Here is a 57671-nt window from a genome sequence, read left to right as displayed (position 1 = left end):
GCGCCCCAGTAATATCGATAGCTGCTTGGTTCAACACGGCTTAACCCGCCGTGTCATCTCTAAAAATCTCAACTACATCGCCGCGGCGCGGGTGGTGGCGCTGACGGAAGCGATCATGACGCTGCCACGTCAGATGGCTGAGCGCTTTGTCATGATGCTGCCGGTGCGTATGGTGGAGCCGCCCAAAGAGCTCCCAACGCTGAAAATGACTCTGATCCAGCATGGGCTGTTTGCCAATGAGCCTGCTCTCATCTGGCTAACTCAATCACTGATCGAGTTCGCCGACACATTCCGGCAGCAAGCCTCTTCAGGGGCACTGCGGCCCGCTTGATGGTTGGAAGTAGCTTCAATAAAGGCGAGTGACTTAGTAGAGTGTCAGCAAAGACGCAGTAAGCGGGATTTAGCTAAACCACAGGCAACCATAATAATGACAGCAATGTATAAACTCCTGATTGCCGACGATCACCCCCTGGTACGTGACGCTATGGCGCGCGTGATTCGTGAAGCTTACGCAGATGCTGAGATTGTCGAGGTGGAAGATTTTGATGCGGCTCTTGCTCATGCCCAGCAAGAGCCTGATCTTGACTTGATATTGCTAGATTTAAATATGCCTGGCATGAATGGGTTTACGGGCCTTTTGCGGCTGCGTAACGAGCAGCCTACGATTCCAGTAGTGATTGTTTCTGCGGAAGAGGATAAGCAGATTATTCTTCAGGCGGTCTCTTGTGGTGCAGCGGGGTTTATCCCCAAATCATTGCCCCGTGATCAGATGCGCCATGCCATTGCCCAGGTGCTGGAAGGCAATATCTTTCTACCTGCCGATGCCATGCGCGCGCCGGACAGTATTCGTAAGCGTCGCCACCAGGAGCAGGGTTTTACTGCGGAACAGCTGCGCCAACTGACCCGCAAACAGCTACAGGTGTTGGAACACATGACCCGCGGTGAATCTAACAAGATGATTGCCTATCATCTCAATATCGCGGAAACCACGGTGAAAGCCCATGTGTCGGCGATCTTGCGCAAGCTGGGTGTGACCAGCCGCGTACAAGCAATTTTATCGGCCAACGATATCGATTTTTCTCAGTTCCTCAAGCGCTGACTCGCCTCAATCGTTGACGCGATAGTGGCCAGTACTATCTAACCAGTGGGTTTGCCAGTGGCCGTGGGTGTTTATCAGAGTGAGTAACTCGTTAAGCGCCTGTGAGTTGGTGCTTTGCTGCCCAAGCCGATGCAGTGGCTGATCAGTGCCTGACAAGAGGCTTTGCCACTGGGTAATCAGCGCGGCGAGGGGCGTTTCAGGCCGTGTTAGAGAGTGTTTAAGAGAGGTTGGCGTCTGTAGGATATCTTCCGCCGCTTGCCACAGGGCATCGGTGATGGAGAGTAGTTTTTTCCCTACAGGTTCAGCGTCTTCACTGGTTTGCACCACATAGCCAAGTGAGCAGGGCGCACCGTCGCTTCTGCGTACCGCCGCGACATACCCCAAGTGATGGTCATACCGCGCCTGCTGAAAAAAGGCCGCGCTGTGGTGCTGCTCAGCAAGGACTAATAGCCAGCGCTGGGTGGGCGTGCCCGGTAAGCTCAGTGTGCGCATGATGGCTGTGCTGGCCGACCCATTGATAGAAGGCGTCTGCACAGAACGTGTTGCTATGCGGCTGGCCAAATCTGCAAGCGCGTGGCAAACGACATCTGCATCTGCTTCATGGGAAACCCATACCGCAGGCGTGGCAGGCAGCGGTGTTAAGCGCTGTACCAACCGCTGAGCCAGAAGCCCTTGGGGGACAATTGCCGTATTAACATTCGCTTCTTTCAGCAAGGTTTGCATGGCAACTGTCGCTCCCTCCCCCACGGTTATCACCCAACTGCCCTGGGCTAGTTGCATGTGCTGGCATATCACGCCGCTGCGTGCGCACCGTTTGGCAGCCAGAGGGGCGGGAAGGAACATTGCGTTGGGTATAAAACAGGCTGCCCAGGTGGTGTCGGCAAGTGAGGCGAAATCATCGCTGACACCATACTGGCCGCACCAACGCTGCACATGTGGGACGGCCGCCAAGTGTGCTGCATCGTCAGCATGCTGGAACGTTGTAGGCGCGCTATAAACTAGCCAGTGGGGAACTGGCCAGCGATCCCTGGTGGGGAAATATGGTTGAGCTGCTGTATTGGCAGCAAGCCGCCGCGCCAATGCTTGCTGGCGCGCATAGACAAACCACGCCGCCGCCAGTTGCACGGTACCGGCAGGGGGCCGCCAAACGGTGCGGTGATCAATAGGGGCCGTCGCGAGCGGGGCTGCTAGACGTTCGCTGAGGAAAGCCTCAAGCACTTCCAGTCGCTCCTGCGGCGCGGTACCGGTTAACGCCAAGCTGAAGGTGTCTGTAGCCCCGGTTGGGGCGGCAGTCGCGTGGTAGTCGATAATCGAGTTAGCTAACTGATCCACCAGGTAGCCTTGGTTTAACGAATCAGCAACGTCGCTAAGGGCGTTAAACTGATGACGTGAAACGGACGATGGTAGCGGCCACAATAGCTCAACGGCGTGGGCCGTCCCGACCACCTTCGCGCGGGGCAGGCTGCCCCAGCGGGGCGTAATGGCAAGCGCCGGAGCGTTGGGTGGTAGCGGGTTAAACAGCGTTGCCATGCGTTGAATAAGGCGGGTCACCGCTTCTGTGGCCCTGGGGCTGATAATTGCAATGCTAACGCGGCCGCCGTGGTAGTGGTTGCGGTGAAACGTGGTCAGCGCCTCATGAAGCAACCAAATGTGATGGCCCAGCGTTTGTGCGTTGCCGTGGCGGCAGCCAGCACCGATATGCTGCGGGTCACTGAGCGTGGCGATGGCTGATAGCCGTTGCATTGCCGAGCTGTGTTGGCGGGCCTGCCATTCGGCGTCAATGGCGGCGACTTCGGTGCGAATGGTCGGCGGCGAAATAGTGGGCGTGGCCAACTGGCTGGCAACAGTGAGAGCCGCCGCTTCTAGGCTGTCTGCCGGGATCGAGAGATGCACATCGGTGACGTAGTCATCGGTGTGGGCGTTCAGGCTGCCCTGGTGCTGGGCAAACCAAGTGAGCAGGCTGGTGTTAGAGGAGGCTGTCAGTGGTGCAGTGGTGAGCACGTGCTCCAGTAAGTGGGCCAGACCTGGTAGGGTGGAAGGCTCATCCAAATAGCCCGCTGCAATAGTGATGCTAACGTGGGCATGGGTTAAATGGGGTGCGTGGGCCAGCATGCCCTGCACGCCGTTAGGCAGGGAGATGCAGGTCTGTGGGAAGCGTAGGTTAGCCATTGAGCAGGCTGCGTAGTAGTGCGCGCAGTTTGCCGGGGCGTACCGGCTTGTTTAACTGCGGCACGCCGGCATTGCGTAACCGCCTTTGCCAGTGATCAGAGCGGTCGGCACTGATAATGGCTGCGGGTAAGTGCGGGTCATGCCAATGGTGGCGAAGTTGTCGTATGGCCTCCAACCCGGTCACGCTATCGTCTAAGTGCAAGTCGACCAGCAACATATCCGGCGCCTCCAAGCAGGCTTTGGCGGCCACCATATCCAGCGCGGTATCGCAACTGACCTGCCATTCACTTAGCAACAGCGCCATGCCTTCAAGAATGGCTGGTTCGTTATCCAGGATCAGTACGCGCACCCCTTCGAACTCGGCGTCAGCGGAAAACGGCGCGCTGGGGGTGGGTATTTGGCTAAAGGAAACAGCGCTGGCACGGGGCACCCTAACCGCAAAACAGGAGCCTTGGCCGGGTGCAGAGCGCACAGAAAGCGGGTGCTCAAGGCGCTGGCTAATCCGTTCCACAATCGCAAGCCCTAGGCCAACGCCCTGGCGATCGCGCGCGCGGGTGGCATTGAGTTGATGAAATTCGCGGAAAATAAGCTGGTAGTCGCTTTCGGGAATACCAATACCGCTATCGACGACGTTTATAGCCAGGCTGGTGTCACCGTGGCGTCGTACGCCTAGGCAAATGCCGCCACGCTGGGTATAGCGGCAAGCATTAGCCAGAAAGTTGCGCACAATACGGCTGAGTAGATGAGGGTCGCTGGTCACCGCTTGATGGCAGGGCACATAGCGCAGCGTTAACCCTTTTCGTTGCGCCACGGGGGCAAACTCGTCAGCGAGATTGCTAAGAATATCGTCGAGATTAAAGTGGCGTAGTTGCGGCTGTACCTGGCCGTGATCCAGTTTTGAAATATCCAAGAGATCGGAAAGAATCGCTTCGGCGCCTTCCAGCGAGTTTTGCACCCTCTCAACCAGGGCTAGATTATCGCTGTCGTTCAAGCGCTCCTGTAGTGAGGCCACCAATAAGCGTGCAGCGTTCATGGGTTGCAGTAGGTCATGGCTAGCGGCGGCTAGGTAGCGGTCTTTGCTGAGGTTGGCAAACTCGGCAGCATCGCGCGCGCTTCTAAGCTCCTCATTGAGTCGTTCAAGTGCCTGGGTGCGATCAGCTACCCGGGCTTCCAAGTGGGCGTTGAGTGTTTCTAAGTGCTGGCGGGCGCGCTCACGCTCGGTAATATCTGCCACAAAGCCTTCGATCAGGTCTTCGTCTCCGGCAAGCTCGGCGGGCTTTTTGATCAGCGTAATGGCGACGGGAACTTGGTGATCAGAAGCTCCTTGCAGCAAGGTGGTTTGGCCTGTTACGTGCCCTTGAATGAGCAGCAGGTCGCGCAGCTGTTGCCCAGTGGTAGCATTAACAAAGAGCGCGTCAAAGCGGGCACAGCGCTCCAGGGTATGCGCTACGCTGCTATCGTCAAGCATGGCGGCAAGTGCCGGGTTGGCGGCGCGCAGTTTGCCAGAGAGCGATGCCTGAAAAATGCCGTGTAGAGCGTTTTCAAACAGCCATTTATAGCGATTGCGCTCAACTTCAAGCTCTTCTAAGCGCACTGAAAGCTCGCGATAGTAGCTTTTGCGCGCCGACTGCTGACCCAGCCCGAGCAGATCGCTGACCGAAAAGCCCGAAGGATCGTTGGCTTTTTTCATAGCGCCTCTTCGTACACCACCGCTACATCCCTTGAGTTGGAACGGCGCGGGTTGGTCAAAATACAAGGGTCGCCCAGCGCGTGGTTGGTGAGGAACGGCACGTCGCTGCGTGAGACGCCCATCTTGCTAAGCGTGCCTCCCAGACCAACCGCATGTTTTAAATCGACTAAGTACCGGAACAGCGATTTTTTGATCTGCTGCTGTGACAGCCCTCGGCAGTCGATACCGACGGCTTCGGCGACCCGCTTAAAACGATCGGGGGCGGCATCATAGTTATAGGCCACCACATGCTCTAACAGCATAGCGTTGCACAAACCGTGGGGGAGATCCAAGAAGCCGCCCAAACTATGCGACATAGCGTGTACTGCGCCCAATATAGCGTTTGAGAACGCCAAGCCCGCTTGCATGCTGCCCAGCATTACCTGAGCGCGCAGCTCGCCATCGGTAGGGTTCGCCACCAGCGCCTCAAGATGGCTGCTGATCAAACGCATGGCTTCCAAGGCGTGGGTGTCGGTGAGCGGGCCGCTGCCGGTTGAAACGAACGCTTCAATGGCATGCACTAACGCGTCGACCCCGGTACAAGCGGTCAGGTAGGGCGACATGGTCATGGTGACTTCAGGATCGATCAGCGACACATCCGGCACGACGGCCTTGCTGATAATCGAGAATTTCATGCGCCGCTGCTGATCAGAAATAATCGCAAACTGGGAAATATCCGCCGAGGTGCCCGCCGTTGAAGGAATAAAAATCAGCGGAGGAATCGGCACGCGAATAGTATCAACGCCTTCAAAATCGAGAATGTGCCCGCCGTGGGCCGTGACGATGCCAATCCCCTTGGCGCAGTCCATCGGGCTGCCACCGCCTATCGCCACAATCGCCTTGCAGCCGGTTGCACGATAGATCTCGGCACCGGCCATAATCTCATCTACCCGGGGGTTGGGGGAGACGGCGGTAAAACGCTCAACGGCAATGTTGGCTTCCAGCAGTTTGGCTTCAATATCGGCCACCCAGCCTGCCAGCAGTACGCCAGGATCAGAGACCAGAAGTACCTTTTCTGCCCCAAAAGTAGAGACGTAATTGCCTGCCGCGTGGCGGGCACCGTCGCCAAAAATAATTTCAGGCGCGACAAACTTACGAAGTTGCGTGAGTGGCGAAGTCATGGGGCGGTCTCGTTTATAATTGTTAACCATTATCTTAAGCACCTTAGGAGATTGTTGCGTTACGACCTTGGTGCCGTCGTTAGGGGGCAAGTCATCTTATTGATAAAAGACCAGCTCGCGAGCCAGCATGGTTTGGCGCGCTTGAGGGTGGCGAATGCCGTGGCATTCGTTACTGAATAGCAGTGTTTGCGCCTCGCCGCCCTGCTGTTCGATATGCCGCGCCATTGCATGAGTTTGCTCTGGCACCACTACAGCGTCTTTGCCACCCTGGATAAACAGTGCCCGCAAAGGGCGCTGGCAACGGGTGATGTGGTAAGCAGGGCTGCGCTGGGCGAGCTGGGTCTCGTCTCCGATTAGCCAGGCCAAGTAGCCGGATTCAAAGCGGTGTGTTTTTGCTGATAGCGATAACGCATCGGTTACCCCGTACAGGCTAGTGGCCGCAGCAAACAGGGGCATGGTGGCCAGGGCATTGAGGGAGGTAAACCCGCCAGCGCTTTGGCCACGGATAAAGCAGCGCGCTGTATCTATTGCAAAGCGCTCGCAGGCGGCATTAACCAGGGCGATCACATCGTCAGTATCGCTAATGCCCCACTGGCCCGCTAAACACTCACGGTAGCGGCGGCCAAAGTTGCCGCTGCCCCGTGGGTTGATATCCAGCACATGAAAGCCCTGCTGTTGCCAATAGGCTACCAGCGGGTCGTAAATAGGGTAGGTGGCGGCGGTAGGTCCACCATGAACGCGGACAATCAGCGGTGCAGCGCGGTTGACTAAGGCTGAGTAGAGAAAGCCGTGCACCGTTTCGCCTTCGTTGCCAACGGGGGCTTCCAGCCATTGCGCGATGGCGGAATTTTTGGCCACTAGGCTACCCGCTACGTTATCCACAACGTTACCCGCTAGGCAGCGGTGTGGACAATTTCCGGTAAAACGTATCAGCTGGGCGGCGCTGGTAGCGCTTTGCACAATAGCGTATTCACCGTGCCTTGCCAGCGTGATGCTTACCACACGACCAGGGGTAGGTAGCACTGCTTCCACCTGCTCGCCGGAGCGTCGGTAAAGCTGAGCCGCCCCCTGGTGCAGTTGGCAGTAAACCTGCCGATTGCCCCTCCAAGCGTGCTGGTGCTCACCCAGTTGCCACGGTGTGGTGATGTGATCAACCGAGGCGCTGCTCAGGCAAAGGGGGGTGGCCAGGTTTACCTGCCAGGGCTGCCACCAGCCAGCGTGGTCGCTCATGCAGATCAGCGCGTTATGAGGGCCAAACTGCGGCTGGCTAATCGCTGCGCCGAAGTCCCAGCGCTCAAAGGCTACAAGCCTACCGTTAGCCATCACCTGTGCGAGGTGCAATTGGCTACGCTGCCACGGCATATGAGGCAGTGACCAGCTCACCCACGCTAAATAGTTGCCGTCGTCGCTTAATATCGGCGCGCCGTAGAAGTCGGCGCCTTCTGCCAATACCTGCCGATGGCTGGCAGTGATGGCGATCAGACGCTGACCATGGGTATCTTCCTCAACCGCTAATACACGCTGGCGCTTAGGGTCTGCGCACAGCCCTCCGTAGGCTGTTTGTGGCCGCTTCTGCCAGCAGTGGCTGGCGCCGTGGTGGTCGCGGTGCATAATCGCCTGGTCGTGCTGGCGCACCCAAACGATGCCCTCCAGCAGTGGCGTATAGCTGCCGCCGCCGTACTGGTTCACGCGGCTGCCCACAGCGTCATCTACCAAACATTGCGGCGCCTCGTTGCTGTCAGCCGCCCATCGCCAAAGCTGCATGTCGCCCGTTTGCGGGCAGCGAGCCAGCCAGTAAACGGCCTGGGAGTCGCTGTGCAGTTCGCCCAATGTGTCAGTGGGTTCGGCGGCATCTGCCAGGGTAAGCCGCATAGGTGTGTGCTCCTTATTGTGGGGTATCCCACAGCAGCCGTGTTTCATAGTGAGGATAAAGCTGCATCACGCTACGGGTAAACTCGTATTCAGTAAGCGCTAGGGTATTAAAGGTATCAGGAATCTCGACGGCCAAGGCATGGTTGGCACCCAGCCCTTCGCTAGCCACGTTACTGAGGTGCTGGTCTAGCCATGCGAGGTAGTGAGCGGTTTGCTCTAAAACCGTGTTGGGCGGCGCGCTGGGGCCATGGCCGGGCACGGCGATTCTGGCGTTGAGAGCACGAAGATCGTTAAGTTCTTCCTGCCACTGTTGCAAGCCAGGGCTATGAGCCGTGGCGGCAGCACGCTGGTAGAAGCCCATATCGCCCAAAAACAGTACCCCGGTGGAATGATCCATAATGACCAGGTCACCACCACTGTGGCCGCGCATGGCGTATAGCGTGAGTGGGTAGCTTCCCAGCGTTACCTCGCCTGCCTCAAGCGTGTCGGGTAGGGCAGTATGCGTGCGCGCCAAGCTGCGTCCGGTCAGCCGCTCTACGTTATCGATCAGTGCTGCTCGGTCGCGGGCCTTCAGCGCACGAGTGCTGGCTAAGGTGAGGTGCTCTGCCTCGTCGAAGGCGGCATTACCGAAAAAGTGATCGGGGTGGTGGTGGGTATTCAAAACCCAGCGTACGGGGTGGGAGGTGTGCTGAGCAATCAGTTTTTTTAGTGCTTCGCCAAAGCGTGGGCTGCTGCCGCTGTCGATGAGGATGGTGCCGTTAGGCGTGGCAATAAATGCTTGGTTGCCGATATGGCCGCAGTTGCTGGTGGAAAGCTCTTCTCTTAAGCCTTCCACCATCCAGGTGTTCTCTGCAATTGGCTGGGCAGTTAGCGCACGTTCGCAGAACATGACCGGCTCGTTGGCCGCTAACGGTGTGGTTAGTAGCGACGCTATGCTCGCCAGTAAGCGCATTTTCATGGCTTCAGACCAATAGAGAAGCGGTTGCCGTTGTTGTCCCGGGCGCCAATGACATAGCCTTCCGCAGAGGGACGCATATGAAGCCCTAGGGTGGGGTTGGCGCTCACCGACGCTTCGATATCCAGCGCGGCCACTTTCTGGCCCTGCTGATCCAGCAGCTCAAACGACTGTACGTAAAAGGCGGGTTGGCTGGGGATTAAGCCGCTGTCCATGGGGTGAGAAAGGCGCACCCGCAGGCGCTGTTCGCTCTCATTGGCAAACAGCCGACCCTGCAGCTCGCCGAAGGTGTTTTCCCAGTCGTTGTCAGCGCCGGCAATACCCGGCGTGGTACAGCCGCCGCCTTCTGCTTCAATGTAGGTGCCGCCCACATGCCAGGTAGCCCCCTGTTTCACTGCTACGCGTACCGCGGAAGCTTGTTCCAAGCGAATATTTAACGAAAGCTTGGCGAGACCATGGCTCATCGGTGAGTAGTGAAATAGGCGGGGAATAGGATTGAGATCCACCCAGGCGATGATGTCGGTTATCGGCTCGCCGCTGGCTTCTAATCCGCTGGCGTCTAACTCAATGGGCACTTGGCCTGAGTCTTCGGCGAAACTTGGCGCGCTAACAATGACCCGCTCATCAAACACCACGGGGGCGTCGCCCAAAAAGCGCTCGCGGTATACAGGCCACATAAAGGAATTAAGCGGATCCTGTTCAGCGCTGTTCACTGCGGCCAACGCGGTGGAGGGCAACATAACTATTAACCAGATAAACGCCGCGAGGAGTGCAGTGAGAGCCTCGGTGAGCTGTTGTAACGTGCTGATGGGTGTTGGGGTTGCCATAGTGCCTCCCAGCTTAGGGATTACTGTCTGGTCGTTTCGATGCTGACCGTTTCTAACCAGGTGCGGATGGCCCACAGCCCTTCTTGGCTGACGTAGTCGGACATACGCGGCATGAGTACACGGCCGTTGCGCTCGGATCCGTTCGTAACCAGCTCTTTGAACCACTCATCGCCCCATGGGCCGTTCTCCAGCTCGCGCAGGTCGGGGGCGATGCCGCCGGATTTCGCTTCCAGGCCGTGGCAAGCGGCGCAATTGCTGTTATAAGCGCGGGCGCCAATGTCCACGGCTAGATCATGCTGGGGGTGATCACGATAAGGGTTCTCTTCCCGCCATTCGTCACCTAAGCGCTCGAGATCTTTAATATCAACGGCTTGCGGGGTAACGCTGCCGTGAGACCATGCCAGTGGTGCAGCCAGCAAAGCCATAAGGGCGATAGCCCCCGCTTGGCCTATGGGTGTTTTGGTAGAGGCCGTTTTTGAGATGGCCGTTGTGACTGTTTTTGAGTGGGTTTTTGAGATGGTGTTTGAGATGGTTTTTGTAAGCGTTGTCATGGAATAGCTCCTCAGGGGATCAATGTATCGTCACCTGAGTGAGCATAGGCAGGCGCACATGCCGAACCTATAGCACCTTAGGTATCGCTAGCCTCCTCCTTTGGAAGTAGTGCTAATTTAGGATGAGAACGCGACTGGAGGGGTAGATGGGTTTTTGATCCGGGCTTCTAAGCTGAGTTTAGTCTTGCTGGCACCACGCAAGCAGTAGCTTGGCCGCTTTGCAGCCATTGCATTGTGATCATTACTCGGATGGAAAACCCATGACATACGCTATCAATAACAACACGTCAGCCCGCACAATTTCGTGGCCCTTTCGCCTGCGTACCCTCACTGCCGCTGTTGCTTATGCTTCTGCTCTAGGTATTGGAAGCGTTGCACTGACAGCCCACGCCAGTGAGGTGACCTGGGACGATATTCTCAATGACCATAACACCACTGAAACGGTGCTGATGTACGGCATGGGCGTGAAAGCCCAGCGCTACAGCCCGCTTGATCAAATTAACGCAGACAATGTAGAGATGCTGACCCCTGCATGGTCTCACTCCTTTGGCGATGAAATGCAGCGTGGCCAGGAGTCACAGGCGCTGATCCATGAAGGCGTTATCTATGTTACCGGCTCCTATTCACGTATTTTTGCCATTGATGCACGTACTGGAAAGAGGCTGTGGTCTTATAACCATCGACTGCCCAGCGATATTCGCCCCTGCTGTGACGTGGTGAACCGAGGCGCGGCCATATACGGCGACAAGGTGTTCTTCGGTACGCTGGATGCGGGGATTGTGGCGCTCAATAAAGATACCGGGGAAGTAGTGTGGCGCGAACGCTTTGGTGACCACCGCGCGGGTTATACCATGACTGGCGCGCCAACGATTGTAGAGGATAGCGAAACGGGCCGCGTATTGCTGATTCATGGCTCGTCAGGGGATGAGTTCGGTATTGTCGGTAAGCTCTATGCCCGTGACCCTGATACCGGTGAAGAGATTTGGATGCGCCCCTTTGTTGAGGGCCATATGGGGCGTTTGAACGGTGAGGAGGGCACCCCGACGGGTGATGCCAGCGCGCCCTCCTGGCCCGATGACCCAGACAGCGAAACCGGCAAAGTACAGGCCTGGAGCCAAGGTGGCGGTGCGCCATGGCAGAGCGCCAGCTTCGACCCTGACACCAATACCATTATCATTGGCGCGGGTAACCCGGCCCCCTGGAATGGCTGGGCACGCACCTCTGAAGACGGCGACCCGTCTGACTACGACAGCCTCTATACCTCTGGTCAACTGGGTATCGACCCCTCGACCGGCGAAGTGAAGTGGTTCTATCAGCACACGCCCAACGACACCTGGGACTTCTCGGGCAATAACGAAATCGTACTGTTCGAATACGAAGATGAGAATGGCCAAACGGTGAATGCGGGCGCCCACGCTGACCGTAATGGCTTCTTCTATGTCACTGACCGCACCAACGGCGAACTTATCAACGCCTTTCCCTTTGTCGATAACATCACCTGGGCGACCCATATCGATCTGGAAACCGGCCGCCCGGTTGAGGCTGAAGGCCAGCGCCCACCGCGATTGGAAGAGGGCCAAACCCGCTCGGAGCCTGTTGAAGTATCGCCTCCATTCCTGGGCGGTAAAAACTGGAACCCCATGGCGTATAGCGAAGATACCGGGCTGTTCTACGTACCGGGTAATCACTGGAAAGAGGATTACTGGACCGAGGAAGTCGAGTATGTAGAAGGCGCCGCTTACTTGGGTATGGGCTTCCGTATCAAGCGTATGTACGACGATCATGTGGGTATTCTGCGCGCCATAGACCCGGTGACCGGCGAATATGCTTGGGAGCATAAAGAGCCTATGCCGCTATGGGCAGGCGTGCTAGCCACCCACGGTGATTTGGTGTTTACCGGTACGGGGGATGGCTACTTCAAAGCCTTCCATGCTGAAACCGGGGAGGAGCTTTGGAAGTTCCAGGTAGGCACCGGCATCATTTCACCACCGGTTACCTGGGAAATGGACGGTGAGCAGTACATCGGTGTCACCGCCGGTTATGGCGGCGCAGTTCCGCTTTGGGGCGGTGATATGGCTGAACTGACGCGACCGATTGCTCAGGGCGGCTCGTTCTGGGTCTTCAAGTTACCGTCCTTCGTTAAAGAGCTGGCGAACCGTTAAGTTATTAACACCTCTTGGGCGGCCTTTGCCGCCCTTTTTTGAATGAAGATAACGGTAATGGAGAACAATAATGATAACTCGTCATACTGTGCCTTTATGGCGCCGTCAAATAACGGCGATGTTTCTCTACCTTAGCGTGATAGGCAGTGTCGTTGCCGATGACTATGTTGAAGCGTATCAACCGCCAGTGCATAACGGCTGCGAGCTGGTGCCAGGCGCCCAGTGCGCCAATAGGGACTTATCTGGCGGTGACTTTGCTAACCTTGATTTGCAAGGCGCTAACTTTGCGGGCAGCAATTTAGACGGCTCGGATTTCCGCCACAGCAATCTACGCAGCGTCGATTTTGAAGGTGCATCGCTCCGCAACGCTAACCTTAATCGCGCGCGTATGCCCAACACCCACCTGCGTGGTGCCGACCTTTCCCACGCCAGTTTGGTTGGGTTGGATAGTTGGAGTATTTATGCCCAGGGAGCGACGTTTGATCATGCTGACCTGACGGGGGCCAATTTGGCGTTCGCCCGACTGTCTGGGGCCAGTATGCAGGGAGCGAAGCTGATGGGCAGCAACCTGGAAATGGCCTGGATGAATAAGGTCAACCTGATAGGGGCTGATCTGCGCGATGCTAACCTGCAAGAAGTCAAAATGAACATTGCCCGTCTTAACGATGCCGATATGACCGGTGCACGTATCCACTACGGTAACTTCCAAATGGCTCAAATGGAGGGATGTACCGGCTGCCCGTTTGATTGGGAGTGATACCATCATGTCGACACAACACTCGGCGCACTCTGTGCGCCGCTATATCATTTGTTTGGTGTGGATAAGTGGAATAGTTAGCGGCGTGGCGGAGGCTGACGTGCCTGCCGCGGCGTTTAACCAACAAGGCTATCGGTTACCGCCATTTAAAGCACCCGTCACTGCACCGCTACCCGGGGTGACCACGTTAGATGACGATACATTTCAAGTATTGCTGGAATCGTCGTCGGTCATCCTGGTGGATGTCTACGCGCTAACTTGGCATAACGGCCTTTTTCTGCAGGATAGCCCTCACTTAACGATCCCCGGCAGTATTTGGCTGCCTAACGTGGGCGCCCCTACTTTGGAAGATGAATGGCGTGATTACTTCACGCAAACACTCGATGCGCAGCGTGAGAACGCAGAGGTAGCGCCGTTGGTGTTCTTTTGCCGCAGCGACTGCTGGCTTTCCTGGAATGCTGCCCGGCGTGCTGAGGCAATGGGCTATGAAGAGCTGTATTGGTACCCCGATGGGGTGGATGGCTGGCAAGCGAGCGGTCATTCATTAGCAGCTGTTTGCCCGCAGCTGCCTGCCCATGCTGAGCGAGCCACCTGCGAGCCTTAATGGGTTTATTACTGATAAATAGGTTTATTGCCGATAAATCAGCTCGGGCGTTTGGCGGGGCGAAGGCTCCGCTGAACCATCCTGGCTCTGTAACTGCCTTGTTTGCAACTGCTTTGATTGGCGGGCATTGCGGGGAATTAGGGTCGCCTGCTCAGGCTTGCTTTGGGCGTTTTCTGTGATAAGGCTCTCTAGCAACCCATGCTGGGGGGAGTGCTGGCACACCGGGTCAGTGGCGTTCATATCGCCGGTTAACAAATAAGCCTGGCAACGGCAGCCGCCATGGTCTTTATCGCGCTCGTCACACTGCTGGCAGAGCGTGGGCATCCACTGAGTGCCGCGAAAACGGTTAAAGGCATCGCTTTGGTACCAAATGTCCTGCAGCGATGTCTCTTTTACGTTGGGAAATGCCATCGGCAGCTCCCTGGCGCTATGGCAGGGCAACACGGCACCATCCGGAGCAACGGTCATAAAGATGCTGCCCCAGCCGCCCATGCACGCTTTAGGCGCTTGCTCAAAGTAGTCTGGTACTACAAACAGCAACGACATATCGCGGCCCCGTGCCGCCAGTGTTTCCCGCCAGCGGTTGGTTTCCTCTTCGGCATGTACCAACTGTTCACGGGTAGGCATCAACGCTTGGCGATTTAAAAATGCCCAGCCGTAATACTGGCAGTTGGCCAGTTCAACCGCATCCGCGCCTAGCTCATCGCAGAGGGCTATCAGCTCGCCAATTTGATCGATATTGTGCCGATGCAGCACCACGTTCAATACCATAGGGTAGCCAGCGGCCTTGACCGCTTTGGCCATGGCCAGCTTGTTGGCATGGGCCTTGGTAGAGCCGGCCAGCGCCTGGGCCAGTTCGGGGTCGGCAGCCTGCAGGCTAATCTGAATATGATCCAGTCCTGCCTCTGCCAGAGCGTCTACCCGCTGAGCAGTAAGGCCCACGCCAGAGGTCAGCAGGTTGGTATAAAAGCCTAGCTTGCGTGCTTCGCTGACGAGCGCTTCCAGATCTTGGCGAATCAGCGGTTCGCCGCCGGAAAAGCCCAACTGAGCCGACCCCATGGCCCGCGCCTGACGCAGCACGCTAAGCCACGCTTCGGTATCCAGCTCGTTTTGGTAGCGGGTAAATGCCAGCGGGTTAGAGCAGTAGGCACACTGCAGCGGGCAGCGGTAGGTAAGTTCTGCCAGCAGCCATAAGGGCGGTGAGATAGCTTCGGCGGTTGGATTCGCTTTGTTTTGATTAACCGTATTACCATTAACCACAGTGCACCTCCTTCACGGTCAGCCAGCCGTTGCTGCGGGCTTCTTCAATAAACTGCACGACATCGTCTGCTAAGGTCTCGGCGCCTGGATATCGCCGCTGTAGGGTGGCGATAATGTCAGCGACGGATTGGCGGCCATCGACCTGTTCAAGAATCGCTCCGGCAGTCGTGCTGAGTTTGACCATACCTTCGGGGTAAAGAATGACGTGGCAACCCTGAATGGCCTCCCACTGTAACCGCCAGCCGCGTCGCAGTTGGTAAATGTCTTGCTGTGCCATGTTGAATTCCCCGGCGCTAGTCAATCAAGGTCGAGTAAAGTGAGTGCTCAAGCCCACGGTGATATACCGCTTCACGGGTGACGGTGTGGTAAGGCGGGCGGTCTAACTGATAGGCCATGGTCATCGCATCCAACATGCTCCACAGCACATCGAGCTTGAATTGCAGGATGTCCAGCGCACGCTGCTGCAGCGCCACCGTTGTACACACGCTTAAGGCGATTTCCAGCCCGTGCTCAACGTCCCGGCGGGCTTCGCTGAGGCGCTTACGAAAGTAGCGATAGCCCTGCTCGTTAATCCACGGGTAGTGCTGGGGCCAGGTGTCCAGGCGGTTTTGGTGGGCTAGCGGAGCAAACAGCTCGGTAAGCGATGAGATCGCGGCCTCCTGCCAGGGGGCTTGGGCTACAAAGTGGCGGTAGGCATCCACCGCAAAGCGCACACCGGGTAACACGCGCTCCTGGGAAAGCAGCGTATGGCGGTGTAATCCCACGGCTTCACCGAGGGCCAGCCAGGCTTCAATCCCACCTTCATCATCAGCGTGGCCGTCGTGGTCTAACAGACGCTGTACCCATCGCCTGCGGGTGGCTGCATCCGGGCAGTTGGCCAGTAGCGCGGCGTCTTTTTGGGGAATCATCAGTTGGTAGTAAAAGCGGTTAGCCACCCAGCCCTGCAACTGTTCTCGGCTAAGTTCTCCGTTGGCCATCGCCTGCTGAAAGGGGTGGTTAAGATGGTAGTACTGCCCTTTACTCATCAGCGCTTCACGGAACGCCTCCCGATTGAGCGGGGTGGCAGCAGCGCAGGGTGTTATCGCGGTTAGCGCCATGATCAATCTCCTAATATTGGCGATAGGGCTATAGCGTAAGTTTCATACCGTCGTAAGCCGTTTCGATGCCTGCGTCTTGAAGTGTTTGTGCCGCCTCGCTGGTGCGGTCTAAAATCGGGTTGGTGTTGTTGATATGAATTAAAATGCGCCGCGTACTGCAGGGTAGTTCTTTAAGTAGCTCATACATGCCGCCGCTGCCATTGAGCGCGAGGTGTCCCATCTGTTGGCCTGTTGAGGTGCCAACGCCTAGTGCCTGCATTTCGTCGTCTTCCCACAGGGTGCCGTCCACCATCACCACATCGGCAGCGTGTAAGAAGCGCATGGCCAGTGGCGTGGGGTTGCCAAGTCCTGGGGCGTAGCACAGCGACTTACCGCTGCGGCGGTCGACCATATACAGCCCTAAATTATCGCCACAGGAAGTAGCTCCGCGCCGTGGTGAGTAGGGCGGGGCATTGCTGTGTAGCGCAAAGGCGGTAAGTGCGATATCCGGCAGGAAGGAAATCGAAAACTCGACAACCTCCTGATGCTCTTTCAAGCTAACCGGCTGCCAGCGCAGCCCGCCCCAGTGCTCCAACATTGGGAACAGTGGAAACCCAGTAGATAAATCGTCATGTACATTGGGCGTGCACCATACATCCAGCGGACAGCCCTCTCTTAGGGAAAGTAGCCCGGTGACGTGGTCGATCTGGGCATCCACCAGCAGCACGCCACGAATACCGCTGCCACGCAGTTCGTTTGGCCATAATTCCGGGTTGGCGTTGAGCTGGGCGCGAATGTCAGGGGAGGCGTTGCATAGCAGCCACTGTTTGCCATCAACGCTTAACGCAATGGATGACTGAGTGCGTGATTGATGGTCGCCGCTGCCTTGGCGAGCGTGGAAGCAGTTCGGGCAGTTGCAATTCCACTGAGGAAAACCGCCCCCTGCGGCAGCCCCAAGAACTATCACCTGCATAGGCTGGCCTCTTAAGTTGGTGTTGCGGTGAAAGCCCCTGCCTAGTATGAGCGAGCTGATATAGACAGGGGGCACGACTTAGCGGGTAGAGATATAGAGCGTTACTTCAAAGCCAAGGCGCATATCTTGATAGGTCGGTTTCGTCCACATAAGGAACTCTCCTGCGTTGTTAAGTATGTTGTCGTGAGTGGTATTGCAACTGTCGTTACAAGTGTTACTACCTGTGTTGATGCAGGTACTATCAGCGGTTCAGCGTTATTGCCATACCCGCTTCTTCAGTTAAGCACAGGTAAAGACAACTGCCTGCGGTACTTTGGAAGTAGTTTTCTCGCTCTTTTCGGTGGGGCTTGAAGCCTCAACCAGCCCATGTTGTAGTTAAACAACCCAGTTGAATCAAAGGTTGAATAGTATCTGGCAGCCGCCCCGTTAGATCCTAGACTGCTAACAGGCGTTTATGACGAAGGTCGAAAATGGGCAGTGCTTACCTGCTGTGTGGCGGCGCTGTAGTAAGGTAACTGTAGGAAGGTAACAGCAGAAAAAAACAAAGGAGAAAGCGAGTGAAAATAGGCGCACCGAAAGAGAGTGCCCGGGGGGAAGCGCGCGTCGCGCTGACCCCTGAGAGCGCGAAGCAGATCCAAAAACTGGGCCACGAGTGCTTGGTAGAAACCGGCGCTGGCTTGGCAGCGGGCTTTAATGACGACACTTATCGTGATGCAGGCGTTACCGTCGTGGACGGGGCTGATGCGCTCTGGAACGACGCTGAGGTGGTCATTAAAGTCCGAGAGCCCTCTGATGAAGAGGCCGAGCGGCTGCGGGAAGGCCAAACCTTGATTGCCTTCTTCTGGCCAGCGCAAAACGAAGCGCTGCTCGAGAAGTGCAAGTCCCAGGGCGCCACCGTTATTGCTATGGATATGGTGCCGCGTATTTCACGGGCGCAGAAAATGGACGCGCTCTCCTCCATGGCCAATATCGCCGGCTACCGGGCGGTGATAGAGGCGGGCAACAACTTTGGCCGCTTCTTCACTGGCCAGGTAACGGCGGCAGGTAAAGTGCCCCCGGCCAAGGTGTTGGTCATTGGCGCTGGCGTGGCGGGATTGGCGGCGATCGGCACGGCCACCAGCCTGGGCGCCGTAGTGCGCGCCTTTGACGTACGCCCCGAGGTCTCTGAACAAATCGAATCCATGGGCGCGGAGTTTCTGTTCCTCGATTTCGAAGATAGCCAGGACGGTTCCGAAAGCGGTGGCTACGCCTCGCCCTCAAGCCCGGAGTTCCGCGAAAAGCAGCTTGAGTGTTTCCGCGAGCAGGCGGCCGATGTGGACATCGTGATTACCACCGCGCTGATTCCCGGCAAGCCCGCACCTAAGCTGTGGTTGGAAGATATGGTCGAGGCCATGAAGCCGGGCTCGGTGGTGATCGACTTAGCGGCTGAGAAAGGCGGCAATTGCGATCTCACTAAGCCAGACGAGCGGGTGGTGTCGGATAATGGCGTGGTGGTGATCGGCTACACCGACTTCCCCTCGCGCATGGCAACGCAATCATCGCTTCTCTACGCCACCAATATCCGCCATATGTTGACCGATCTGACGCCAGAGAAAGACGGCGTGATCAATCATAATATGGAAGATGACGTGATTCGTGGCGCCACCGTGACGCACCAGGGTGAGGTCACCTTCCCACCGCCGCCGCCCAAGGTGAAAGCGATTGGCGCGGCCAAGCCGAAGAAGAAAGAAAAAGAGCCCACGCCGGAAGAGAAAAAAGCCGCCGAACATGCGGCGTTCAAGGCGCAAACCAAGCGTCAAATCGGATTGCTGGCTGTCGGCGGTGCGCTCATGCTGCTGCTTGGCCAGGTGGCGCCGACCTCATTTATGCAGCACTTTATTGTCTTTGTGCTGGCCTGCTTTATCGGCTTCCAGGTGATTTGGAACGTGAGTCATTCGCTGCATACGCCTTTAATGGCGGTGACTAACGCGATCTCGGGCATCATTATTCTCGGTGCTATTTTGCAGATTGGCACGAGTAGCGTGATCGTGGGCATATTAGCGGCGATTTCGGTGCTGATCGCGTCAATCAATATTGTGGGTGGCTTCCTGGTGACACGCCGGATGCTGGCCATGTTCCAAAAATCTTAAGCGGCGGAGAGACGATATGTTAGGACAAGGATTCGTATCTGCCGCGGCAATCGCGGCGAGTGTGCTGTTTATTCTGTCGCTGGGCGGCCTGAGTAACCAAGAAAAAGCCAAACGAGCCGTGTGGTACGGCATTGTGGGCATGGCGGTGGCGGTGTTCTTTACCGCTTTAGGCCCGGGTATTGGCGGCTACTGGTGGCTGATTCCGATGATGGTGATTGGGGCAGGCATCGGCGTGTACGTAGCGGGCAAGGTCGAGATGACCGAAATGCCCCAGCTAGTGGCGGCGCTGCACAGCTTTGTCGGTTTAGCCGCGGTGTTTGTGGCCTGGAGTGCGGACTTAGAGCGCCGCCGGGTCATGGCGGCGCAGGCAGTGGATGGTGCCGCACAGGAGTTTTCCGCTTTTGCCGCGCTGGTGGCCACCAAGGCCCCAGACGAACTCACCTTTCTGCAAATTGAGGTGGTTTTCGCCATCTTTATCGGCGCGGTGACCTTCACCGGCTCGGTAATAGCGTTTGGCAAGCTGGCAGGTAAAGTCGACGGTAAACCACGCCAACTGCCTGGCGGCCATTTGCTCAACGCCGGGGCGGCCGTGCTATCACTGCTATTGGCGATTTTGTACCTCAACGGCGCAGGCTTCTGGACGCTGCTAGTGCTCGCAGCGCTGGCGTTCTTTATTGGCTACCATCTGATTATGGGTATTGGCGGTGCCGATATGCCGGTGGTGGTCTCCATGCTCAACAGCTACTCCGGCTGGGCGGCGGCGGCGGTCGGCTTTACGCTCTCCAACGACCTGCTGATTGTCACCGGTGCGCTGGTGGGCTCCTCCGGTGCGATTCTTTCTTACATTATGTGTAAGGCGATGAACCGCAACTTCGTCAATGTGATCCTAGGCGGCTTTGGCGGAAGCACTGGGCCAGCGGCGGAGATCGAAGGCGAGCAGGTGGCGATTGACGCTGGTGGTGTAGCTAGCGCCCTGAACGATGCCGATAGCGTGATTATCGTGCCGGGCTACGGCATGGCAGTGGCCCAGGCGCAAAGCGCAGTGAGCGACCTAGTGCGTAAGCTGCGTGCAGCGGGCAAGACCGTGCGCTTCGGTATCCACCCGGTCGCGGGTCGCTTGCCAGGGCATATGAACGTACTGCTGGCAGAAGCCAAGGTGCCTTACGATATCGTGTTGGAAATGGATGAAATCAACGATGATTTCGCCACCACCGACGTGGTGATCGTGATTGGCTCCAACGACATTGTGAACCCTGCGGCCGAGGAAGACCCCAATAGCCCCATCGCTGGTATGCCGGTATTGAAGGTATGGGAAGCCAAGCAGGTGTTTGTCAGTAAACGCGGCCAGGGCACCGGCTACTCCGGTATCGAAAACCCGCTGTTCTTCAAAGAGAACACGCGGATGTTTTATGGCGATGCCCGGGATAGCCTGAATACACTGCTGCCGTTGATTGATTAGGCCTTTGCAACTTTTAGCTACCCATGCAACTTGGCTACCCATGCAACTTAGCTAGACGCTAGGTTACTAAGAGCCATTAAGTACTGAGCCCGCGAGCAATCGCGGGCTTTTTAGTTGCGCGACTGCCCATGGGTCGATGTCGATCAGTTCAGCGTCCATGTCGCGTTCCTCCAGCGTATTGACCGCATAGCGGGCGAGTCGAATGCCAACTCGTCAGCCCGGGCGGATCGCCCTCTCATCGAGTACCGTCCTCGGCAGCGTGAACCAGATACAGGTGCCTTTTCCCGGTCTGCTCTCGATGACGAGTTGGGACTCGTGGCGCTTCAGCACTTCGGAGACGATGGCGAGCCCCAGCCCGGTGCCTTCACCCCGCTCACGTCCAACCGTGGTGCGATAGAAGCGCTGTGAGATGAGGGGGATTTCTTTTTCGGGGATGCCGACACCGGTATCTCTGACCCCGATCTTGAGCCGGGTATCGTCGAACTCGAGAATCCGGATCGAGACCGTGCCGCCGGTGTTGGTGGCGGTGATGGCATTGTCGACCATATTGGTCAGCGCGTGATCGATCAGTTCGATGTCGGCGGAGACCTCGGCTATCGCCGCCTGGTTCTCCACACGAAGCTCGATGCCTTTCTCCAGCGCGCGAGGGTGAAATTTACCTAGAATGTCGTTGGCCAATTCGGCGAAGGAGAACGTGCTTGGGCATAGCGGTCGGCCAGCGATATTGGCGCGAGACATCTGAGAGAGCTGGTCGGCCAACTGGGCCAGTCGTTCCACGTTGGCGCGAATGGCGTCCAGACCGCTGCGTGTTTCATCGTCGAGAGGCCTGCGATCCAACTGCTTGGCATAGCCTAACAGGGAGGTCATCGGCGTGCGGAATTCGTGGGACAGGTTGGCGATGAGTTCCCGACGCTGGCGGTCGGTATCGTGCAGCGCCTCGACCTGGGCTTCGATGGTGGCCGCCATGTCGTTGAAGGCACGCCCGAGCCGGCCGATTTCGTCGTCGATCGACTCGGGACTGCGCTGCCGGTAATCGCCCTCGGCAAAGTGTTGGACGGTGCGGGTCAGCCGGGAAAAGCGGCGCGTCAGAAAAGCGAAGAGGGCGAGACCCACCGCCAGCGTCAATGCCAACGCCACGCAGCCTGCGATGAGCAGCGTGCGCGAGATGCTGCTCGTCTGCCAGATGTTGGCCATCGAGACGTCTGTGTTCGCCTCCAGTTGCACCATCAGATAGCCCGATTGCTGCTGCGGGCCGTAGGTGATTGGGGCAACCGAAAAAACGCCCTCGTCGCCCCGGCAGGGCATGTCTGCGTAGACCGGCAGCATGGGCATGTCGGAAAGCAGTTCGTCGATAGCATCCCGGTCGATTCGCCGGCCGAGTCCACAGCGGTCGGGGCCGTAAGCGCCAACCACCGTTCCGTCGGTGTCGAGCGCGTAGAGCGAGAGCGCCGGATTGATGGTCATGACCTGCTCTACGGCCGCTCGAGTCGAGGGGGCGTCGACGCCGTCGTCGAGCGAATCCTGCAGTACGCGGGTCAGGTGATGGGCCATGTCGATCTCATTGCGCTGCAGCCATTCGCGTCCCAACTGGTTGAACTGATCGACCGCCACCAGCGTGGTCGTGGTGGAGAGTGCGATCATGCTCACCAGATAGACGAACACGATGCTCGCGAACAGGCTGCGGTAGGTTCTGCGCAGCGATTGGCCGAGGCTCATGGGGCGTTCTCGTCGGAGGCTGATGCCGGGGCGTCGGTGAACCGGTAACCGGTGCCCCATACGGTGAGAATGTACTCGGGCCGCGCCGGGTCTGGCTCTATCTTGCTGCGCAACCGATTGATGTGCGTATTGACGGTGTGATCAAAGCCGTCGAATTCCGGGCCCCATACGGCATCGAGCAACTCGCTGCGGGAAAATCCCTTACCAGGGTGGCGGGCAAAGAACACCAGTAGGGCGAACTCCCGGGTCGTGAGTTGAATCATGTTTCCGTCGAATTTGACGCTGTAGCCGTCGATGTCGATCTCCAGCGCTTTTATCTTCATAAGCGTCGACGACGTACGCGCCTCCATCGCCTTTCGACGACGCAGAAGCGCTTGGATTCTCGCCAATAGGATGTCGGTGTCGAATGGCTTGGTGATGTAGTCGTCGGCACCGATTTCCAGACCGACGACCACGTCCCGCGTGCCGGCGAGCGCCGTCAGCATGATGATCGGAATGGTGGCGTCGTGAGTGCGAATGTCTCGACACACGGCGAGACCGTCGATGCCCGGTAACATCAGATCAAGAACGACGAGCGAGGCATTCTGCCATCGATGCAAGGCTTCTTCCCCGGTCGAAACCCAGGTCGGCTGATGGCCCGCCTGTACGAGAATGCTCGTTAATAGCCGACCGATATCGGGATCGTCCTCGACGCAAAGTATCGGGCACGACATATCGGTTCTCCTCTAAGTGAGCTGTGAATCCTAGCCCAATGTACCTCGTCAATCATCACGGAAACGTTATCACCGAACGTTATGATTCCGTGATGATTGAGCTGAATTTCCTGTTTATCTTGGGCAAGCCGTGTCGGACCGGACACGGTTTGCCTAGATAAATCAGGAGAGCATCATGACCCGCACGACACCCAAATATCTACTCGCCTTGAGTGCTGTACTGCTGAGCGGCGGCCTTGCCTTCACCACGCTCGCCAGTGCCCAGACCGACAATATGTCCCAGGACTCGATGAGTCAGGACGGCATGAGCCACGATGATGGCATGAGCCACGACGACGGCATGAGCCACGATGATGGCATGAGTCACGACGATGGCATGAGCCACGACGATGGCATGAGCCACGACGATGGCATGAGCCACGACGACGGCATGAGCCACGACGACGGCATGAGCCACGACGATAGCATGAGCCATGACGAAATGAGCAGCGACTCCATGGAGCATGCCAACTAAAAGTTGCGGTCCGGCAACCAGGCGCTGTCTGGTTTGCCGGACGCCTTCGTTTCGAGGTCAATATCATGTCTGAGTCTGTCAAAGCTACGATCGATAGTGACTCGACCGGTAATGTGCCCGGTGCGCCGGCCACACGAGTGATCAAACGACATACGTTGGCGACTCGTCTGTGGCATTGGACGAATCTTGTCTGCCTGATCGTGTTGCTGATGAGCGGTTTGCAGATATTCAATGCACACCCCGCGCTTTATTGGGGGGAGCAATCCGATTTCGCCAACCCTTTCATCGCGATACATGCGCGCACCGCCGAAGATGGCGAGCGCATGGGCGTGGTTCGCATCGCTGGGCAGGCGTTCGACACCACCGGTGTACTGGGGCTTTCCGATGACAACGGCCAGCTACGCGAACGGGCCTTCCCCCGCTGGGCGACGCTGCCGGGGGACAAGTGGCTGACGATGGGGCGCAACTGGCATTTTCTGGCTGCGTGGATCTTTGTGCCGCTGGTTGTCGCGTATCTGCTCTATATCCTGCTGGTGCCCCAACGACGACGGGCGCTGTTTCCAACGTGGGTGCAGTTGAAGAACATTCCGCGGACGCTACTTGATCATGCGCGGCTGCGTTTTCATCACGAAGCTGACTACAACGGTATCCAGAAGCTGACCTATCTTCTGGTGCTGTTCGGGTTGCTGCCAGTAATGATTCTGTCGGGGCTGACTATGGCACCCAGTGTCAACGCCGCCTGGCCGTGGCTCACCGAACTTTTCGGTGGACGACAGAGTGCACGCACCTTTCATTTTCTCTGTGCAACGGCCCTCATTGGCTTTTTCGTCGTGCACATCGCGCTGGTGCTGGTATCCGGCGTTTTCAACAACCTGCGTTCGATGGTAAGCGGTCGCTACCGCATCCAGGTAGAAGCGCATGACGGATCGGAGCCGAGGCATGACTGACTCGAACACCAGACTCTCGACATCACCAGAGCCTGACCGCGCTCGACGGCGACTACTGGGTGGCCTGTGCGCGTTGGGGGCTGGCACCTTCCTCACCGGTTGCGATCGACTGTCGGAAAGCGCGCCTGTGCGCGCGGCGCTGAGCAACGTCGAGCAACTCTCTTACAAGGCCCAGCGTCTGATCGCCTCGCGCCAGGCACTCGCCAAGGAGTTCGACGAGAGTCAGATCGCGCCGGTGTTTCGTCCCAATGGCACCACCAACCCGCAGGAGGATTACTATCGTGCCTGGGTCGAAAATGGATTCGCCGACTGGCGTCTGACCATCGACGGGCTGGTCGAAGAGCCGATGACGCTGTCGTTGCCGGCGCTTCGGGAGATGGCCTCGCGAACCCAGATCACTCGTCACGATTGCGTCGAGGGTTGGAGCTGTATCGGGCAGTGGACCGGCGTTCCTCTGGCGGATCTGCTTGATCGGGTGCGTCCGGCAGATACCGCGCGCTTCGTGGTTTTTCACTGTGCAGATCACACCTACGGTGGGACGGATCTGTACTACGAGAGCCTCGACATGATCGAGGCGTATCATCCGCAGACGCTGCTTGCCTACGATCTCAACGGCGAACCGCTACCAGTGGCCAACGGGGCACCGATCCGTCTGCGCGCCGAGCGTCAGTTGGGTTACAAGCAGGCCAAGTACGTGATGCGCGTCGAACTGGTGGAAAGCTTCAAACAGCTCCACGGCGGCAAGGGAGGATATTGGGAGGATAGGGGCTATGACTGGTGGGCGGGCATCTAGGCGATGACTACCGAGCGCGTGAGGGCTTCACTTTCGGCTCGTCGTACAATCTTTAACAGGCTATCTGTTGTCTGACGTCCCGATACTTCCGCTCAACGGCCGGGCCTGATCTTGGTACTCGATACGGTAAGAGGGCTTACACGTTCTTCATGAACCATCGTCTACCTAACGGTACGTACGGTGGTGTGCGAGGACGGGGGAGGTAACTCCCCTGCTACTCGATTCTGTGCAGGGCACTGCTACTCCTGCTATGGTCGAATACCCCCTTATGTATTGAGCAATCGCTACTATGAATCAACGCCCCAATCCCCGAGTGCTGCTGCGTTTGTTGGGTTTACTGCGCCCCTACCGCATGCGGTTGGCTCTGGCTGGCCTAGCGCTACTCATGGCATCGGGAAGCGTGCTACTGCTGGGGAATGGGCTGCGCTTAATCATCGACCGCGGTTTTCTGGACGCGGATGCGCAGGCGCTAGCGCAAACACTGGCCTTTATGCTGGTGGTAGTGGCCGTGCTGGCGTTTGCCTCCGCACTGCGCTACTACCAAGTGACCTGGATTGGCGAGCGCTTGGCTGCCGACCTTCGCCAGCGAGTGTTTGATCATTTACTCACTTTAGAACCCAGCTTTTTCGAGAGCGCAAGCGACGGCCGCGCCGCGGGGGAAATTGCCTCACGGCTGACGGCGGACACCAGCGTACTGCAGAGCCTGTTTGGCTCCTCGGTATCGCTGGCGCTGCGTAATCTGGTCATGCTGGTGGGCGCCGTGGTGCTAATGCTGGTCACTCAACCGTGGCTCTCGGCAATGGTGCTGATTGGCATCCCAGCCACTCTGCTGCCCATCGTGTGGTACGGCCGCCGGGTGCGGCGGCTTTCGCGCACCAGTCAGGATCGCGTGGCCGAACTAGGTCGCTATGCTGAGGAGGCGCTGAGCGGTATTAAAACGCTCCAGGCATTTACCCACGAGGCGGTGGATAAAAGCCACTATGGCCAGCGGGTTGAACAGGCCTTTGGCAGCGCCGTAGAGCGCACTCAGCAGCGTGCTTGGTTAACCGGTGTCGCTATGCTGGTGGTGTTTACGGCGGTTGGCTTAATGCTCTGGCAGGGCGGTCAGGCAGTGCTAAACGGAACCATGAGTGCGGGCGAGCTATCGGCGTTTATCTTTTACGCCGTGCTGGCAGCAGGGGCCATTGCCACCCTGGCCGAGGTGGCCGGGGATGTGCAGCGCGCGGCAGGCGCTGCCGAGCGCTTATTGGAACTGCTCGATACCCAGCCCGCTATCCAGTCGCCCGCACATCCGCAGAGCCTGCCAAGCCCTTCGCGTGGTGAGATTACCCTGGAGAACGTCACCTTTACCTACCCTGGTCGGGAAACCCCAGCGCTGAACGGGTTTGATCTACATATCAAGCCGGGAGAACGAGTGGCTGTGGTGGGGCCTTCGGGGGCGGGTAAAAGTACGCTCTTGGCGCTGCTGCTGCGCTTTTATGACCCTCACCAGGGGCGTATCAGCCTCGATGGTGTCGATGTTCGCACCATAGACCTCGCTGACCTGCGCAATGCCATGGGGTTAGTGGCGCAGGAGCCGGTGCTGTTTAGCGGCTCGGTGGCCGAGAATCTTCGCTACGGAGACCCCGAGGCTGATATCGATAGATTGCGCATTGCTGCCCAGGATGCCAGCGCTCTCGACTTTATTGATGCGCTCCCCCAAGGTTTTGACACGCCCCTAGGCCCCGGGGGTGTGCAGCTCTCCGGCGGCCAGCGTCAGCGGCTCGCTATTGCTCGGGCGCTGCTCAAAAATCCTGCGGTACTGCTGTTGGATGAAGCCACCAGCGCCTTGGATGCGGAGAGTGAGCGGCTGGTGCAGCAGGCGCTGGATCGACTGATGGTGGGGCGCACCAGCATCGTGATCGCCCACCGGTTGGCGACTGTCATCGCCGCTGACCGCTTGCTGGTGCTTGATGGTGGGAAACTGGTAGCGGCGGGTACCCACGCTGAATTGCTCACCACCAGCGCGCTCTATCGTCATTTAGCCGCGTTGCAGTTTGGCGGTGAAACGTTATAAAACGATTCTTTTAATGATGGGAATACCGATGTCGAGCTTCTTTCAGCGCCTTAATGCCGTAAATGCCCCTTCGATTGGTCTGGGCTGTATGAACCTCTCCCACGGTTACGGCAGCATTGTGCCGGAAAGCGCAGCCCTACGGGCGTTGGATGAGGCCTTTGATATGGGCTATCGCCACTTCGATACCGCCACGCTGTATGGCGCCACGGCCAATGAGAAAGTGGTCGGGCACGCCCTGGAGGGCAAGCGGCACCAACTCTTTCTGGCCAGTAAATGCGGCATGGCGATGGACCCTGAATCAGGCAAGCGGGTCATTGATGGCCGCCCGGAAACCCTGCGAAAACAGTGCGAAGCGAGCCTTGCGCGCCTGCGTACCGACCATTTAGATCTCTACTACCTGCACCGCTTGGATCGCCAAGTCCCCATTGAAGAGAGCGTGGGTGCGCTGGGGCGCCTGGTGGAAGAAGGCAAGATTGGTGGCGTGGGGTTATCTGAAGTCTCTGCGCTAACGTTGCGGGGCGCGGTCACCGAATATCCCATTGCCGCGGTGCAGTCGGAATACTCGCTGTGGACGCGCAACCCGGAAATCGCCCTGATCGATGCGTGCCGCGAGGTGGGAGCAGCCCTGGTCGCGTTTAGCCCTCTGGGACGAGGCTTCCTAACCGGTGCCATTCAAGATCCCTCGCGTCTCGAAGAGGGCGATATGCGCCGTAATATGCCGCGCTTCAGCGCCGAAAACTACCCCCATAATGTAAAACTATTTGAACGCCTTGCGTCGCTGGCGCAGGCCTTAAGCGTCACGCCGGGGCAGCTGGCACTGGCGTGGCTGAAAGCCAAAGGCGGCGATATTATCCCCATTCCCGGCACTCGCTCCGCTGACCACATGCGCGAAAATTTAGCCGCGGAAACGCTGCACCTCGATGTCACCACAGTGCAGCAGTTGGATGCCATGATGACGCCAGAGCAGGTCGCAGGGGCTCGCTACAGCGAGGCGCAGCAAGCGGATATCGACACCGAAGAATTTTAACCACTGTAGCGCCAGCAGACTGCCGATGCATAAAAGCTATTAGATCGGTCACTAAAAGCAAATTGTTCCTATGAGGGATCTGCTTTAAAACAGTACCAAGTGAGTGAAGCGCCCTTCCCCTGCACAGCAGGCAGAGCGATAGCACTATCGTAAGCATTAGGGGGCTCACCGTCAGTCGACTTGGTAGCCGCTCTTTTCAACATACCCAAGACGAACGCAACCAAGACAAAAGCCGTTAAGACACACTGAAGTTAGAGGGAGAGAGCTATGAGTGGTAAATGTCCTGTAATGCATGGTGGTAATACCTCCACAGGCACGTCTAACAAAGACTGGTGGCCGGAAGGAATTAACCTGGATATCTTGCACCAGCATGACCGCAAAACGAACCCGATGGATGCTGATTTTGACTATCGGGAAGAGGTCAGAAAGCTCGATTTTGACGCGCTGAAGCAAGACGTTCACACGCTGATGACAGACAGCCAATCCTGGTGGCCTGCCGATTGGGGCCACTACGGCGGTCTAATGATCCGTATGGCGTGGCACTCTGCGGGTACTTATCGCCTGGCAGACGGCCGCGGTGGCGGCGGTACCGGTAGCCAGCGTTTTGCACCACTCAACTCCTGGCCGGATAACGTTAGTCTTGATAAAGCGCGCCGTCTGCTGTGGCCGATCAAGAAAAAGTATGGCAACAAGATCAGCTGGGCCGACCTGATGATCCTGGCCGGTACCGTTGCCTACGAATCCATGGGGCTACCCGCTTATGGCTTCTCCTTTGGTCGCGAAGATATTTGGCACCCGGAAAAAGATATCTACTGGGGCGATGAGAAAGAGTGGCTGGCACCTTCCGACGAGCGCTACGCGGACGTTGAAAAGCCGGAAACCATGGAAAATCCGCTAGCTGCGGTTCAGATGGGTCTTATTTACGTTAACCCTGAAGGTGTTAATGGTGTGCCCGACCCGCTGAAGACCGGCCAGCAGATACGCGAAACCTTCGCTCGTATGGCGATGAACGACGAAGAGACCGCAGCCCTGACTGCCGGTGGCCACACCGTGGGTAAGTGCCACGGTAACGGCGACGCGGCAGCACTGAGTGCTGAGCCCGAAGCATCGGACGTTGAAAATCAGGGGTTGGGCTGGGGCAACCCAACCATGGGTGGCAAAGCGAGTAATGCCGTAACGTCTGGCATTGAAGGCGCCTGGACAACCAACCCAACGCAGTTCGATATGGGCTACTTCGATCTGTTGTTCGGCTACGAGTGGGAGCTGCGTAAGAGCCCAGCAGGCGCTCACCAGTGGGAACCGGTGAACATTAAGGAAGAGGACAAGCCGGTTGATGCCAGCGACCCCTCTATTCGCCACAATCCGATCATGACCGATGCGGATATGGCCATGAAAATGGATCCGACCTACCGCGCCATTTGTGAAAAATTCATGGCGGATCCGGAGTACTTCAAGCAAACGTTCGCTAAAGCATGGTTCAAACTGACCCACCGTGACCTAGGCCCGAAATCGCGCTACATCGGCCCGGAAGTGCCCGCTGAAGACCTGATCTGGCAGGATCCTATTCCGGCTGGTAGCACCGACTACAGCGAAGAAGTGGTTAAGCAGAAAATCGCCGAAGCCGGCCTGAGCATCAGTGACATGGTCAGCACCGCCTGGGACAGTGCTCGCACTTACCGCGGCTCTGACATGCGTGGCGGCGCCAACGGTGCCCGCATTCGTTTAGCGCCTCAGAAAGACTGGGAAGGCAACGAGCCTGCGCGTCTCGCCAGCGTATTAGCAGTGTACGAGAAGATTTCTGCTGACACTGGCGCAAGCCTTGCCGACGTGATCGTTCTGGCCGGTAGTTTCGCCATTGAGAAAGCCGCCAAAGCCGCAGGCTACGACGTTCGCGTACCTTTCCTGAAAGGGCGTGGCGATGCTTCTGCTGAAATGACCGATGGCGAATCGTTTGAGCCGCTAGAGCCGCTGGCTGACGGTTTCCGTAACTGGCAGAAGAAAGACTATGTAGTGAAGCCAGAAGAGCTGTTGCTGGATCGCGCTCAACTGATGGGGCTGACAGGGCCGGAAATGGTCGTGCTACTGGGCGGTATGCGTGTACTCGGCACCAACTATGGTGGCACCAAGCATGGCGTGTTCACCGACCGTGAAGGCCAACTGACCAACGACTTCTTCGTCAACCTGACCGACATGGGCAACACTTGGAAGCCGGTGGGCAAAAATGCCTATGAGATCCGCGATCGTCAAACCGACGCTGTTAAGTGGATCGCTTCCCGTGTTGACCTGGTGTTCGGATCTAACTCGCTGCTGCGCTCTTACGCGGAAGTCTACGCCCAGGACGATAACGACGAGAAGTTTGTCAAAGACTTCGTCGCCGCCTGGACGAAAGTGATGAACGCGGATCGCTTTGACGTCGCTTAAGCGCTCACACTAAGTACTGGGCACTTTAGTTCTTGTGTAAGTAAGCCTGCATCTTAGGATGCAGGCTTTTTTATTAGGCGCTCACTAGAAGGCACCCAAGCGGGTGCCTTTTAGCCTTATTCATAGTGAGAAATTAGAACTCTTCCCACTCCGCTACTTCATGCTTCTGCTGAGTGGCCTGAGGAGGGCGGCTAGGTGCTTGAGGTAGTGCAGTGCCTGTCCGCGCTTTATGTGCTGCCGTATAGGGTAGCGCAGAGTGCTCAGCGCCGCCTTCGCTGAGCACAAACTCGCTCATCAGTTGATCCAGCCGTCGCGCATTGTCGCGCATATTGGTGGCAAGCGTGGCGCTCTGGCTGACCATGGCAGCATTCTGCTGGGTCATCATATCCATCTCTGCTACAGCGGTATTGACCTGCTGGATGCCCGCGGTTTGTTCCCGGGCGCCAGCGGCAATCTCGGCGATCACATCCGATACCTGGGTAACACTGTGGCGGATTTCCTTCATGCGATCAGCCGCCGCCTTAACGATATCACCGCCCTCTTTTGAATGACTCACGGACATATCAATCAGTGCACGAATATCATGTGCCGCAGAAGCCGAGCGACTGGCGAGTGTGCGGACTTCGCTCGCTACAACAGCAAAACCACGGCCCTGCTCGCCAGCGCGGGCAGCCTCCACCGATGCGTTCAGTGCCAATATATTGGTTTGAAATGCAATCGAGTCAATCAAGCCAATAATGTCGCTTATTTTATTGGCCGAATCACTAATCGCGGCCATCTTGGCTTCCATTTGATTCATCGAATCGGTGCCACGTTCTGAGGCATTGGCGGCTTCTAGCGCGAGGCTATTCGCCTGTTCGGAGGCCTGGGAAGTATGCGCTACCGTGGAGTGAATTTGCTCCATTGAGGCAGACGTTTCCTGGAGGTTAGCCGCCGCTTGTTCGGTACGCGATGAAAGCTCATGAGTACCATCCGCCATATCGCTGGCATCGGATAGTACCGTGCGGGCGTTTTGGCGCACTTCATGAAGGGTAGACTGCATACGCTCGACAAAGGCGTTAAAGCCGTGGGCGAGATCGCCGATTTCATCCTGGGTTTTGGCTTCTAAACGGCGCGTTAAATCACCTTTTCCTTTGGCAATATCCGCCATGGCACTGGCGGTATGCTTGATGGGGGCAAGTGAGCGCCGCGCCGCATAGGCAACCACCACCAACAGCAATGCCAATAGCAGTCCACCCGCCAACAACAGCGACTGCAGCAGGCTATTAGTCACGGTGGTAAAGGCAGTGATGGGCACGGTGACCCCGACCACCCAGGAAGTGCCTTCCACTGGGCTCCACATGAGCACGGTCTGCTCACCGCTGGGCATGGTTATTTCACCGGAGCCTGCCGTGCCGCTGAGTATTTGCTGACTCAATGCATCCAGGCCTTGGTAGCCCTGCTGGTCGGCATCGGTGTAATTGAGCGACATGCGATACTCTTCAACCGGATGAGCAATGACTTGCCCCTGGCTGTCGATTAGCCAGCCGTAGCTGCCATCGCCAACATTAATATCGGAGGTAATATCAGATACGGCGGCCATGGAAACGGTCATGCCCAGCAGTCCCGCTCGATTGCCACGCTCATCGAATACAGTATCAGCGACAATAGCCGTTGGCAGGCCACTCACCATGGAGATAACCGGATCGCTTAGCAAACTATCCTGGGTGCCGTCAGTCACTAAGGCTTTGAAATAAGGACGTTCGGCTATCTCCAAGTTGACGCCTGCGTGAGTTAGGGTTGCTCCGGATGCGTCAGCAAAGAACAGTGACTCGATGGTGCCCCCTGGTGGGTAGCGCTTTTCGAGCCAAGCGCGGTGAGACGCAAGCGGCACGTCTTCCACCAAACGCTCATCCTGAGCAAGTACGGAGATCCAATTACGGTACCCGGTAATCCAGCGGCTGATTTCATCTGCCCGTGCTTCTACCTGCCGCTTACCGGCATTATCGATTAACGCTGGAATAGCCTGGTTAAGCTGTTGATTGACCACAAAGCCTAAAATGACGGCTACCACTAAGAGAGGTATAGCGACAGCGACCAGCAGTTTCTGCGTCAGTGAAAGACGAGAAATTTTTTTCATTTGTTGCCTCGATATGTTGGCCAGAAGCAAAGCACGAGGATGTTGATGAGTGCCATGCTTTGACTGTTTAATGGTTCCCTGGGTGTTATTCTTGCTACCGCTAATCATTAACGGCCGATCCTGCACTTGCTTAAATATTTGAGTTTTTTAATATCTTTTTGGCTTACATAGTAATGTTAAGCTAAAAGTCTGTTTTGGCTTTTAATGTAATTTTTGTTGTATTTTTGTATGGCGCTTGCGCGCTTCTTGTATTTTTTAGTGATTTTGTTAAATCATCGGGGTAGTCGACGTCAGTGCACACGCCTGGGTCGTTGAGAGAGACATAAATAACACGTTTGCTATGCTTTTTGATGACAGGACTTGCACCCCTGTCGTTTTCTAAAAGTGCCAGTTCGCTCCAGAATTTTCTTCCAAACACAACAGGATGCCCCGGATTTCCTTGGTGTAGCGGCTGTACAATACTGTCTGGAGTGGCCGTTTTTGTTAATACATTGCATGTTTCTTCGCTTACCCAGGGGAGGTCGGCCAACCATACTGCGGCAGCACGAAAATGATGTACGCTTTCATCGCTGCAGAGTTGTCTAAAAGCATCGCTAATACTGTAACCAAGGCCTAAATGACTGCGCTGACTAATAATAATGTGATTCGTTGGTATAAGGCCGAGTGACTGGGCGTTATCTTCGGGTTTGATAACAACACGGCTATTAGAAAAAGTTTTCTGAATAGTTCGTAAAGTGGAGCTAAGCAGCGTTTCCCCATTGCCTAACTTGGCGACTCTTTTATCGCTGCCAAAGCGGCTTGATTGCCCTGCCGCCATCACGATGACTATGATATCGCTACAAGGCATGGCGTTCTTTTCCGCGAGAGAGGCGAGCAATATCGGCCATCACGGCTAGCGCAATTTCAGCCGGTGTTTTGCTACCCAGATTAAGCCCAATGGGCATGGCAATTCTTGCTACTTGGCTTTCCGTCAGGCCGCCAGAACGTAGCAGTCGTTCGGCACGCTGCTGTGATGTCTGCTGAGAGCCCATAACGCCAATGTAAAAGGCTTCCGTTCGGACGGCTTCGATCATCGCTAAATCATCGATACGCGGGTCATGGGTCAAGGCCACAACGGCGGTATTGGCATGGCAACCGCCAGAGGCAATAAACACTGAGGGCAGTACCGCCTGCACCTCCACTCCGGCGACAGCAAAATTTTGCCTAGGCGCGTCTCTGGGGTCGCAGACAATCACTTCAAAACCAAGCGTTTGGGCAAACAGCGCACAGGGCGCAGAGACTGAAGAGATCCCCGCGATAATCAGCCGTAGCGCAGGGCCTATGCGAATATTGACGCTATCTGTATCGAAAGTAACGGTGGGCTCGGTGTTATTCGATGGGTTAAAGCGCTTGCCGCTGCCATCCAGTGTGATACAGCGGGTTAGCGGTTGGCGACCCAGTAGCGTGGCATGCATCACTTCTAGGTGAGTGAGGTTTTCGGTGTTGGGCGCTAGCCGTTCAACCAACACTTCAAGGCGACCACCGCAGGGTAAACGAATATTCGCTGAACCAGCGTCACCGCCATAGCGCACCCGTTGAACCGGTTCGTTAAACTCACCCTTTTGAAGCCTTGCGATAAAGTCTTCTTCGACACAGCCACCTGACAGTGACCCCAGATAGTCGCCTGTCGAACATGCGACCAGCATGGCACCCGGCTCCCGGGGGGCCGAGCCAAAAGTTTTCAGAACTGTGCATAGCCAAACGGTCAGCCCCTGGTTGGCCCATTTCAACGCATGTTCGATAACCTGTAGATCAAGATGGTGCATTAAATCGCCGTCTCCATGGGGAGTCGAAGGGCGGCTTTCAGTGCATCGCGAATGGTGTCAGGGGTAAAAGGGGGATGGGTAAAGCGTACCCCCGTGGCATCAAAAAGCGCGTTGGCAATCGCGGGAGCGCCGGGCAGTGAGGCGGACTCCCCAACACCGAGTGGGGGCAGTTCAGGGCGATCAAGCAGCATGACGTCGATGGGAGGCAGCTCCGAGAAACGCAGAATAGGGTAGCCGCCCCACTCTCTGCTGGTCGGTAAACCATCCTCAAAGGTTACCCGCTCCTTTAAAGTGCGGCTGAGCATCTGGATCACATTGCCATGCACCTGATGGCGAACGCCGGCGGGGTTCACCATCAAGCCTGCATCCTGGCCTACATATAAGTTCTCGACGACAACCCGCCCACTCTTCACATTGACTTTTAGCTCAATCACCCAGGCGGCGAGCGCGGCGCCAAAGCCGGGAAATTTACTATGTACGTACTGAGCGTAAGCGAAGCCTCGGCCGTAGCGCCACTCGCCATCGCTACTCGGATTGGCGTTAGCGGTGCAGGGCTTCCAGTTCGCACGTTCGGCTAGCGCTTCGACAAGCTCGCAGGCGCGGTTATCGGCTAAGTAGCGCAACCGATAGGCGACAGGATCTTCACCCGCCAAATAGGCGAGTTCATCAATATAGCTTTCGTGGGCGAAGGTACTGGGCAGCGCCGAGACACCACGCAGCCAGGAGGCGCGAACCAGGGTCGGGACGTCGTCGCACACTATTTGGCGATGAGGGTAGCGGTAGGGCGGCACCGACGTTCGATCCCCCATTTCAAAGGGGATATCAATAGGTGAGGCAGCACCGGTCAGCAGTAGTGCCAAGGTGGGCGCACTGTTAGAGGGGTAGCGCGTATTAAAGCGATAGCCTGCCGGGCTGCCATCTGCGTTTAAGCCACCCTGGATGGCCATATACTGAGCAGCTCCTTTAGGCTCCCAGGTGTGCTCCTGCTCACGGGTTAGTTGCACACGAACAGGTCGACCCACCGCCTGAGACAGCAGCACGGCATCAGCGCCAACGTCGTCGGCGCAGTTGCGGCCATAGCAGCCTGAGGTTTCCATGCGGGTAATGGTGATAACGCCTTCATCCAAACCGGTAAGGCGGGCGAGGTCGGCGCGCAGGCTGTGTGGGTTTTGGGTGCCCGACCATACGTGAAGGCCATCTTCGTTGGCATCGGCGACAGAGCACGAAGGGCCGATGGAGCCATGCAGCTGGAATGGCCACACATAGTGACGATTGAGCGGATGCTGTGCGGCAGCCAGAGCGTTATCGAGATCACCCTCTTCGAGGAGTATGCGCTGCTTGCTGGGCAGGTCGAGCAGTGCTTGCTCTATGTTGTCCAACTGAGGCAAGCCTTCGATTGGGCGCCACTGGATCTTTAGCTGTTTGGCTGCGGCGGCAGCCTGCTCTTCACGCTCGGCCACCACGCCAACAAAGTCACCGACCACCACGACGCTTATCACACCTGGCAAATGCGCCACAGAGCTTTCATCTACCGCGATTAAACTGTTGCCAATAAAGTCGCCGCTATCATGGCCTACATAAGGCGGACGAATCACTCGCCCATGCAGCATGTTGGGCAGGCGTAGGTCGTGGATAAAAGTCAATTGCCCGGTGGCCTTGGCGGGTATATCCACGCGGGAGGTCGATTGGCCGACCAGGGTATAATGGCTGACCGGCTTAAGCGGCACCTCATCGGCAAGCTTTAACGCATGACGGGTACCTAGCAGTAACTCCCCAAAGCTAACGGGTGAGCGGTTATTATCACTTGGCGTAATAGCGCCGTTCTGGCAGCTAAGTAGTGAGCGCTCAGTGTCAAAGTGCTTTGCTGCCAGGGTTAATAGGTACTCCCGCGCCTGTGCCGCAGCTCGGCGTAAAGGCTCGGCAGTGATCTGAATCGATGCACTGGCTATGGTGGGGCCTTGGTTGGGGGCTTCAACGGAGTTGCCCAGCACCATGGTGACGCTGTCGAACGCGACGCTGAGCTCTTCTGCAACAATTTGAGCGAGCGCCGTGCGTATGCCCGTGCCCAGGTCTACGTGGCCGTTGAAAGCCACGATATGACTATCGCTCAGTACGGCAATGAAGATCTCAGGCTCATGGGGGGTGAAGTTTGAGTGTGTACCTGGCTGTCCGGGCGCGGGCTTGGGGGGCGTAACCGGGTCGCGATAGATCACCAGAACATCAGACCCATACAGCAGTGACTCTCTTGTATAGTCTGATTTATCAGCCATGTCTGCCTCCCACGCTCGCGTTTACGATGATCAGTGCGGATGAATTTTAGGTGATGAAAGAGCGATAACTAAGGTAAAATTATAGCGTGTACGCCATAAAAGCATGATGAATTGATCCAGCGCAAGCAGTATTTAAAGCGTTGATGCATCATTTTGTTAACCAGTGCCATACTCGATACACGTCGTCGCTAATAGATTAAGGATATGGAATGACAACGGATAGTGCGCTCAAACACTCGTCTTCCGGTGAGCACCCCACGCCTTCAGAGCAGGGGTATGATTTTTCTGAGCAAGTAGGGCATCTACTGCGCAAAGCCTACCAGCGGCATACGGCTATTTTTCAGCGCTACAGCAACGATAAACAGCTCACGGCTATTCAGTTTGTCACGCTGTGCACGGTGATGGAGCGCGGCCCCAGCTCGTTAACCGATATCGTCAACGCCACGGCGATTGATCCCGCCACTATCCGTGGCGTCATTAAACGTCTTAAAGCGCGGGGGTGGATCTCGCTAACCACCGACCCCAATGATCAACGCAAAGTCATGGTCGTGATCACTGAGGCCGGGGAGACATTAGTCGAGGCTATGGTGCCCAGTGCCAAGCAAATTAGCGATCAGACCATGAAAAATCTCAACCCGGCAGAGCGGGTTGCCTTAATGCATCTGCTGGAAAAAATGAACGCGGACTGATGACTCAACAGAGACGTCCGCTTCACCTGCGTTTTCGGATACTCCTAACGCTTCATTAAGTATCCCAGTGTTTCATCCAGTCCAATCACATCGCCATATTTGCTATCGATATCAAACAGGTTAGCTTCATGGGGCGCGGGGTGGCGGTCGCCCACGCAATCGCGTACCACCATCACCCGAAAGCCGTGCTGTACGCCGTCAACGGCGGTGGCGCGAATGCAGCCGCTGGTGGAGCAGCCGGTGATGATCAGCGTATCGATACCCATGGCGACCAGCGTGGAGGCAAGCGAGGTGCCAAAGAACGCGCTGGCATACTGCTTGGTCATTACCAGCTCATCTTCACGGGGTGCCACCTCGGGGCAGAACTCGGCGTAAGGATTGCCCGCCACCATCGCCCGCATGACCGGCGCCTTCTTGACCCAAATGCCGCCATCGATTTGATCCGGGGCGTGATACAGGATGTTGGTGTGGATAACAGGCGTGCCAGTGCGCCGTGCGGTATTGAGTAGCGGAGGCATATTGGCCACCGCATCCACCACGCCCTGGGCAAATAGCGGCGAACCTGGTGTGGTGTAGCCTTGCATAAAATCAACCACCAGCAGCGCGGGCGTTTTGCCAAAACCGATGCGCCCATCCCACACGCCTCGGTAGTTGTCCGTGGCAGTGTTATCGCTAACGCCATCGCTGTTATCAGTCGTGTGTGGCGACATGGTCGTCTCCTTAATCAGCACTCTATATCGTCAATAAGTACCTGATCTTGTTAGTAAGCCCCTGACAAGAGGGCGCCCGCGCCCGGTACGATGGGCTCCAGGTCGAGTGCCTTGAGCATGGCATAGGTGGTCGCGATAGCTGCGGTAACCACCGGCTTGCCGGTCAGGGCTTCGACCTTGGCGACGGCCGGTAGTGATGGCATTTGCACACAGGCTGACAAGACGATAGCGTCCACGTTACTTAAATCGAGACTGGCGACGATCTCGGGAAGATTGGCGGGATCGTGGCGAGCGACATCCAGGTTATTGGGGATCTCAAGCGCTCGGTAGTCGAGCACGTCAATGCCTTCCTGACGTATGTAGTCGACCACCATTTCGGTCAGCGGCTTCATGTAGGGGGCCACTACCACCACGCGCTTGGCTTTCATCACACCCAGGGCATCAACCAGAGCACCGGCGCTGGTGACCACCGGCGTGTCGCAACCGTTCTCTTCGGTGCGGCTGCGCAAACGCTTTTGCGACTCTCGGTGGTAGCCGGGCCCCATCGCCATAATGGCAACCAGGCAGGCATACCCCATCACATCCACCGCTGCATCAGAAAGCTCCAGGGCGCAGCGATCCGACTCTGCATCCATGGCAGCCAGTTCGTCCTTGCTGACGTTCTTCATGCGCATGCGGCTGGAGTGAAAGGTAAAGCGTTCCGGGCGGATTAACTGCCGCGCCGTAAGCATGGCGGGTATTTCGGTCTCCATGGTGATATTGGAGCTGGGGACGATCTGGCCGATACGGTAGCTTTTGATCTCGTTCTTTATATAGTTGCTGGTCATGGTATTTGGCCTCTCTTAGAGTTCGCTGCCCAGGAAGTCTTCAAACGCGGCAAAAAAACCGTCGAAGTCATCCCAGGGAATCATGTGACCCGCTTTTTCCGCGGTAGAAATACGAACCGTCGGTAGAAGGGCGCGTATTTCGGCGCGATCTTCATCCTGGATAACACCGCCTTTGCCTGCACACATCAGCAGCGTGGGCACTTTGATAGCGGGGAAATCCTGGTGGATATCGACGCTGTGGAACTCTTCAAACGCCTGAACAATGGCGGGCTCAAAGCAAGTATGTAACCACTCGGCGCGTAACCGCAGTTGCTCGTCGCTCCAGGTGGGGCAGTAGTGGCGCATGGTCTCGATATCGGCACCACGTGTGCAGTCGCGAATCGAATCCACGTACCAGGGCAGCTTGCTGGGGTACTCACGGCGTCCTGGCCCTGAAACCGGTGGGTCGATAAGTACCAGTTTGTCGATTCCCGTGGCGCCGCGACTCATGGCGCGTAGCGCAAAGCGCGCACCCATGGAGTGGCCCGCCAGAATGACATTGCTCAGACCCAGCGCATCAATAAAGGCGATCACATCGTCGGCGCAAGTGTCGGTGTCATAATCGAGCTCGGGTCCGGTAGACGACAAGCCGCGTCCACGAACATCCAGCACATAAGTGTCGAAATGCTGGCCGAGCCGCTCGGCCACAAAACGCCAGGTGATGGCTGGGCTGGTAATGCCCGGTATCAGTACCAGCGGTTGGCGCGAAGTCTCGGCGCTGTCGGCAAAGCGCAGGTAGTGCTGACGAATACCATTGGCGTGCACGTTGGCGCCATAGAGATAGGTGCTGTTCATGCTGGGCTCCCTTGACTGGTTGGTTGCTTCAGCGGTACTTCAAAGGGGTCATAGGCGAATACCCAGGCCGGGTCTTCGTCTTCCCGTAACCAGGTATTGTCGTGGGAAACCTGCTGAACCCGCGAGGCGCGTTCAAAACGGTTGGTGCGGTAAAGTTCGAATGCCTGCTGGTAGTGCTCGGCGCCCACTTCCTCCAGGCAGCGTACCAGCATGGCGGCATCCTCGATGGCCATGGCAGCGCCCTGGGCCATATGAGGCTTCATCGGGTGGCAGGCATCGCCCAGCAGCACCAGTCGATTTTCATGCCACAGTGGCAGCGGGTTGCGCTCCAGCAAGGGCCATTTGGTGACGGTTTCAGTGCAGTCAATCAGCGCTTGTACGGTGGGGTGGTAACCCTCGAATGCTTTGCGCATCTCTTCCCGTGAGCTGTCGACGAAGGAAGTGCCGTGGTTCCAATCGGGTTCAGGCACGCCGGTAACGTAGTAATACTCCTTCTCGTCGCCGGTCACGAAGTACACCATCATGTGCCGGTCTTCCGACCACCACTTCACGCAGGCTTCGAAATCCAGGTCGTATGCCTTGAGTTTTTCGGCAGAGATAATTGCCCGGTGGGCAACCCAGCCGCTATAGATCGGAGCCTCTGGGCCCAGCAGCTTCTCGCGCAGGCGAGAATTGACCCCGTCTGCGCCGATCACCAGGTCAGCCTCTTCCGTCGAGCCGTCAGCGAAGGTCATGACGACCTTGCCGCCGCTGTCGTCTACATCGACCAGGCGCTTATCGAAATAGAGGTTGTCCTGGTCGAGCGTGCTGACCATCAATTCGTGCAGGTCACCACGGTGTACGGTGATGTAGGCCGCCCCATAGTTTTCGCGAGCAAACTCGCCTAGCGGGATGCGAGACTGATACTCGCCGGTCATGCCGTTGCGGCTGAACCAGTAATCGGGGTGTGAGCCCATGGCATTGAGCTTCTCTTCAATACCAATGCGGCGCATTACTTTCATCACGTTGGGGCCAAGGTGAATGCCTGCCCCAAGGCGCGCAAACGCTGGTGCCTGTTCGTACACCTTGGTGGGGTAGCCCGCTTTCTGCAGTAGTGCGCCTGCAGCGGCGCCGCCAAGGCCCGCGCCAATAACGGCTATGGTGGGTTTATTGTTCATATCCTGGTTTCCTCGCTGTTTTATTCGCCTATCACTCGTTTCTAAATGCGTTCGTGAATGCTATAAAACAACGTATACACCATTTATTTTTTGGTCAAGAATTAGTTTCGAAATTATTTTATTACGAAAACAAGGCGGTATTTTTAAATAAATGTATGAATTTAATGGATTTATTGATGTTTTTTTGGTTTTATGCAAAAACTTGAACAACGTGTACATTGAGTGCTATACGTTTATTAGGCTTGTTTTTATAGCGTACGCACCTTTAATGCTCGATGGGTATTAGCTCTGCACTTAGCTGGTGCAAGTCGATTGGCCGTATGTGAAAGGTAGATGAAAATAGGCTGGTTTAAGGTGCTACGAAGCGCGTTTGGCAGGCAGTATTTATTAGTAATATCTAAGTCATATCCAAGCCCTATTCAGAGCAAGAGGGCGGGCTTAACAATAACGATGATGATCCCCTATGACGCTAAAGCTAACTATCAATGGGCAAGAACGCGAGCTGGCCGTGCCGCCGCAGACACCATTGCTCAATGTGTTGCGTAACGACCTGGCGCTCAATGGACCCAAGTATGGCTGTGGTTTGGGCGAGTGCGGGGCATGCAGCGTATTGATTGATGGCATGGCCGCACGCACCTGCGTGCTGCCCGTGTCCGCTGCCGTTGGCCATGAGGTAACCACCCTTGATGGTCTTTCCCAGGGCGGTGAGCTTGACCCTGTACAACAAGCCTTTATCGATGCTCAGGCAGCCCAGTGTGGCTACTGTTTGAACGGCATGATCATCACTATTCGTGCGCTGCTAAATCATAATACCCAACCCTCTACGCAGCAGATTCGCACCGCTTTAGAGCATAACCTCTGCCGATGTGGCACCCATGTTGAAATTCTCCAGGCAGCGGAGCGTGCCGTGGTCATTAACGCGGCCGCGTTGCAGGAGGCTTCTCATGAGTGAAGGGTCGATGCTCCATGGTCAGCAAGAACAGGCCGGCATCCCCGCGCTGCTAGCGCAGGCACGTTTTGGTGTCGTCGTGCGTCCACCTTACTACCGGTGGAATGGTGAGCGTTTTGAGAGTGATCGCTTAGTTGGCGTCGATAGCAGCCGCATTGCCTCACTATCTGGATCTATTGAAGTCGTGGTGGAAGGGAATTTTGTGGGGGTGGTTGCCGATAGTTTGGCCTTGGCGACCGATGCCGCTAAACAACTGAAGGTTGAGTGGCAGGCCGTTCACCAGACGCCCGAAAAAGCGCCTGAAAGCGATCAAGCGCCCTCTGATTCGCCTCTTGTAAAGCCTGGCCAGTCGTACATGCATTCGAACCATGGGTATGGCTGGCCGAGTCGCATGCGCTGGGGCAGTCACCCCAGCTGGGTAATTGCCGATTGTTGCGACCAACAATTGAGTGTGTGGGGGAAAACCGTCACCCCAGCGGCGCTTAAACAGGATCTAAGCCGGTTAACCGCGCTGAATATTAGCCAGATTGAGCTTTATAGCGCCGATGGTAAACACGCATCAAATCAGGCCTCAGGGCTGGGTCGCCATTGCGGTGACGATGCCGCCGTGGATGCGGCGTTGATGTCGCGGGCGGTGGGCGGCCCGGTAGCCGTCTGGCTTGATGCCCGCTACGCCAAAGATGTTCAGGCGTTGGGCCAAGCGCAGCGAATTACCTTAAACGCGGATATTGCCAGTAGTGGTGAGATAGCCCGTTATCACTATCAGCAGGCCAATCTCACTGGTGAGGTGGCTGCCGTAGGGTTGTTGTTAAGTGGTAGGGCCGCGATAACAACGTCTAGCGCTGAGGCCACCGCCGGCGAGCAAGACACAACGCCGTTCTCGCCCTATGTATTTCGCGACCAATACCTTGCCGCACGCTCCCAGTCAGACTCGCTCTCCACCAATTCCACCTTGATGGGTATACAGCAGACGTTCGCTCGAGAATCTTTTTTAGATGAGGTTGCCCGCGAGAGTGACCAAGACCCTGTCGCGCTGCGACTTCGACATCTTGACGATGCGCGTGGTATTGAGCTGATTGAGTCCGTTGCTAAACGGGCCGAGTGGCAAAGGGCGTTCAATCCATCAGCGGACTCTTTACCCCAGGATCTATTGCGCGGGCGGGGTTTTGCCTACTCCCAACTACCTGACCGCGAACAACGCGTGGAATCGGGAGTGCGCTCTGCCTGGATTGCCGATGTGGAGGTCAATCGCGTTACCGGCGATGTTCAGCTTACCCGTTTGGTCGTTGGTCAGGACGTCGGCTCTGATGTGGATACTGATCGCCTTCAGCAAACGCTACAGGCCCGGGTTTTGGGCGAGGCGCGCCCCCTTTTGGGGCAAGCGCCCAGTTTCGACGAGTGGGGTGACGGCAGTCGTGCGCTGACTAAAAGTGAATATTCAGCAGGATTACCAACCACCGCTTCTTCGCCAAGCCCTGTTGAGGGAGGTGTTAATCAAACCGTCGGTGAAGACGTATTAACCGGGGCGGAGCTATCGCCGGGTGTTGCGGTAATAGCCAATGCGCTTTTTGATGCCACCGGCCTGCGTTTTCGCCAACCACCGTTTACCGCCAAGCGCGTGCGCCAGGCACTCGAAGCTTCGTCCACCGAGGAGGCAGGGCGCCCATCTAAATTGAAACCGCCGCGGTCAACGAAACGGCGCTGGTTAGCCGCTGCAGCGTTCACCACCATTGCCGGCACTGCGGCCATGGCTTGGCCGTGGAAAGGAGCCATTGCACCTGTCTCACGGCCAGCCACCAACCTTTATTCTGCCGAGACCATTGAGCGCGGGCGACTCGTTGCGGCTGCAGGCGACTGCGCGGCGTGTCATACCACCGAAGGTGGCGTGACCAATGCAGGTGGGCGTGGGTTTGAGACACCTTTCGGGACGCTCTTCAGCACTAACATTACACCGGATGAGGCGACGGGGATTGGTCAGTGGTCTTACGCAGCCTTTGAGCGCGCCATGCGCCACGGCATTAGCCGTGATGGCAGCCACCTTTATCCCGCGTTCCCCTATACGGCGTTTGCTAAGACCAGTGATGCCGATTTACAGGCGCTTTACGCCTACTTAATGGCTCAGCCCCCCGTGTCGACTGAAAAAAAAGCCAATGCGCTCACTTTCCCCTTCAGTGTGCGTAGCTTAATGGCAGGCTGGAATACGCTTTATCACGACGCAACTCCTTTCCAGCCTGACCCCATGCAGAGCGAACTGTATAACCGGGGAGCCTACCTTGCCGAAGGGTTGGGCCACTGCAGCGCTTGCCATAGTCCCCGCAATGCCATGGGCGCTGAGAAAAGCGGCGAGGCGTACTTTGCCGGTGCCTTTGTAGATGGTTGGGAAGCACCACCGCTTAATACGCTGTCGCGTGCGCCCATCCCGTGGAGTGAAACATCGCTTTACGACTATCTGCGCCACGGTGAATCTGAGCTTCACGGCGTTGCCTCTGGCCCTATGGCCCCGGTGGTAGCGGGGCTGGCTGAGCTGCCTGAATACGATGTGCGGGCTATTGCTCACTATGTGGCCGCCCAGATGCAGGCGCCCACAAGTAATAGCGATGCGGCTGTGGCGGAAGCTACGCAGCGCGTGACCAGTGCAGCCGTTAGCTCAACAGAAATGGAGGCAGGGGAGCGGCTCTTCGAGGGCGCCTGTGCGGCGTGCCATGTCGATTCTGGCGTTCCTACCTTTTCGAGGGCGGGCACTAATCTGGCGCTGAATACCAATTTACACAGCGATCATCCCGATAACGTTATTCAGTCAATTTTGGGGGGTGTCCACGCCGAACACATTCCCGGTATTGGTAGCATGCCCGGCTTTGCCGACAGCTTTAGTAATACCCAGGTCGCTGATTTGACGACCTATCTCCGAGCGCGTTTTGCCCCAGAGAAAGCGCCTTGGCAAAAAGTAAAACAACGTATCGCAGATATACGCCAGCCTCACCACAACAACACTCACTCTTCTCCCTGACGTAATAAAACGAGGTGGATTATGAAACGCAGTAAATGGATATGGCTAGTATGGGCAGTGGTCCTGCTGAGCTACCTGGTGCCTTATACCCTCTTGAGCGGTGTCGCGCTTTGGTACGGCAGTTTCCTGTTCTGGATGTTGGCAGGGTTGGCCATCATTGCGCTGAATGTGTTTATCACTAAAGATTTTGAGGAGCACAGCAATGACTGAGTCACTTATCTGGTGGTCCATTGCCATCTACTTATTAATCGCTATTGGCATTGCGATTATGTCTCGCCAAGGCCCTTCCGAAAGTATGTCGGGATACTTCCTGGGTAACCGACAAATGAACGGCTTTGTCTCGGCGCTGAGCTACAGTGCCACTACCTACAGTGCCTTTATGATGGTGGGCTTGGCAGGTCTTACCTATGCCGGCGGCGTTGGCGCGCTCGGTTTTGAAATCATCTATTTCGCCGGTGTCTCTCTGGTGGCTGTTTTCGGTCCCAAATTCTGGGCAGTCGGCAAGAAGTTCGGCTATGTGACGCCCAGCGAGATGCTGGGCCACCGCTACAACAGCAAACATGTGGCCATGGCTGTCTCGATTGCCAGTTGTATCTTCCTGATTCCCTACTCGGCCGTTCAGCTCGCGGGTGTCGGTTACCTGTTGCAGGGGATTACTGATGGCGCGATTACCTTTACTACCGGGGTGGTGCTGGCCACGGTGATCGCCATCTTCTTCTCCTATATCGCGGGGATTCGTTCGGTGATGTGGACCGACTCGCTCCAGGCCATCATGATGATTGTTGCCTCAACCCTGGTGGCCTTCCTGGTGATCCAGGGCTTGGGTGGTTTCGGCGCACTATTCGATACGCTGGCAACGGAACATCCGCAGTCACTCACGGTGCCTGGCCCTGGCCTGTTCAGCTTTGTCACTTTCCTGGGGCTCACCATTCCCTGGTTCTTCTTTAGTATCTCCAACCCACAGGTCAGTCAACGCCTGTTTATGCCCTCCTCGCTGCGCTCCATGCGCCACATGCTGATTGGCTTCCTGGTGTTTGGTTTTATCTACACCATGGTCTCTGTGCTTTGGGGTTTCTCTGCCTTAGCCGCTTTCCCAAGTCTTGCAAGTGCAGATTTAGCCACGCCCACGCTGTTGGCCTCGGAGTTTGTACCGCCAGTGCTTGGCGTCATCGTAATGATCGGCATCATGGCCGCCGCCGTCTCCACCATCGATTCGATCATGCTGACCCTGGCGTCCATGGTCTCCCGCGACGTCTATGCGAACGTTAAACCGAACGTCAGTGAAAAGCGCCAACTGCTGGTGGGCAAGTTCGTGGTGCCGGTGATCGCACTGATGGCGCTGGCCTTTGCCGAGCTGCAGCTTGACCTTATTGCGGTGCTGTCGGTGGCTGCTTCCTCTGGTCTGGTAGCCATGGTGCCCGCCCTTATCGGTGCCTTCTATTGGAAGCGCGGTACTGGCGTCGGTGCACTGGTAAGCGTGGTGGGCACCAGCGCCTTTGTACTGCTGATGTATGCCACTGGTAATTCACTGCTGGGCCTGCCCGCCGGTGTATGGGGCATTGTGGTCGCTAGTGTGCTGTTTGTTGGCGTTAGTTTAGCCACCAAGCCTCATCAAGCCACCACGGATGCTTTCTTTGCGGCTATCTCTGAAGAGCTGAGCAAAAAGCGCAGCACTACCACCGATCAAGCGACGAAAGAGGCGGCTGCCTAATTGACGTTCAGCTTTGACCCGATAACACCATAGAGCGCTTGGTGTGCCCAAAGGCGAGCACGAGCGCTCTCAGCTAACACTTCCCGGTACGTTACAGCTGTGCTTTCGCCTGGGGAGTTAGGAGACTTTATGGATCACGCAAGCTTTGCCGAAATTTGCCTCCATCAGCTAAAAATGTCCGGCGTACATGAAGGCGAAAAACTCGTCGTACTGACCCAGGGCAGCGAACGCCTTGATTATGCGGATGCCTTTATGGCGGCGGGGCAGCGTTTAGGCGCCAATATGTACCATATGCGGTTACCCGCGCCGTTACCTACCGGTGGCTGGGCCGTGGGAGCAACGGGGCTTGCAAGCATGCCCGATGCGGTGGAAGCGCTTAAAAACTGCGACATGTTGATCGATTGTATTTTCCTGCTGTTCTCTCCCGAACAAATGGCGATCCAAGCCGCGGGTACGCGCATATTGACGGCGGTTGAACCGCCAGAACTGCTGGCCAGAATGTTGCCCACCAAGGAGCTAAGGGAAAAGGTTGAACTAGCCGCCGCGCTGCTGGAAAAAGCCAAAGTGATGCACATCACCTCGCCCCACGGCACGGATGTTACCTACCAACTGAATACTTATGAGACGGTTGCAGAATATGCCTGTACCGACGAACCGGGGCGTTGGGATCACTGGCCCTCTGGCTTTGTGTTCACCGGCGGTGATGACGATGGCGTTGATGGCACCATTGTGGTGGCGCCGGGCGATATTCTGCTTCCCCAAAACATGTATGTTCGAGAGCCTATTACCTACACCATTGAGAAGGGCTGGATTACCGATATACGTGGTGGGCTCGATGCGGAGCTAGTGAAATCCTATATGGATAGCTTTAACGACCCGCGCGGTATGGGCATGAGCCATGTGGGCTGGGGCATGAACCCTAATGCCAAATGGCACCGCATGGTGCCGGGGGAGTTCCCAGGCGGCATGGGGATGGAGCCGCGCAGCTTTTATGGCAACGTAATGTTCTCCACCGGCCCGAACAGCGAATTGGGCGGGTCTAACGATACCGCCTGTCATCTGGATATTCCCATGCGCAACTGCTCGCTCTTCCTGGACGATGAGCCCATCGTCATTGATGGCGATATCGTCGTTAAGGAATTGCAAATGGCTAGAAACTAACGCGCTTGAGACAAGAGATACTGATAAAGCCCCTGGTTCGGGGCTTTTTTAATTTAGCGCCAAACCGTTCGCTGATGTCGGTAATTATCTTGCGCTTGGCTGGCGCTGACAGGGGTTAACCAAACCTGGGTGCCGGGCAAACACTGGGAAAGCGTAGCGCAGGCGATGGGGGTGAGAGCGCCTAGGCGTGGGTAGCCGCCAATGGTTTGGCGGTCGTTCATCAGCACGATTGGCTGGCCGTCCGGCGGCACTTGAACTGCTCCCAGCGGAATGCCTTCGGAAATAATGCCCTTTAGTGAGCCGTGTAGGGCTGGGCCGGTGAGGCGTACGCCCATCCGGTCGGCGCGATTATCCACTGTCCAGGGTTGGTTGAACGCCTGGAAAAGTGCATGGCCACTGAAGGAGGCGATTTGCGAGCCGAGCACGATGGGTAAGCGGCAGCCAGACGCAGGCATGCGCGGGCCCTGGCTTTCAGGAATGCGCCGCACTGCCGGAGCGGTGCCTTTCCAGGTTAACCGGTCGCCCACTTTTAGCGGTTTGCCATCTTCCTGTAAGCCCCCCAATTGCTCGCGGGCAGTGCAGGCGCGGCTGCCCAGCACCTCAGGCGCATTTAGCCCACCGGGAAAAGCGAGATAGGCGCGCAGGCCGTGGCGCGGCTGGCGAAACACCAGGCGCTGGCCCGGCAGTAGCTTGAAGCTGGTATTGGGTGCTAGCGGTTTGCCATCCAACTGGGCGTCTAGATCGGCGCCGGTCAACGCCAGACGCACTTCGCGTTCGGTTTCAAAGCTCAAGCCGCCGCCCATGACGATTTCCAGCGCAGCGCTGTTTAAAGCGTTGCCCAGCAGCCAGTTAGCCCAGCGAAAAGAGATCCAGTCGGCAGCGCCGCCCTGAGTAACGCCTAAGTGGCCGACGCCAAATCGTCCGGCATCTTGAATCAGCGTTAGTGGTCCCGCTTGCTTAACCACCAGCCCCTTGTGTGCTTCATTCATGGGCGCTCCTCCATGGGCGTGGTATCGCCACCATCTGCTTCAAACTCTTCCCGGGAGATCGCTCTAAAGCGCACCTTGTCGCCGGGGCGAAACAGTGGATCGCCACGTTTGGCATGCTCGAATAGCGGCACGTTGGTGCGCCCTAGAATATTCCAGCCGCCCGGCGAGAGCAGTGGGTAGATCGCGGTTTGACGATCGGCAATCCCCACGCTACCTGCTGCGACTTTACGGCGCGGCGTTTTCAAGCGCGGCGTAGCGAGAGATTCGTCTACCAAACCCATAAAACCGTAGCCGGGGGCAAACCCCAGCGCGAACACGCAGTAGTCGTGGTTGCAGTGCTGCGCTATCAAGTCATCAATGCTTAAGCCTGCGCGTTTGGCGACCATGGGTAACTCGGGGCCCACGCTTTCGTCGTACCACACCGGGATATCGTGCAGCTCACCGGCTTGAGTATCCACAGGGGTAAGACCAGAAAGCGCCTTGTGAATAAGTTGAATCGCCTCGCTATGGGTTAACTGCTGGCAGTCGTAATGCAGCAACAGCGTGGTGTAAGAGGGCACCAGGTCAATTAACATGCTTCCAAAGGCATTACGCAGCGCCTGATCGGCGGCGATTATCCAGGCCATATTGGTTTCGTCGATGGTGTCGAATAATCGCACCATCAGGGCATCCATGGCGGCGGTTTCAATGCGCATTTCAATATTGGGTTTCACACCGGCTCCAGCGCCTGAAAGGCCTCGCGAATAGCGCGTACGGCGGCCACTGACTCGGGGTTATCGCCGTGAACGCAGAGCGTATCGCAGGCTAGGTGCAGCGGTGTTCCATCAAGCGCGGTGAGCGGCTCGCCTTTGGCCAGCATTACCGCTTGATTGACGATAGTGTTTTGGTCGTGGTGCACAGCGTTAGGCAGGCGACGTGAGGCCAAGTGGCCGTTGCCATCATAAGCGCGGTCGGCAAAGGTCTCGAACCAGAGGGTAATGCCTATTTGGGCGGCCAGCTCGCGATGTGGTTCGGGGTCCGCGGTGGACATAATCATTAACGGCAGGCTGGCATCATAAGCACGTACTGCGCGCATGACGCCTTCGAGCAGCGCCGAGTTGGCGGCCATATCGTTGTACAGCGCACCATGAGGTTTGATGTAGCTCAGTTGGGTGCCTTCCGCTTGGCAGATGCCCGCCAAAGCCCCCACTTGGTAGAGCACCATATCTTCCGCTTCTTCCGGCGAGCAGGCCATTGAGCGGCGGCCAAAGCCCATCAAATCCGGATAACCCGGGTGCGCGCCAACGCGGACGCCATTTTGAACCGCTAGTTTGACGGTGCGGCGCATGACATGGGGGTCGGAGGCATGGAAGCCGCAGGCGATGTTGGCGCAGTCGACGAAAGGCATCGCATCGGCATCCAGGCCGAGGTGCCAGTTGCCGAAACTTTCGCCCATATCGCAATTAAGCAGGGGGATGGCCATAGCGACTCCTATGTCGATGCAGTGGGTGCGCTTGATTGGTTAGCGCTGAATTGTAGTCCACCACCAATATATGAACATGGCTTGCCCAGTGCCAATCGTTTTTGACGATACTAACTATCGGACGCTTCTATCATATTGTTATTTATTGGAAAAAGGGTTGACGCTTGGGCACGATACGCTTATCACATTAGGAGCGGGGCGTGATAATAACGTTGGTGAGATAGCGCTGCTGGGAGTGGCCTTAAAGTTGCATAGTGGTCTTGAAGTTGCGTAGTGGTGGTCAAGTTGCGTAGCTATCAGGTCGTCATGAGCCGTAGCACTCCGCCGGTCTCTTTGCGTATCAGCACAGCAGTGTTTTTACTCCAGTAAGTCATATTTGTAGGCGAGTCACTATGCTCGATTTTAAAGAACTTGAGGCGTTCGTATGGGCAGTGAGGCTCGGCTCCTTCCGTAAGGCGGCGACCCGCCTGCACCTTACTCAGCCCTCTGTTTCTGAGCGTATTTCACGCTTGGAAACCACGGTAGGAGAGTTGCTGCTGGAGCGTGCCGCCAGGCCTATTCAGCCTACTATGCGGGGCCGCGAGTTCTTTGTGCACGCTGAGCGGATGCTGCACCAGCGTGATGAAGCGATGAAGCTTTTCGATGACGAAGAGGCGTTTTCTGCACCATTGCGGCTCGGCACGATTGAAACCATCGCCCATAGCTGGTTTCCCGAATTTATGCGCCGTTTAACCGAGCGGTATCCGCGTTTGACCATTGAACTGACGGTCGATTACTCGCCGGTGCTCAATGAGCGGCTACTGGGCAACGAACTGGATATTGTATTGGCGATGAATGGCTATTCACCGCAAAAGCAGATCGAGTACGAGTCCTTGAGCCCTTATGAAATGGGCATGTTTGTCTCTCCGCGGCACGTCAAGCAACTGGGCGAAAGTGCCGACACTTGGGGCAAGCAGTTGCCGTTTATTTCATTTGGTAAGCAGGCTCGTCCCTATGCAGAGTTAGTGAGTTATTTGGCAGAGCAGGGAATCGCTAATCCTCGTATCCATAGCGTCAGCACACTAATGACCATTGTACGCATGACCACCGAAGGGTTGGGGATTGGCGCGCTGCCTGTCGCCACTGTGCTGGATGAGTGGCAGCGAGGGGAGCTCTACCGTTTCTCGCTACCGGTGCCGTTACCGGCCATGCACTATGATGTGATATGGCGCAACGCTAACCACCCGCGCTTTTGTCGTGGCGTTGCCCGATTGGCTCAGCAGTGTGCCTGCAGCTATGCCCAGGCGCGCCGTGCCGATATGACAACAACACTTTTCTCCGGGCGCTGGGTTACTGCTAGTGCCTCCTCTGGTACCACCGAAGCAACACACTATTAGCACCACACTATTAATAGAAATAAGAGGGTTCTTATGATGCGCAAGACAATAACGACTTCATTGCTCCTGGCGACCGCCTGCGGTTTAACGGTGACGGCTCATGCCGCGGAATGGACCATGGCCACGCCTTACGGTGATGCCAGCTTTCATACCCAAAACAACAAGCAGTTCGCTGAGGACGTGGCCGAAGCTACCGATGGCGAGTTAACCATTACCGTACATAGCGGCGGCTCGTTGGTATCGCATGGTGAAATCAAGCCGTCGGTTCGCCGTGGCACCATTGATGCGGGTGAAGTATTCCTCTCCGTTCTTTCCAACGATGATCCCATTTTCGAAGTAGATACACTGCCTGGTGTGGCCGGCAGCTATGACGACGCCTACGCGCTGTGGGAAGCCACCAAGCCGATGATCACCGAGCTGTTTGCCTATGAAGGGTTGGTTCCGCTCTACGCCGTCGCTTGGCCTGCGCAAGGTATCTATACCTCTGAACCTCTTACTGACCCTGAGCAGTTTGAAGGCTTGCGCGTTCGTGCACCTAACATCAATACCCAGCGCTTTGTCGATAATCTGGGCGGTAGCCCCACCGAAACCGAAGAGTCTGATATACCCACTGCGTTTAGCACTGGCCGTGTGGATGCCATGATCACCTCAAGCTCTACCGGTAACTCCATGGCGGCGTGGGATTACGTGACTGATTACACCGACGCTAACCTATGGCTGCCAAAAAATATCGTCTTCATTAGCCAACGTAGTTTTGATGGCCTGGATGAAGCGACTCAGGACGCTCTGATGGAAGCCGCCGCTGAGGCTGAAAAACGTGGTTGGGAGATGAGCCGCGAAGATAATCAGGCGAGCTTAGAAGCTCTGCAAGAGAACGGTATCTCTGTTTCAGAGCCTAACGAAGCCGTTTCAGAGGCACTCCAGGCAGCCGGTGACAAACTGTTTGAAGATTGGCAGTCCCGTGCTGACGACGAAGCCAAACAGGCGCTGGAATCCTATCGCGAGCAGCGCGACAGCTAAGCGCTATTTAGCCTAAACACGGTTTAAGCTAAGTACTTTTTAACTAGGCTCTATCGTGATGGTTTCCGCAGGGGCGGTGATTTTGGCGCTGCCCCTGCTTTTGCTACGCGCTTTTCCTAAGTACGTTTTATAAGTACGTTTCCCGCGTGCTTCGTGAGGCTGCGAACATGACGTTTAAATTCGACAAGCTCTATCGCCTGGGTGCTTGGGGTGCGGCGGCCTGCATGGTTGCCATTTGCACGCTGATAGCGCTTCAGGTGACCTTCCGCCTGGTAGATGCCCTGCTGGTGCTCGTGGGACTGAGCCGCCTAGGCATGAGTATTACCGGCGTTTCGGAAATCGCTTCTTATCTATTGGTGGGGGCGACCTTTCTGGGGTTGGCCTACACCTTTGTGCATCACGCCCATATTCGCGTGACGCTGTTGATTACCCGGCTACCACCGGCAATTCGTGTGTGGTTTGAAGTGTTTTGCCTCATCATCGCCCTGGCGATCAGCTTAATGCTCAGTTACGGCCTCATTGGGTTGGCGAGGGAGAGCCTGCAGTACAACGATGTCTCTTCAGGCTTTGTGTCGATCCCGCTTTGGATACCCCAGCTTGTGCTCGCGACCAGCGTAGGACTGCTCTGTTTGGCGCTGGCTGAAGCCCTGTTTATGGCGCTACGGATTGCCATTCGCGATCCTGCGAGTTTTCGTGAAGCGACTGCCCCAGATGAAAGCGAGGGCCACTAAATGGTGACGATAGCTATGTCTTGGTTGAGTACGTCGTCTGTGTTGAGTACGCAGCGGTTAACGGGACCACTGTTAACACTGCTTCTGCCGTTTAAATTGGAGAGATCCTTGTGCTGCTACTAAGTCTCGCCACCATTTTCACCCTCGTGGTTCTGCTAGGGAGCGGGGTGTGGATTGCCTTTGCGCTAATCGGCACTGCCTGGATAGCGCTAGAGTTCTTCAGCTCTTTCTCGCCAGGCGCTATTTTAGCCTCCGATTTTTGGGGCGCCAGCTACGGTTGGGATCTCACCGCGCTGCCTATGTTTATCTGGATGGGGGAAATTCTGTTTCGCTCTGGGCTTGCGGACAATATGTTTCGTGGCCTGTCGCCCTGGCTGAACCGACTGCCGGGACGTTTATTGCATACCAATATTATTGGCAGCGGCATGTTTGCAGCGGTGTGCGGCTCTTCGGCGGCCACCTGTGCCACGGTGGGCAAAATGACCCTGCCAGAGCTCGAGCGGCGGGGTTACGACAGCAATATGGCGATTGGCACCTTGGCCAGCGCCTCCACTTTGGGACTTTTGATTCCACCCTCCATTGTGCTCATCGTTTACGGTGTGGTCACCGAACAGTCGATCTCCAGGCTGTTTATGGCCGGTATTGGCCCGGGACTGATGATCCTGGCCATGTTTATGAGCTACCTCATTTTGTGGGCGTTGCTCAAGGGCAACCGTGAAGGGCTTACCGGCGAAGATGAATCCGGTATGAGCTTTGCTGAAAAGCTGCGCAATACCTGGTCGCTGGTACCTATTCTGCTGTTGATCGGCGGGATTATCTTTTCGATCTATGGCGGGTTAGCGTCGCCTACTGAGGCCGCGGCAGTCGGTGTGGTATTGTCAATCGTGATTGCGCGCTTTAACGGTCACTTTGATCGCGACATTTTTAAAAGCTCGCTGTTTGCCGCCGTGCGTACCGCCTGCATGATCGCTTTTATTATTGCCGGTGCGTCGTTTTTAACCTCGGCCATGGGCTTTACCCAGGTGCCCATGAAGCTGGCGCAGGCGATTGGTGAGATGGGGCTTTCACCTACCATGCTGCTGATTGCGCTTACCTTGCTGCTGCTGGTGATGGGCTGTTTTCTCGACGGTATCTCGCTGATCCTGCTAGTCACCGCGATTATCATGCCGCTGGTGAGCGCCGCTGGGTTCGACCTGATCTGGTTCGGTATTTATCTGGTCGTGGTGGTCGAGATGTCCCAGATTACCCCACCGGTGGGCTTCAACCTGTTCGTGATTCAGGGGCTAACCGGTAAAGATATTCTGACCATTACCAAAGCCACGTTGCCGTTCTTTCTTCTCATGCTGTTGGCGATTGCCTTAATGCACATCTTTCCGGGTATCGCTCTCTATCTACCTGAGGCAATGACTCGGTGAGGTGCTTATAAAAGAAAGACGGTTAAGCATGAACTAGGGAGCCTCTGATTAACGTAATGAGCGCAGGCCAGACAAGGCAAAAATCAACGAAAAAGCGGAGTTTACGTGGGGGTAAATGAGCATTTTGAGGCGATTTTTAACGCCGTATGGGCAAGCGCAATAGTTAATCAGAGGTCTCCTAGAAAAAACGCTCTGGCCGGAACGCCTGATGGCATGCATGTTCTGGCCAGAGGTTTAAGATTTAGCGCGGGATTGGGGGTTAAGTTTTTTGAAAGCAATGTTTTTGTTGAATCCATCCGGGTCGCTGTACCCTTTACGCAACATCGTTAATGCTTTGTGTTGGGCTTCTCTACGGCTATTGAGTATAAGCGTATGACTTAGCAAGAGCTGCTGAGCATTTTCAAGCAGCTCTTTGGGATCAATAGCCGCGGGGGTGTCAATCATCAGCGTTTTAGCGATCAACTCCATTTTGGGCTGAACTTCTTGTAGAACGCTTTTAAATGAGAGAGAGGGCACATCCGCTTTCGTGCTTATATCGGCTATCAGGGCGGCCAGCTGTTCTTCAGGAGCTTTTGATAGGCAGGCATCCGCCGTGGGGCCGGATAGACGAACACACATATCCATTAAGCTATCGCTTTGATAGCAGGCGTGACTAAAACGCATGGTGTTGACCATCGCCGATGGGAGCCCCCATTTGGCTGCCAGCCATGCCCCAATAACGGTGTGGTCACCACCAAAGTAACGCTGCTCCTCCTCAATAAGCTGGGTATGGGAGATAGCACTATCACTATAGAGTTCGTCTGCTTGCTCGGGGTAAGTCGCACTCAGTGCCAATATGCCAATATCCTGTAGCAGCGCTGCTGTAAACGCATTACCTGCCTGTTGAGGGCACGCTTGTTCAGCAAGTTGGCGCGCTATCAGCGCAGACATGATAGACCGTCGCCAAATATGAGTATGCTGCGGCCCTTTACTGGGGTGCTGAAAAAGGTTAAAGCTCAACACGACCGTTAACGTTGCATCTAGTCCTAGCCGCTGGATAGCCTCCAGGCATGTTTGTGTCGGATTGGCGGAGCGGGTGTGGTGGACGCTATTGGCGAGAGATATTAACCGAGTGGTCAACGCTGGATCGTGTTCAATGGTGTCGGCAACATCGTTGATAGTCGCTTTTGACGATTGCGTTAATCTGAGGATGCGTAATGCGATTGAGGGAAGCGAAGGTAAGCGTTGGCACTTGAGGAAATCGCTGATCAGAAAACCAGGCAGTGCTTCAGTTAGCATTCCATACAGTGCTTCATCCTTGGTCGATGTATTAGTCACGTTATCTCCTGCGCACTTTGTAGCGTAGCCGCCAGCCATTATGAGGCGATATCTAATTTTACCATATATCCAGCTACTGTTGACGTTGTTATAGTTGGAAAAGAGCGGTTTGTGCTTTGTAGGCCGCTATATATACTTTATGAGGTTAGTGGCAGGCGTCCAAGCCGCTTCAGAATTAAAAAAGTGAGTGCAACAATGCACACAAAGAACGACGCGGCCGATATATTCCGCCAATTGGCAGAAGGCGTAGGGCACAGTGGGAGCCCGCGTTTTTATGCAACGTTGGTTGAACGTTTAGCGACGATACTAGGCGTTGATCATGTGTTAGTCGCCGATGTAACTCAATTGCATCGGGCTGAGACGTTGGCCGTTTGGTCAAATGGCAACTTGCTGAGCAATGTTACTTACACGCTGACCGGTACCCCTTGCGAGACTGTGTTAGGACGCGAAACCTGCCTTTATGACCATGATGTTCAGTCACGCTTTCCTGACGATAAACTGCTTTGTGAACTGGGTGCCGAGAGTTATTTGGGGCGGGCGCTCTATGCGGCGGATGGTTCGCTAGTTGGTTTGTTAGCGGTACTCAAAAACGCCCCCATGCAGTTGGACGATCTAGCCAATGAGATATTGCAAATCGCCGCCGCCCAGGCGGGTGCAGAGCTGTGCCGACAAAAAGCAGAGCAGGCATTAAGAAAGAGCGAAGAGGTCGCGCGGGAAAGTGAACGCCGTTTGGATACGCTGCTCAACCATCTGCCGGGCATGGCCTATCGCTGCCTGAATGACCGCAATTGGACTATGCAACTGGTGAGCCAAGGGGCCGAAACGCTGACCGGGTACCGGCCTGACGAATTACAGGGTAATCGGCTGATCAGTTTTGCTGCCCTGATTCATCCTGATGACCAGGACAGGGTCTTCCATGAGGTACAGTCGGCCATTGCCAACAGATGCCCTTACCGTGTGATCTACCAGCTGCGCCATCGCGACGGTGGTTATCGGTGGATGTGGGAGCAAGGCCAAGCCGTCATAGATGAGGCGGGCGAAATCGTATGCTTGGAAGGGTTTATCTCGGATGTGACCGACCAGCAAGAGTCGCAGCGGGTGCAAAACGCTGTGGTTCAAGTGGCTTCTACGGTCACGACCCAAGTCGGGGATGGTTATTTTCAGCAGTTGATTGTGACCTTGGTCAAGGTGC

At 56.4% G+C, this 57671-nt stretch carries 50 protein-coding genes (2 of these 50 only partly in view); 24 read left to right on the top strand and 26 right to left on the bottom strand.

The window, feature by feature from the left end:
- Together LMS44_RS20870 and LMS44_RS20865 are read left to right on the top strand one after the other, a co-directional pair.
- A protein-coding gene (locus LMS44_RS20870; RefSeq protein ID WP_041159023.1) for a LysR family transcriptional regulator crosses the window boundary here: on the top strand, nucleotides 1-331 show its end. Its footprint begins 623 nt before the window's first position; only the last 331 of its 954 coding nucleotides appear in the window; its start codon lies beyond the left edge, outside the window; it ends in the stop codon at nucleotides 329-331.
- A gap of 96 nt (nucleotides 332-427) precedes the next feature.
- A complete protein-coding gene (locus LMS44_RS20865; protein WP_152618922.1) occupies nucleotides 428-1099 on the top strand; it encodes a response regulator in 672 nt (223 codons plus the stop codon).
- 6 nt (nucleotides 1100-1105) lie between these two features.
- On the opposite strand, the gene LMS44_RS20860 is transcribed toward LMS44_RS20865, so the two are convergent.
- The 7 genes from LMS44_RS20860 to pedF all read right to left on the bottom strand — a co-directional run bounded on the left by LMS44_RS20860 (nucleotide 1106) and on the right by pedF (nucleotide 10197).
- On the bottom strand, nucleotides 1106-3268 hold the full coding sequence (locus tag LMS44_RS20860) for an insulinase family protein (protein ID WP_052475692.1): 2163 nt from the start codon (nucleotides 3266-3268) through the stop codon (nucleotides 1106-1108).
- A complete protein-coding gene (locus LMS44_RS20855) occupies nucleotides 3261-4958 on the bottom strand; it encodes a PAS domain-containing hybrid sensor histidine kinase/response regulator (protein WP_041159021.1) in 1698 nt (565 codons plus the stop codon). The genes LMS44_RS20860 and LMS44_RS20855 overlap by 8 nt, the downstream gene beginning before the upstream one ends.
- Complete coding sequence (gene ercA, locus LMS44_RS20850) at nucleotides 4955-6118, bottom strand: alcohol dehydrogenase-like regulatory protein ErcA (RefSeq protein ID WP_041159020.1); 1164 nt, start codon at nucleotides 6116-6118, stop codon at nucleotides 4955-4957. Before ercA ends, LMS44_RS20855 begins: the two co-directional genes overlap by 4 nt.
- A 96-nt stretch (nucleotides 6119-6214) precedes the next feature.
- Nucleotides 6215-7990 carry an alpha/beta hydrolase family protein gene (locus LMS44_RS20845; RefSeq protein WP_041159019.1) on the bottom strand — a complete coding sequence of 592 codons (1776 nt, stop codon included), beginning with the start codon at nucleotides 7988-7990 and terminating at the stop codon, nucleotides 6215-6217.
- A gap of 13 nt (nucleotides 7991-8003) precedes the next feature.
- On the bottom strand, nucleotides 8004-8948 hold the full coding sequence (locus tag LMS44_RS20840) for a quinoprotein relay system zinc metallohydrolase 1 (protein WP_041159018.1): 945 nt from the start codon (nucleotides 8946-8948) through the stop codon (nucleotides 8004-8006).
- Nucleotides 8945-9772: a quinoprotein dehydrogenase-associated SoxYZ-like carrier gene (locus LMS44_RS20835; protein WP_052475691.1), complete on the bottom strand. Its 828-nt coding sequence runs from the start codon at nucleotides 9770-9772 to the stop codon at nucleotides 8945-8947. Before LMS44_RS20835 ends, LMS44_RS20840 begins: the two co-directional genes overlap by 4 nt.
- A gap of 20 nt (nucleotides 9773-9792) precedes the next feature.
- Nucleotides 9793-10197 carry a cytochrome c-550 PedF gene (gene pedF / locus LMS44_RS20830; protein ID WP_041159109.1) on the bottom strand — a complete coding sequence of 135 codons (405 nt, stop codon included), beginning with the start codon at nucleotides 10195-10197 and terminating at the stop codon, nucleotides 9793-9795.
- A 386-nt stretch (nucleotides 10198-10583) separates the two neighbouring features.
- On the opposite strand from pedF, the gene LMS44_RS20825 reads away from it, so the two are divergent.
- From LMS44_RS20825 to LMS44_RS20815, 3 genes are all read left to right on the top strand, one after another.
- Nucleotides 10584-12485, top strand: coding sequence for a methanol/ethanol family PQQ-dependent dehydrogenase (locus tag LMS44_RS20825; protein WP_041159017.1), 1902 nt, complete (start codon nucleotides 10584-10586; stop codon nucleotides 12483-12485).
- 70 nt (nucleotides 12486-12555) lie between these two features.
- Complete coding sequence (locus tag LMS44_RS20820; protein WP_052475690.1) at nucleotides 12556-13242, top strand: pentapeptide repeat-containing protein; 687 nt, start codon at nucleotides 12556-12558, stop codon at nucleotides 13240-13242.
- Between the two features lie 7 nt (nucleotides 13243-13249).
- Nucleotides 13250-13846, top strand: coding sequence for a rhodanese-like domain-containing protein (locus LMS44_RS20815; protein ID WP_052475689.1), 597 nt, complete (start codon nucleotides 13250-13252; stop codon nucleotides 13844-13846).
- Between the two features lie 24 nt (nucleotides 13847-13870).
- On the opposite strand, the gene pqqE is transcribed toward LMS44_RS20815, so the two are convergent.
- The 5 genes from pqqE to pqqA all read right to left on the bottom strand — a co-directional run bounded on the left by pqqE (nucleotide 13871) and on the right by pqqA (nucleotide 17305).
- Nucleotides 13871-15106 carry a pyrroloquinoline quinone biosynthesis protein PqqE gene (gene pqqE / locus LMS44_RS20810; RefSeq protein ID WP_052475688.1) on the bottom strand — a complete coding sequence of 412 codons (1236 nt, stop codon included), beginning with the start codon at nucleotides 15104-15106 and terminating at the stop codon, nucleotides 13871-13873.
- Entirely contained in the window at nucleotides 15099-15383 is a 285-nt protein-coding gene (pqqD, locus tag LMS44_RS20805; protein ID WP_041159016.1) for a pyrroloquinoline quinone biosynthesis peptide chaperone PqqD, read from the bottom strand. The genes pqqE and pqqD overlap by 8 nt, the downstream gene beginning before the upstream one ends.
- A gap of 16 nt (nucleotides 15384-15399) precedes the next feature.
- Nucleotides 15400-16203 (bottom strand): pyrroloquinoline-quinone synthase PqqC, encoded by an 804-nt coding sequence (gene pqqC / locus LMS44_RS20800; protein WP_041159015.1) that lies wholly within the window; start codon nucleotides 16201-16203, stop codon nucleotides 15400-15402.
- 28 nt (nucleotides 16204-16231) lie between these two features.
- Nucleotides 16232-17155 (bottom strand): pyrroloquinoline quinone biosynthesis protein PqqB, encoded by a 924-nt coding sequence (pqqB, locus tag LMS44_RS20795; protein WP_041159014.1) that lies wholly within the window; start codon nucleotides 17153-17155, stop codon nucleotides 16232-16234.
- A 78-nt stretch (nucleotides 17156-17233) separates the two neighbouring features.
- The gene (gene pqqA / locus LMS44_RS20790) at nucleotides 17234-17305 is read right to left on the bottom strand and encodes a pyrroloquinoline quinone precursor peptide PqqA (RefSeq protein ID WP_009722990.1); all 72 of its coding nucleotides are present in this window, start codon (nucleotides 17303-17305) and stop codon (nucleotides 17234-17236) included.
- 407 nt (nucleotides 17306-17712) lie between these two features.
- Between pqqA and LMS44_RS20785 the strand changes: the two genes are divergently transcribed.
- Nucleotides 17713-19284, top strand: a complete 1572-nt coding sequence (locus LMS44_RS20785; protein ID WP_022521513.1) for a Re/Si-specific NAD(P)(+) transhydrogenase subunit alpha — start codon at nucleotides 17713-17715, stop codon at nucleotides 19282-19284.
- A gap of 16 nt (nucleotides 19285-19300) precedes the next feature.
- Nucleotides 19301-20743 carry an NAD(P)(+) transhydrogenase (Re/Si-specific) subunit beta gene (locus LMS44_RS20780; RefSeq protein WP_027958301.1) on the top strand — a complete coding sequence of 481 codons (1443 nt, stop codon included), beginning with the start codon at nucleotides 19301-19303 and terminating at the stop codon, nucleotides 20741-20743.
- Nucleotides 20744-20956: 213 nt separating this feature from the next.
- Here the strand turns inward: LMS44_RS20780 and LMS44_RS20775 are convergent, their stop codons facing one another.
- Together LMS44_RS20775 and LMS44_RS20770 are read right to left on the bottom strand one after the other, a co-directional pair.
- Complete coding sequence (locus tag LMS44_RS20775) at nucleotides 20957-22459, bottom strand: sensor histidine kinase (RefSeq protein WP_278369269.1); 1503 nt, start codon at nucleotides 22457-22459, stop codon at nucleotides 20957-20959.
- On the bottom strand, nucleotides 22456-23172 hold the full coding sequence (locus LMS44_RS20770) for a winged helix-turn-helix domain-containing protein (RefSeq protein ID WP_141440521.1): 717 nt from the start codon (nucleotides 23170-23172) through the stop codon (nucleotides 22456-22458). Before LMS44_RS20770 ends, LMS44_RS20775 begins: the two co-directional genes overlap by 4 nt.
- A gap of 175 nt (nucleotides 23173-23347) precedes the next feature.
- Between LMS44_RS20770 and LMS44_RS20765 the strand changes: the two genes are divergently transcribed.
- From LMS44_RS20765 to katG, 6 genes are all read left to right on the top strand, one after another.
- Nucleotides 23348-23686, top strand: coding sequence for a pentapeptide MXKDX repeat protein (locus LMS44_RS20765; RefSeq protein ID WP_051051790.1), 339 nt, complete (start codon nucleotides 23348-23350; stop codon nucleotides 23684-23686).
- A 65-nt stretch (nucleotides 23687-23751) separates the two neighbouring features.
- The gene (locus tag LMS44_RS20760) at nucleotides 23752-24633 is read left to right on the top strand and encodes a cytochrome b/b6 domain-containing protein (RefSeq protein ID WP_022521518.1); all 882 of its coding nucleotides are present in this window, start codon (nucleotides 23752-23754) and stop codon (nucleotides 24631-24633) included.
- Nucleotides 24626-25426, top strand: a complete 801-nt coding sequence (locus LMS44_RS20755) for a molybdopterin-binding protein (RefSeq protein WP_278369276.1) — start codon at nucleotides 24626-24628, stop codon at nucleotides 25424-25426. The genes LMS44_RS20760 and LMS44_RS20755 overlap by 8 nt, the downstream gene beginning before the upstream one ends.
- A 289-nt stretch (nucleotides 25427-25715) precedes the next feature.
- Entirely contained in the window at nucleotides 25716-27482 is a 1767-nt protein-coding gene (locus LMS44_RS20750) for an ABC transporter transmembrane domain-containing protein (protein ID WP_278369277.1), read from the top strand.
- A gap of 28 nt (nucleotides 27483-27510) precedes the next feature.
- Nucleotides 27511-28509 carry an aldo/keto reductase gene (locus tag LMS44_RS20745; protein ID WP_278369306.1) on the top strand — a complete coding sequence of 333 codons (999 nt, stop codon included), beginning with the start codon at nucleotides 27511-27513 and terminating at the stop codon, nucleotides 28507-28509.
- Nucleotides 28510-28776: 267 nt separating this feature from the next.
- Nucleotides 28777-30930: a catalase/peroxidase HPI gene (gene katG, locus LMS44_RS20740; RefSeq protein ID WP_278369278.1), complete on the top strand. Its 2154-nt coding sequence runs from the start codon at nucleotides 28777-28779 to the stop codon at nucleotides 30928-30930.
- A gap of 133 nt (nucleotides 30931-31063) precedes the next feature.
- On the opposite strand, the gene htc1 is transcribed toward katG, so the two are convergent.
- The 4 genes from htc1 to LMS44_RS20720 form a co-directional block, all read right to left on the bottom strand.
- Complete coding sequence (htc1, locus tag LMS44_RS20735) at nucleotides 31064-33049, bottom strand: methyl-accepting chemotaxis protein Htc1 (RefSeq protein ID WP_278369279.1); 1986 nt, start codon at nucleotides 33047-33049, stop codon at nucleotides 31064-31066.
- Nucleotides 33050-33230: 181 nt separating this feature from the next.
- Nucleotides 33231-33896 carry a nucleotidyltransferase family protein gene (locus tag LMS44_RS20730; RefSeq protein WP_022521531.1) on the bottom strand — a complete coding sequence of 222 codons (666 nt, stop codon included), beginning with the start codon at nucleotides 33894-33896 and terminating at the stop codon, nucleotides 33231-33233.
- On the bottom strand, nucleotides 33886-34854 hold the full coding sequence (locus LMS44_RS20725; RefSeq protein ID WP_190374451.1) for an XdhC family protein: 969 nt from the start codon (nucleotides 34852-34854) through the stop codon (nucleotides 33886-33888). Before LMS44_RS20725 ends, LMS44_RS20730 begins: the two co-directional genes overlap by 11 nt.
- Nucleotides 34854-37124, bottom strand: coding sequence for a xanthine dehydrogenase family protein molybdopterin-binding subunit (locus tag LMS44_RS20720; RefSeq protein WP_278369280.1), 2271 nt, complete (start codon nucleotides 37122-37124; stop codon nucleotides 34854-34856). The genes LMS44_RS20725 and LMS44_RS20720 overlap by 1 nt, the downstream gene beginning before the upstream one ends.
- Nucleotides 37125-37333: 209 nt before the next feature.
- Here LMS44_RS20720 and LMS44_RS20715 point away from each other — a divergent pair, with 209 nt between their 5' ends.
- A complete protein-coding gene (locus tag LMS44_RS20715) occupies nucleotides 37334-37813 on the top strand; it encodes a MarR family winged helix-turn-helix transcriptional regulator (RefSeq protein WP_278369281.1) in 480 nt (159 codons plus the stop codon).
- A gap of 44 nt (nucleotides 37814-37857) precedes the next feature.
- On the opposite strand, the gene LMS44_RS20710 is transcribed toward LMS44_RS20715, so the two are convergent.
- Genes LMS44_RS20710 through LMS44_RS20695 form a run of 4 tightly spaced genes read right to left on the bottom strand, consistent with a single transcriptional unit; the run spans nucleotide 37858 to nucleotide 41341 of the window.
- Nucleotides 37858-38523, bottom strand: a complete 666-nt coding sequence (locus tag LMS44_RS20710) for an N-carbamoylsarcosine amidohydrolase (RefSeq protein ID WP_190374453.1) — start codon at nucleotides 38521-38523, stop codon at nucleotides 37858-37860.
- Between the two features lie 50 nt (nucleotides 38524-38573).
- Nucleotides 38574-39323 (bottom strand): maleate cis-trans isomerase family protein, encoded by a 750-nt coding sequence (locus tag LMS44_RS20705; protein ID WP_445533562.1) that lies wholly within the window; start codon nucleotides 39321-39323, stop codon nucleotides 38574-38576.
- A 42-nt stretch (nucleotides 39324-39365) separates the two neighbouring features.
- Nucleotides 39366-40184, bottom strand: coding sequence for an alpha/beta fold hydrolase (locus LMS44_RS20700; RefSeq protein ID WP_159177540.1), 819 nt, complete (start codon nucleotides 40182-40184; stop codon nucleotides 39366-39368).
- Nucleotides 40181-41341, bottom strand: a complete 1161-nt coding sequence (locus LMS44_RS20695) for an FAD-dependent monooxygenase (RefSeq protein WP_278369284.1) — start codon at nucleotides 41339-41341, stop codon at nucleotides 40181-40183. Before LMS44_RS20695 ends, LMS44_RS20700 begins: the two co-directional genes overlap by 4 nt.
- Before the next feature lie 463 nt (nucleotides 41342-41804).
- On the opposite strand from LMS44_RS20695, the gene LMS44_RS20690 reads away from it, so the two are divergent.
- From LMS44_RS20690 to LMS44_RS20670, 5 genes are all read left to right on the top strand, one after another.
- Nucleotides 41805-42293 (top strand): (2Fe-2S)-binding protein, encoded by a 489-nt coding sequence (locus LMS44_RS20690; protein ID WP_022521538.1) that lies wholly within the window; start codon nucleotides 41805-41807, stop codon nucleotides 42291-42293.
- The gene (locus LMS44_RS20685) at nucleotides 42286-45297 is read left to right on the top strand and encodes a c-type cytochrome (protein ID WP_278369285.1); all 3012 of its coding nucleotides are present in this window, start codon (nucleotides 42286-42288) and stop codon (nucleotides 45295-45297) included. The genes LMS44_RS20690 and LMS44_RS20685 overlap by 8 nt, the downstream gene beginning before the upstream one ends.
- Nucleotides 45298-45318: 21 nt before the next feature.
- Entirely contained in the window at nucleotides 45319-45507 is a 189-nt protein-coding gene (locus LMS44_RS20680; RefSeq protein WP_022521540.1) for a hypothetical protein, read from the top strand.
- Nucleotides 45500-47008 carry a sodium:solute symporter family protein gene (locus tag LMS44_RS20675; RefSeq protein ID WP_022521541.1) on the top strand — a complete coding sequence of 503 codons (1509 nt, stop codon included), beginning with the start codon at nucleotides 45500-45502 and terminating at the stop codon, nucleotides 47006-47008. Before LMS44_RS20680 ends, LMS44_RS20675 begins: the two co-directional genes overlap by 8 nt.
- Before the next feature lie 129 nt (nucleotides 47009-47137).
- On the top strand, nucleotides 47138-48169 hold the full coding sequence (locus tag LMS44_RS20670; protein WP_278369286.1) for a 2,5-dihydroxypyridine 5,6-dioxygenase NicX family protein: 1032 nt from the start codon (nucleotides 47138-47140) through the stop codon (nucleotides 48167-48169).
- Between the two features lie 53 nt (nucleotides 48170-48222).
- Here the strand turns inward: LMS44_RS20670 and LMS44_RS20665 are convergent, their stop codons facing one another.
- From LMS44_RS20665 to LMS44_RS20655, 3 genes are read right to left on the bottom strand one after another with little or no spacing between them, the layout of a single operon-like run.
- The gene (locus LMS44_RS20665; RefSeq protein ID WP_498946336.1) at nucleotides 48223-49158 is read right to left on the bottom strand and encodes a 5-oxoprolinase subunit C family protein; all 936 of its coding nucleotides are present in this window, start codon (nucleotides 49156-49158) and stop codon (nucleotides 48223-48225) included.
- Nucleotides 49155-49859, bottom strand: coding sequence for a 5-oxoprolinase subunit B family protein (pxpB, locus tag LMS44_RS20660; RefSeq protein ID WP_498947309.1), 705 nt, complete (start codon nucleotides 49857-49859; stop codon nucleotides 49155-49157). The genes LMS44_RS20665 and pxpB overlap by 4 nt, the downstream gene beginning before the upstream one ends.
- Nucleotides 49860-49867: 8 nt before the next feature.
- Nucleotides 49868-50620: a 5-oxoprolinase subunit PxpA gene (locus LMS44_RS20655; RefSeq protein ID WP_498946334.1), complete on the bottom strand. Its 753-nt coding sequence runs from the start codon at nucleotides 50618-50620 to the stop codon at nucleotides 49868-49870.
- Nucleotides 50621-51012: 392 nt separating this feature from the next.
- Here LMS44_RS20655 and LMS44_RS20650 point away from each other — a divergent pair, with 392 nt between their 5' ends.
- The 4 genes from LMS44_RS20650 (at nucleotide 51013) to LMS44_RS20635 (ending at nucleotide 55162) form a co-directional block, all read left to right on the top strand.
- Nucleotides 51013-51996 (top strand): LysR family transcriptional regulator, encoded by a 984-nt coding sequence (locus LMS44_RS20650; protein ID WP_278369289.1) that lies wholly within the window; start codon nucleotides 51013-51015, stop codon nucleotides 51994-51996.
- 36 nt (nucleotides 51997-52032) lie between these two features.
- Nucleotides 52033-53016, top strand: coding sequence for a TRAP transporter substrate-binding protein (locus tag LMS44_RS20645; protein WP_278369308.1), 984 nt, complete (start codon nucleotides 52033-52035; stop codon nucleotides 53014-53016).
- 167 nt (nucleotides 53017-53183) lie between these two features.
- On the top strand, nucleotides 53184-53747 hold the full coding sequence (locus tag LMS44_RS20640; protein ID WP_159177535.1) for a TRAP transporter small permease: 564 nt from the start codon (nucleotides 53184-53186) through the stop codon (nucleotides 53745-53747).
- A 110-nt stretch (nucleotides 53748-53857) separates the two neighbouring features.
- The gene (locus LMS44_RS20635) at nucleotides 53858-55162 is read left to right on the top strand and encodes a TRAP transporter large permease (protein ID WP_009286009.1); all 1305 of its coding nucleotides are present in this window, start codon (nucleotides 53858-53860) and stop codon (nucleotides 55160-55162) included.
- 234 nt (nucleotides 55163-55396) lie between these two features.
- Here LMS44_RS20635 and LMS44_RS20630 read toward each other — a convergent pair whose 3' ends face one another.
- Nucleotides 55397-56479, bottom strand: coding sequence for an HDOD domain-containing protein (locus LMS44_RS20630; protein ID WP_278369292.1), 1083 nt, complete (start codon nucleotides 56477-56479; stop codon nucleotides 55397-55399).
- A 195-nt stretch (nucleotides 56480-56674) separates the two neighbouring features.
- Here LMS44_RS20630 and LMS44_RS20625 point away from each other — a divergent pair, with 195 nt between their 5' ends.
- On the top strand, nucleotides 56675-57671 hold the 5' portion of the coding sequence (locus LMS44_RS20625) for a bifunctional diguanylate cyclase/phosphodiesterase (protein ID WP_159177532.1). Its footprint extends 1679 nt past the window's final position; only the first 997 of its 2676 coding nucleotides appear in the window; its start codon is at nucleotides 56675-56677; its stop codon lies beyond the right edge, outside the window.

The organism is Halomonas profundus (assembly GCF_020865425.1).
In the GTDB taxonomy this organism is placed as follows: domain Bacteria; phylum Pseudomonadota; class Gammaproteobacteria; order Pseudomonadales; family Halomonadaceae; genus Vreelandella; species Vreelandella titanicae.
Note: the sequence above shows the minus strand (reverse complement) of the source record. Positions and strands in the feature narration are given on the sequence as shown.

Bases quoted from the DNA above. Each gene is read 5' to 3' on its own strand.
- katG (WP_278369278.1), top strand. From the start codon at position 28,777: ATGAGTGGTAAATGTCCTGTAATGCATGGTGGTAATACCTCCACAGGC.
- LMS44_RS20860 (WP_052475692.1), bottom strand. From the start codon at position 3,268: ATGGCTAACCTACGCTTCCCACAGACCTGCATCTCCCTGCCTAACGGC.
- LMS44_RS20765 (WP_051051790.1), top strand. From the start codon at position 23,348: ATGACCCGCACGACACCCAAATATCTACTCGCCTTGAGTGCTGTACTG.
- LMS44_RS20680 (WP_022521540.1), top strand. From the start codon at position 45,319: ATGAAACGCAGTAAATGGATATGGCTAGTATGGGCAGTGGTCCTGCTG.
- pqqC (WP_041159015.1), bottom strand. From the start codon at position 16,203: ATGGCGCTAACCGCGATAACACCCTGCGCTGCTGCCACCCCGCTCAAT.
- LMS44_RS20695 (WP_278369284.1), bottom strand. From the start codon at position 41,341: ATGAACAATAAACCCACCATAGCCGTTATTGGCGCGGGCCTTGGCGGC.
- LMS44_RS20825 (WP_041159017.1), top strand. From the start codon at position 10,584: ATGACATACGCTATCAATAACAACACGTCAGCCCGCACAATTTCGTGG.
- LMS44_RS20775 (WP_278369269.1), bottom strand. From the start codon at position 22,459: ATGAGCCTCGGCCAATCGCTGCGCAGAACCTACCGCAGCCTGTTCGCG.
- LMS44_RS20725 (WP_190374451.1), bottom strand. From the start codon at position 34,854: ATGCACCATCTTGATCTACAGGTTATCGAACATGCGTTGAAATGGGCC.
- LMS44_RS20815 (WP_052475689.1), top strand. From the start codon at position 13,250: ATGTCGACACAACACTCGGCGCACTCTGTGCGCCGCTATATCATTTGT.
- pedF (WP_041159109.1), bottom strand. From the start codon at position 10,197: ATGGCTTTGCTGGCTGCACCACTGGCATGGTCTCACGGCAGCGTTACC.
- LMS44_RS20755 (WP_278369276.1), top strand. From the start codon at position 24,626: ATGACTGACTCGAACACCAGACTCTCGACATCACCAGAGCCTGACCGC.
- LMS44_RS20715 (WP_278369281.1), top strand. From the start codon at position 37,334: ATGACAACGGATAGTGCGCTCAAACACTCGTCTTCCGGTGAGCACCCC.
- LMS44_RS20710 (WP_190374453.1), bottom strand. From the start codon at position 38,523: ATGTCGCCACACACGACTGATAACAGCGATGGCGTTAGCGATAACACT.
- LMS44_RS20760 (WP_022521518.1), top strand. From the start codon at position 23,752: ATGTCTGAGTCTGTCAAAGCTACGATCGATAGTGACTCGACCGGTAAT.
- LMS44_RS20780 (WP_027958301.1), top strand. From the start codon at position 19,301: ATGTTAGGACAAGGATTCGTATCTGCCGCGGCAATCGCGGCGAGTGTG.
- LMS44_RS20865 (WP_152618922.1), top strand. From the start codon at position 428: ATGACAGCAATGTATAAACTCCTGATTGCCGACGATCACCCCCTGGTA.
- pqqB (WP_041159014.1), bottom strand. From the start codon at position 17,155: ATGCAGGTGATAGTTCTTGGGGCTGCCGCAGGGGGCGGTTTTCCTCAG.
- LMS44_RS20835 (WP_052475691.1), bottom strand. From the start codon at position 9,772: ATGGCAACCCCAACACCCATCAGCACGTTACAACAGCTCACCGAGGCT.
- LMS44_RS20650 (WP_278369289.1), top strand. From the start codon at position 51,013: ATGCTCGATTTTAAAGAACTTGAGGCGTTCGTATGGGCAGTGAGGCTC.
- LMS44_RS20855 (WP_041159021.1), bottom strand. From the start codon at position 4,958: ATGAAAAAAGCCAACGATCCTTCGGGCTTTTCGGTCAGCGATCTGCTC.
- LMS44_RS20685 (WP_278369285.1), top strand. From the start codon at position 42,286: ATGAGTGAAGGGTCGATGCTCCATGGTCAGCAAGAACAGGCCGGCATC.
- LMS44_RS20845 (WP_041159019.1), bottom strand. From the start codon at position 7,990: ATGCGGCTTACCCTGGCAGATGCCGCCGAACCCACTGACACATTGGGC.
- LMS44_RS20840 (WP_041159018.1), bottom strand. From the start codon at position 8,948: ATGAAAATGCGCTTACTGGCGAGCATAGCGTCGCTACTAACCACACCG.
- LMS44_RS20700 (WP_159177540.1), bottom strand. From the start codon at position 40,184: ATGAACAGCACCTATCTCTATGGCGCCAACGTGCACGCCAATGGTATT.
- LMS44_RS20690 (WP_022521538.1), top strand. From the start codon at position 41,805: ATGACGCTAAAGCTAACTATCAATGGGCAAGAACGCGAGCTGGCCGTG.
- ercA (WP_041159020.1), bottom strand. From the start codon at position 6,118: ATGACTTCGCCACTCACGCAACTTCGTAAGTTTGTCGCGCCTGAAATT.
- htc1 (WP_278369279.1), bottom strand. From the start codon at position 33,049: ATGAAAAAAATTTCTCGTCTTTCACTGACGCAGAAACTGCTGGTCGCT.
- LMS44_RS20745 (WP_278369306.1), top strand. From the start codon at position 27,511: ATGTCGAGCTTCTTTCAGCGCCTTAATGCCGTAAATGCCCCTTCGATT.
- LMS44_RS20770 (WP_141440521.1), bottom strand. From the start codon at position 23,172: ATGTCGTGCCCGATACTTTGCGTCGAGGACGATCCCGATATCGGTCGG.
- pqqD (WP_041159016.1), bottom strand. From the start codon at position 15,383: ATGGCACAGCAAGACATTTACCAACTGCGACGCGGCTGGCGGTTACAG.
- LMS44_RS20670 (WP_278369286.1), top strand. From the start codon at position 47,138: ATGGATCACGCAAGCTTTGCCGAAATTTGCCTCCATCAGCTAAAAATG.
- LMS44_RS20730 (WP_022521531.1), bottom strand. From the start codon at position 33,896: ATGCCTTGTAGCGATATCATAGTCATCGTGATGGCGGCAGGGCAATCA.
- LMS44_RS20750 (WP_278369277.1), top strand. From the start codon at position 25,716: ATGAATCAACGCCCCAATCCCCGAGTGCTGCTGCGTTTGTTGGGTTTA.
- LMS44_RS20820 (WP_052475690.1), top strand. From the start codon at position 12,556: ATGATAACTCGTCATACTGTGCCTTTATGGCGCCGTCAAATAACGGCG.
- LMS44_RS20645 (WP_278369308.1), top strand. From the start codon at position 52,033: ATGCGCAAGACAATAACGACTTCATTGCTCCTGGCGACCGCCTGCGGT.
- LMS44_RS20655 (WP_498946334.1), bottom strand. From the start codon at position 50,620: ATGGCCATCCCCCTGCTTAATTGCGATATGGGCGAAAGTTTCGGCAAC.
- LMS44_RS20640 (WP_159177535.1), top strand. From the start codon at position 53,184: ATGACGTTTAAATTCGACAAGCTCTATCGCCTGGGTGCTTGGGGTGCG.
- LMS44_RS20720 (WP_278369280.1), bottom strand. From the start codon at position 37,124: ATGGCTGATAAATCAGACTATACAAGAGAGTCACTGCTGTATGGGTCT.
- LMS44_RS20665 (WP_498946336.1), bottom strand. From the start codon at position 49,158: ATGAATGAAGCACACAAGGGGCTGGTGGTTAAGCAAGCGGGACCACTA.
- LMS44_RS20675 (WP_022521541.1), top strand. From the start codon at position 45,500: ATGACTGAGTCACTTATCTGGTGGTCCATTGCCATCTACTTATTAATC.